Annotated in this window: 54 protein-coding genes (1 of these 54 running past the window's edge); 29 read left to right on the top strand and 25 right to left on the bottom strand. The window is 45.7% G+C overall.

Annotated features, from left to right (window positions below):
* The 3 genes from AB4209_RS12430 to AB4209_RS12420 form a co-directional block, all read right to left on the bottom strand.
* On the bottom strand, nucleotides 1–675 hold the 5' portion of the coding sequence (locus AB4209_RS12430) for a LysR family transcriptional regulator (protein WP_017071654.1). 264 nt of this gene lie to the left of the window's left edge; 675 of the gene's 939 nt are visible here — the first part of the coding sequence; the start codon lies at nucleotides 673–675; its stop codon lies beyond the left edge, outside the window.
* Nucleotides 676–843: 168 nt separating this feature from the next.
* Nucleotides 844–1,251, bottom strand: coding sequence for a hypothetical protein (locus tag AB4209_RS12425; RefSeq protein ID WP_017061620.1), 408 nt, complete (start codon nucleotides 1,249–1,251; stop codon nucleotides 844–846).
* 139 nt (nucleotides 1,252–1,390) lie between these two features.
* Nucleotides 1,391–2,722, bottom strand: a complete 1,332-nt coding sequence (locus tag AB4209_RS12420; RefSeq protein ID WP_372056049.1) for a ferric reductase-like transmembrane domain-containing protein — start codon at nucleotides 2,720–2,722, stop codon at nucleotides 1,391–1,393.
* 233 nt (nucleotides 2,723–2,955) lie between these two features.
* Between AB4209_RS12420 and AB4209_RS12415 the strand changes: the two genes are divergently transcribed.
* The 5 genes from AB4209_RS12415 (at nucleotide 2,956) to AB4209_RS12395 (ending at nucleotide 5,612) form a co-directional block, all read left to right on the top strand.
* On the top strand, nucleotides 2,956–3,645 hold the full coding sequence (locus tag AB4209_RS12415) for a flavin reductase family protein (protein ID WP_017061618.1): 690 nt from the start codon (nucleotides 2,956–2,958) through the stop codon (nucleotides 3,643–3,645).
* A gap of 120 nt (nucleotides 3,646–3,765) precedes the next feature.
* Entirely contained in the window at nucleotides 3,766–4,557 is a 792-nt protein-coding gene (locus tag AB4209_RS12410; protein ID WP_372056047.1) for a CLCA_X family protein, read from the top strand.
* A 186-nt stretch (nucleotides 4,558–4,743) separates the two neighbouring features.
* Nucleotides 4,744–5,001, top strand: a complete 258-nt coding sequence (locus AB4209_RS12405) for a type II toxin-antitoxin system Phd/YefM family antitoxin (protein ID WP_017061616.1) — start codon at nucleotides 4,744–4,746, stop codon at nucleotides 4,999–5,001.
* Entirely contained in the window at nucleotides 4,991–5,257 is a 267-nt protein-coding gene (locus AB4209_RS12400; protein ID WP_017061615.1) for a Txe/YoeB family addiction module toxin, read from the top strand. The genes AB4209_RS12405 and AB4209_RS12400 overlap by 11 nt, the downstream gene beginning before the upstream one ends.
* Before the next feature lie 31 nt (nucleotides 5,258–5,288).
* Complete coding sequence (locus AB4209_RS12395; protein WP_372056045.1) at nucleotides 5,289–5,612, top strand: DUF4144 domain-containing protein; 324 nt, start codon at nucleotides 5,289–5,291, stop codon at nucleotides 5,610–5,612.
* A 115-nt stretch (nucleotides 5,613–5,727) separates the two neighbouring features.
* On the opposite strand, the gene AB4209_RS12390 is transcribed toward AB4209_RS12395, so the two are convergent.
* Nucleotides 5,728–7,056, bottom strand: coding sequence for an anaerobic C4-dicarboxylate transporter (locus AB4209_RS12390; protein ID WP_010432780.1), 1,329 nt, complete (start codon nucleotides 7,054–7,056; stop codon nucleotides 5,728–5,730).
* A 411-nt stretch (nucleotides 7,057–7,467) separates the two neighbouring features.
* Here AB4209_RS12390 and AB4209_RS12385 point away from each other — a divergent pair, with 411 nt between their 5' ends.
* From AB4209_RS12385 to AB4209_RS12340, 10 genes are all read left to right on the top strand, one after another.
* Nucleotides 7,468–8,127 (top strand): HAD family phosphatase, encoded by a 660-nt coding sequence (locus AB4209_RS12385; RefSeq protein ID WP_010432777.1) that lies wholly within the window; start codon nucleotides 7,468–7,470, stop codon nucleotides 8,125–8,127.
* A 196-nt stretch (nucleotides 8,128–8,323) separates the two neighbouring features.
* Complete coding sequence (locus tag AB4209_RS12380; RefSeq protein WP_017069080.1) at nucleotides 8,324–8,950, top strand: HD domain-containing protein; 627 nt, start codon at nucleotides 8,324–8,326, stop codon at nucleotides 8,948–8,950.
* A 42-nt stretch (nucleotides 8,951–8,992) separates the two neighbouring features.
* Nucleotides 8,993–9,508, top strand: a complete 516-nt coding sequence (locus AB4209_RS12375) for an N-acetyltransferase (RefSeq protein ID WP_102320853.1) — start codon at nucleotides 8,993–8,995, stop codon at nucleotides 9,506–9,508.
* Between the two features lie 83 nt (nucleotides 9,509–9,591).
* Nucleotides 9,592–10,278: a DNA-3-methyladenine glycosylase I gene (locus tag AB4209_RS12370; protein ID WP_017069078.1), complete on the top strand. Its 687-nt coding sequence runs from the start codon at nucleotides 9,592–9,594 to the stop codon at nucleotides 10,276–10,278.
* 193 nt (nucleotides 10,279–10,471) lie between these two features.
* A complete protein-coding gene (locus tag AB4209_RS12365; RefSeq protein ID WP_372056043.1) occupies nucleotides 10,472–11,206 on the top strand; it encodes a GntR family transcriptional regulator in 735 nt (244 codons plus the stop codon).
* Between the two features lie 482 nt (nucleotides 11,207–11,688).
* Entirely contained in the window at nucleotides 11,689–13,134 is a 1,446-nt protein-coding gene (gene xdhA / locus AB4209_RS12360) for a xanthine dehydrogenase small subunit (protein ID WP_050632513.1), read from the top strand.
* Nucleotides 13,127–15,517 carry a xanthine dehydrogenase molybdopterin binding subunit gene (gene xdhB / locus AB4209_RS12355; protein WP_372056041.1) on the top strand — a complete coding sequence of 797 codons (2,391 nt, stop codon included), beginning with the start codon at nucleotides 13,127–13,129 and terminating at the stop codon, nucleotides 15,515–15,517. The genes xdhA and xdhB overlap by 8 nt, the downstream gene beginning before the upstream one ends.
* Before the next feature lie 48 nt (nucleotides 15,518–15,565).
* Nucleotides 15,566–16,447, top strand: coding sequence for a xanthine dehydrogenase accessory protein XdhC (gene xdhC, locus AB4209_RS12350; protein WP_136982330.1), 882 nt, complete (start codon nucleotides 15,566–15,568; stop codon nucleotides 16,445–16,447).
* A 59-nt stretch (nucleotides 16,448–16,506) separates the two neighbouring features.
* Nucleotides 16,507–17,841 (top strand): guanine deaminase, encoded by a 1,335-nt coding sequence (gene guaD, locus AB4209_RS12345; protein ID WP_372056039.1) that lies wholly within the window; start codon nucleotides 16,507–16,509, stop codon nucleotides 17,839–17,841.
* A 287-nt stretch (nucleotides 17,842–18,128) separates the two neighbouring features.
* The gene (locus AB4209_RS12340) at nucleotides 18,129–19,010 is read left to right on the top strand and encodes an AEC family transporter (RefSeq protein WP_004732869.1); all 882 of its coding nucleotides are present in this window, start codon (nucleotides 18,129–18,131) and stop codon (nucleotides 19,008–19,010) included.
* On the opposite strand, the gene AB4209_RS12335 is transcribed toward AB4209_RS12340, so the two are convergent.
* The 9 genes from AB4209_RS12335 to puuE all read right to left on the bottom strand — a co-directional run bounded on the left by AB4209_RS12335 (nucleotide 19,007) and on the right by puuE (nucleotide 26,031).
* Complete coding sequence (locus AB4209_RS12335) at nucleotides 19,007–19,531, bottom strand: hypothetical protein (RefSeq protein ID WP_136982328.1); 525 nt, start codon at nucleotides 19,529–19,531, stop codon at nucleotides 19,007–19,009. The genes AB4209_RS12340 and AB4209_RS12335 overlap by 4 nt on opposite strands.
* 267 nt (nucleotides 19,532–19,798) lie before the next feature.
* Nucleotides 19,799–20,272: a GrpB family protein gene (locus tag AB4209_RS12330; RefSeq protein WP_137002188.1), complete on the bottom strand. Its 474-nt coding sequence runs from the start codon at nucleotides 20,270–20,272 to the stop codon at nucleotides 19,799–19,801.
* A 16-nt stretch (nucleotides 20,273–20,288) separates the two neighbouring features.
* Nucleotides 20,289–20,528, bottom strand: coding sequence for a hypothetical protein (locus AB4209_RS12325; RefSeq protein WP_017086627.1), 240 nt, complete (start codon nucleotides 20,526–20,528; stop codon nucleotides 20,289–20,291).
* A 230-nt stretch (nucleotides 20,529–20,758) separates the two neighbouring features.
* Nucleotides 20,759–21,196, bottom strand: a complete 438-nt coding sequence (locus tag AB4209_RS12320; protein ID WP_004732861.1) for a hypothetical protein — start codon at nucleotides 21,194–21,196, stop codon at nucleotides 20,759–20,761.
* A 348-nt stretch (nucleotides 21,197–21,544) separates the two neighbouring features.
* Nucleotides 21,545–22,861, bottom strand: coding sequence for a urate hydroxylase PuuD (locus AB4209_RS12315; RefSeq protein ID WP_019350868.1), 1,317 nt, complete (start codon nucleotides 22,859–22,861; stop codon nucleotides 21,545–21,547).
* A gap of 14 nt (nucleotides 22,862–22,875) precedes the next feature.
* Nucleotides 22,876–23,436 (bottom strand): ureidoglycolate lyase, encoded by a 561-nt coding sequence (locus AB4209_RS12310; protein ID WP_372056036.1) that lies wholly within the window; start codon nucleotides 23,434–23,436, stop codon nucleotides 22,876–22,878.
* Nucleotides 23,437–23,450: 14 nt separating this feature from the next.
* Nucleotides 23,451–24,437, bottom strand: coding sequence for an allantoicase (alc, locus tag AB4209_RS12305; protein ID WP_017111438.1), 987 nt, complete (start codon nucleotides 24,435–24,437; stop codon nucleotides 23,451–23,453).
* A gap of 123 nt (nucleotides 24,438–24,560) precedes the next feature.
* Nucleotides 24,561–25,076 carry a 2-oxo-4-hydroxy-4-carboxy-5-ureidoimidazoline decarboxylase gene (gene uraD / locus AB4209_RS12300; protein WP_017067791.1) on the bottom strand — a complete coding sequence of 172 codons (516 nt, stop codon included), beginning with the start codon at nucleotides 25,074–25,076 and terminating at the stop codon, nucleotides 24,561–24,563.
* A 22-nt stretch (nucleotides 25,077–25,098) separates the two neighbouring features.
* Complete coding sequence (gene puuE / locus AB4209_RS12295; protein WP_372056033.1) at nucleotides 25,099–26,031, bottom strand: allantoinase PuuE; 933 nt, start codon at nucleotides 26,029–26,031, stop codon at nucleotides 25,099–25,101.
* 411 nt (nucleotides 26,032–26,442) lie between these two features.
* Between puuE and uraH the strand changes: the two genes are divergently transcribed.
* From uraH to AB4209_RS12275, 4 genes are all read left to right on the top strand, one after another.
* Nucleotides 26,443–26,796, top strand: coding sequence for a hydroxyisourate hydrolase (uraH, locus tag AB4209_RS12290; RefSeq protein WP_004732855.1), 354 nt, complete (start codon nucleotides 26,443–26,445; stop codon nucleotides 26,794–26,796).
* Nucleotides 26,797–27,100: 304 nt separating this feature from the next.
* The gene (locus AB4209_RS12285) at nucleotides 27,101–28,444 is read left to right on the top strand and encodes an NCS2 family permease (protein WP_327784547.1); all 1,344 of its coding nucleotides are present in this window, start codon (nucleotides 27,101–27,103) and stop codon (nucleotides 28,442–28,444) included.
* 225 nt (nucleotides 28,445–28,669) lie between these two features.
* Nucleotides 28,670–30,121: a nucleobase:cation symporter-2 family protein gene (locus AB4209_RS12280; protein WP_372056031.1), complete on the top strand. Its 1,452-nt coding sequence runs from the start codon at nucleotides 28,670–28,672 to the stop codon at nucleotides 30,119–30,121.
* 161 nt (nucleotides 30,122–30,282) lie between these two features.
* A complete protein-coding gene (locus AB4209_RS12275) occupies nucleotides 30,283–31,644 on the top strand; it encodes an 8-oxoguanine deaminase (RefSeq protein WP_017067339.1) in 1,362 nt (453 codons plus the stop codon).
* An 86-nt stretch (nucleotides 31,645–31,730) separates the two neighbouring features.
* On the opposite strand, the gene AB4209_RS12270 is transcribed toward AB4209_RS12275, so the two are convergent.
* From AB4209_RS12270 to gcl, 6 genes are all read right to left on the bottom strand, one after another.
* The gene (locus tag AB4209_RS12270; protein ID WP_372056029.1) at nucleotides 31,731–33,167 is read right to left on the bottom strand and encodes an amidohydrolase; all 1,437 of its coding nucleotides are present in this window, start codon (nucleotides 33,165–33,167) and stop codon (nucleotides 31,731–31,733) included.
* 239 nt (nucleotides 33,168–33,406) lie between these two features.
* The gene (locus AB4209_RS12265; protein ID WP_102332259.1) at nucleotides 33,407–34,015 is read right to left on the bottom strand and encodes a TetR/AcrR family transcriptional regulator; all 609 of its coding nucleotides are present in this window, start codon (nucleotides 34,013–34,015) and stop codon (nucleotides 33,407–33,409) included.
* 163 nt (nucleotides 34,016–34,178) lie between these two features.
* Nucleotides 34,179–35,489: a glycerate kinase gene (locus AB4209_RS12260; RefSeq protein WP_372056027.1), complete on the bottom strand. Its 1,311-nt coding sequence runs from the start codon at nucleotides 35,487–35,489 to the stop codon at nucleotides 34,179–34,181.
* Between the two features lie 241 nt (nucleotides 35,490–35,730).
* Nucleotides 35,731–36,627, bottom strand: coding sequence for a 2-hydroxy-3-oxopropionate reductase (locus AB4209_RS12255; RefSeq protein ID WP_048611851.1), 897 nt, complete (start codon nucleotides 36,625–36,627; stop codon nucleotides 35,731–35,733).
* Between the two features lie 37 nt (nucleotides 36,628–36,664).
* Complete coding sequence (hyi, locus tag AB4209_RS12250; RefSeq protein WP_017075254.1) at nucleotides 36,665–37,441, bottom strand: hydroxypyruvate isomerase; 777 nt, start codon at nucleotides 37,439–37,441, stop codon at nucleotides 36,665–36,667.
* 116 nt (nucleotides 37,442–37,557) lie between these two features.
* Complete coding sequence (gene gcl, locus AB4209_RS12245) at nucleotides 37,558–39,330, bottom strand: glyoxylate carboligase (RefSeq protein WP_372056025.1); 1,773 nt, start codon at nucleotides 39,328–39,330, stop codon at nucleotides 37,558–37,560.
* Nucleotides 39,331–39,643: 313 nt separating this feature from the next.
* Here gcl and aceB point away from each other — a divergent pair, with 313 nt between their 5' ends.
* Both aceB and AB4209_RS12235 read left to right on the top strand, forming a co-directional pair.
* Nucleotides 39,644–41,269, top strand: a complete 1,626-nt coding sequence (aceB, locus tag AB4209_RS12240) for a malate synthase A (protein ID WP_372056023.1) — start codon at nucleotides 39,644–39,646, stop codon at nucleotides 41,267–41,269.
* 101 nt (nucleotides 41,270–41,370) lie between these two features.
* On the top strand, nucleotides 41,371–41,811 hold the full coding sequence (locus AB4209_RS12235; protein WP_008220964.1) for a heme-binding protein: 441 nt from the start codon (nucleotides 41,371–41,373) through the stop codon (nucleotides 41,809–41,811).
* A 149-nt stretch (nucleotides 41,812–41,960) separates the two neighbouring features.
* Here AB4209_RS12235 and AB4209_RS12230 read toward each other — a convergent pair whose 3' ends face one another.
* Nucleotides 41,961–42,398, bottom strand: coding sequence for a DoxX family protein (locus AB4209_RS12230; protein WP_372056021.1), 438 nt, complete (start codon nucleotides 42,396–42,398; stop codon nucleotides 41,961–41,963).
* Between the two features lie 256 nt (nucleotides 42,399–42,654).
* Nucleotides 42,655–43,137 (bottom strand): MarR family winged helix-turn-helix transcriptional regulator, encoded by a 483-nt coding sequence (locus AB4209_RS12225; RefSeq protein WP_017054932.1) that lies wholly within the window; start codon nucleotides 43,135–43,137, stop codon nucleotides 42,655–42,657.
* A gap of 125 nt (nucleotides 43,138–43,262) precedes the next feature.
* Here AB4209_RS12225 and AB4209_RS12220 point away from each other — a divergent pair, with 125 nt between their 5' ends.
* The 5 genes from AB4209_RS12220 to AB4209_RS12200 all read left to right on the top strand — a co-directional run bounded on the left by AB4209_RS12220 (nucleotide 43,263) and on the right by AB4209_RS12200 (nucleotide 48,449).
* Nucleotides 43,263–44,156, top strand: a complete 894-nt coding sequence (locus AB4209_RS12220; RefSeq protein WP_372056019.1) for a DMT family transporter — start codon at nucleotides 43,263–43,265, stop codon at nucleotides 44,154–44,156.
* Nucleotides 44,157–44,299: 143 nt separating this feature from the next.
* Nucleotides 44,300–45,223, top strand: a complete 924-nt coding sequence (locus tag AB4209_RS12215; RefSeq protein WP_017071978.1) for a LysR family transcriptional regulator — start codon at nucleotides 44,300–44,302, stop codon at nucleotides 45,221–45,223.
* Nucleotides 45,224–45,393: 170 nt separating this feature from the next.
* Entirely contained in the window at nucleotides 45,394–46,440 is a 1,047-nt protein-coding gene (locus tag AB4209_RS12210) for a hypothetical protein (RefSeq protein WP_372056017.1), read from the top strand.
* Between the two features lie 73 nt (nucleotides 46,441–46,513).
* Complete coding sequence (locus tag AB4209_RS12205; RefSeq protein WP_372056015.1) at nucleotides 46,514–47,167, top strand: hypothetical protein; 654 nt, start codon at nucleotides 46,514–46,516, stop codon at nucleotides 47,165–47,167.
* A gap of 367 nt (nucleotides 47,168–47,534) precedes the next feature.
* Nucleotides 47,535–48,449: a DMT family transporter gene (locus AB4209_RS12200; protein ID WP_372056013.1), complete on the top strand. Its 915-nt coding sequence runs from the start codon at nucleotides 47,535–47,537 to the stop codon at nucleotides 48,447–48,449.
* A 108-nt stretch (nucleotides 48,450–48,557) separates the two neighbouring features.
* Here the strand turns inward: AB4209_RS12200 and AB4209_RS12195 are convergent, their stop codons facing one another.
* Genes AB4209_RS12195 through AB4209_RS12185 form a run of 3 tightly spaced genes read right to left on the bottom strand, consistent with a single transcriptional unit; the run spans nucleotide 48,558 to nucleotide 51,173 of the window.
* Complete coding sequence (locus AB4209_RS12195) at nucleotides 48,558–49,739, bottom strand: MFS transporter (RefSeq protein ID WP_050620146.1); 1,182 nt, start codon at nucleotides 49,737–49,739, stop codon at nucleotides 48,558–48,560.
* The gene (locus tag AB4209_RS12190; RefSeq protein WP_372056011.1) at nucleotides 49,729–50,877 is read right to left on the bottom strand and encodes a phosphotransferase; all 1,149 of its coding nucleotides are present in this window, start codon (nucleotides 50,875–50,877) and stop codon (nucleotides 49,729–49,731) included. Before AB4209_RS12190 ends, AB4209_RS12195 begins: the two co-directional genes overlap by 11 nt.
* Before the next feature lie 11 nt (nucleotides 50,878–50,888).
* Nucleotides 50,889–51,173, bottom strand: coding sequence for a GNAT family N-acetyltransferase (locus AB4209_RS12185; protein ID WP_004732803.1), 285 nt, complete (start codon nucleotides 51,171–51,173; stop codon nucleotides 50,889–50,891).
* Nucleotides 51,174–51,447: 274 nt separating this feature from the next.
* Here AB4209_RS12185 and AB4209_RS12180 point away from each other — a divergent pair, with 274 nt between their 5' ends.
* On the top strand, nucleotides 51,448–52,194 hold the full coding sequence (locus AB4209_RS12180; RefSeq protein ID WP_017065025.1) for a flagellar brake protein: 747 nt from the start codon (nucleotides 51,448–51,450) through the stop codon (nucleotides 52,192–52,194).
* A gap of 185 nt (nucleotides 52,195–52,379) precedes the next feature.
* Here the strand turns inward: AB4209_RS12180 and AB4209_RS12175 are convergent, their stop codons facing one another.
* Nucleotides 52,380–54,740 carry a Lon protease family protein gene (locus tag AB4209_RS12175; RefSeq protein ID WP_372056009.1) on the bottom strand — a complete coding sequence of 787 codons (2,361 nt, stop codon included), beginning with the start codon at nucleotides 54,738–54,740 and terminating at the stop codon, nucleotides 52,380–52,382.
* Nucleotides 54,741–54,980: 240 nt separating this feature from the next.
* Here AB4209_RS12175 and AB4209_RS12170 point away from each other — a divergent pair, with 240 nt between their 5' ends.
* Nucleotides 54,981–55,475 carry a hypothetical protein gene (locus AB4209_RS12170; protein WP_017068585.1) on the top strand — a complete coding sequence of 165 codons (495 nt, stop codon included), beginning with the start codon at nucleotides 54,981–54,983 and terminating at the stop codon, nucleotides 55,473–55,475.
* Nucleotides 55,476–55,487: 12 nt separating this feature from the next.
* Nucleotides 55,488–57,116 (top strand): ABC transporter ATP-binding protein, encoded by a 1,629-nt coding sequence (locus AB4209_RS12165; RefSeq protein ID WP_372056007.1) that lies wholly within the window; start codon nucleotides 55,488–55,490, stop codon nucleotides 57,114–57,116.
* The last annotated feature ends 555 nt before the right edge of the window (nucleotides 57,117–57,671 follow it).

Below are 57,671 nucleotides of genomic sequence, written 5' to 3'. Positions count from 1 at the left end.
CAGGCGCTGCTTTTTATTGGCTAAACCGAGTTCTTGGTATTTGTGTTCGAAAGAGAGCCTTTTCTCACCTTGTAGAGAGACTTGGCCAAAATCATATTCCGCCAGCTTTTGTGGGGTCAGAGTTTCATTCGCCAATGGGTGCTCTCGGCTCATCAACAAACGGAACGTGCGCTTCGCCACTGTCATACGATAGATATTTTGCTCAGCAGAAGGCGGCTGATGCGAAGATAAGGCAAAGTGCACATCACCTGCGACCAAGGATTCGAAATGACGCTTGGGCGCAGAATCTAAACTCACGATCATGTTCGGCGCTTCTTTGCGGATCTTAGCGATCACCTTGGGCATTAAGGTATTAATTTGAGGCAGTAAGCCATAAAATTTCACAGTACTATCAACCTTGCTTGGGTCAAACGACTGCTTATGAACCAACTTTTCCAGGTTAGTAATAACGGTGTTGATATCGTTTTTAATCGACTCTGCTTTTGGGGTCAGCTCATAGCCATACTTCTTACGTACCAGCAGCTCATCATCAAAGAAGGTACGCATTTTTTGTAGCGTACGACTTACCGAAGACTGGCTCATGTTCAGAGACATTGCGGTATTAGAGACGTGTTTTTCTTCGAGTAAATGCTTAAGAACGAAAAGAAGATTCAGGTCAATCTGGGAGAGGTTCATGAGTGCGTCACCAAAATAATGAGGGCATCGTTGAGACAATACGCCGCGCTCAAACCACGGCAATGCATATCAATGATTGGGGTTCAAGATACCGAGTTAACGGCTCTGCGAGCATGATTTAAAGTTCAATAGAAAAACGACTAAATCAAAAAATAGAAATAGAGATCGCTACTTTCTCTTCCCCTGCTCCACCAACTTTTCATTCCATGCCGTATTGCCGTCACGCTTAGTCACGTCATACTCTGAACAGAACTGAGATATGGTCATATTGTTATCGCCAGTGGCAAGCTTGAGAGCCAACTGAACTTGTTGAAGCTTGCTTTGCAGTCGCAAGATTTGACCAGCATTTGGGCTTTTCTCTTTGGCGTATTTTAAAGCCGCATGCTTACGTTCTGCCGCGCCCGCTCGGCGATCTGCTTCTGATAACAGATACTTGAGTTGAGCAACACTCTTGCCTTTCTTGAAGGCAGGATCAAGCAACTCAACGCATTCATCAAACGATGGATCGATAACGTATGGGTCAACTTTATGAGCTTGTTGGCGCATCCATTCGAGTGCGAGTTTTTCATCTGACATAATTACATCTTTACCAAAGAAACAGCCCTATATGGTATCGCTCAATAGCAAACCGCTGCAATAACAAATTGAGTGACTTTACGCCTTTTTACACTGTGCCGATTGACTAATTTAACAATCACAGCTCCAATAGTTGGCTTTAACGCATCACAAACAGCTCTTCGTGGTAGTGCTTTTCAATATCAAATTGATAGGTGTCTAATTCTTTTTTCAGTGATGTAGAGAACAACTCCGGCCCGCAGAAATACATCTCGTACTCGTTGAGGTCGCCACATTGATTGACAATTCTTCCGGCGTTTAGCCGCGGTGAGTGCAAGGTATCTATCACGGTCAACTTCACACCAACCGCGTGTGCTAGGTGCCACAACTCATCGATTAATTGCTTATCAACACCGCGAGTACAATAAAACAGTTGAATACGAGGATGATCTCGTTCTGTTTTGAGCGCTTCAAGTGTTGCAAAAAACGACGCTATCCCGACACCACCAGCAATCCAAATTTGTGGCTTGCTTAGGTCAAAATAAAGTCGACCATAGGGTCCTTCAACCGTAACCGCATCGCCCGCTTTCACTCGTTCATATAGGCCATTAGTAAAATCACCCAGCTCTTTGATCAAAAAGTGCAGCTCTGGATCATCACTGCCAGAAACAATGGTAAACGGATGCGGGTCTTCATTACCGAAACGCAAGTACGCAAACTGCCCAGCTTTGTGACCTTGCCAAGATGCCTCCGGTTTTAACACCAGCTCCATCACTTCAGCTTGTGGAAAATAGCGAGTCGAGATAATCTTCGCTGAGTGACGATTACGACGCCCAACCAAGCCCAACAAACTGTAAATCGCTGCGATAGACCCAGCCAAAGCAAATGCCACAGTTAGATAATAAATAGGTTCTCCCCAATACGCTCGTTTAAGCAGGATTACTGAGTGGAAAGCGATAAACAGGTACGCAACCGACATCAGACGGTGCGACAATTTAAACGGTTTGTACTTCACTGCCGCCCATAGTGACGCCACCAGTAAAATGAGCAACAAGTAGAAGCCCCACTCGCCAATACTCTGAGCAATACCGCGTAATTCATTGACCCATAACTCCCATCCAGTCAAAACAGCTTGCGGCCCTGAACCATCGTGTCGAACAGGCTTATCTAACACACCAGACACCACCAATGACTTAGGTATTTGGTACCACAACCAGTGTGTCACACCCAGTGCAACACCACCGATACCGAGCCATTTATGGACTCGATATGCTTTATCCATACCTTTCAGCCAATTCTCAACCATAGGCAAACGCATCGCCAAGATCATTGTGATGGACATTAACACCAGAGACAAAATACCTGAGTACTGAATCATGGCTGAGCGCCATTCAAAGACATCGCTTGAAGCGAATAATTGCGGTTCCATCGCAAACCAAAAGGCTGACATTGTGGCAATCATTGCCCAAATGATATTGCGGACTGTTTTCATTTTTTAACACTCATAAAGACGACATCATTACTTTAGCTCCTGTGATGTAAAGGGACGTCAACGCGCGTAAATCTATGCAAAGGATCTCGTTCATTGTGCTGTAGCAGAGATAAAAGAGACAAACTGCCCACGGCCAATAAGCGCTCTTTGATCGATAAAAGCGGATTCTTCGTACATATAAGTCCGTTAGTGAGCATGCTCGAAGATAACAATAAATGAGAAGAAGAGAAGATATGAAGGACATGACCCTTTCTAAACAAGATATCCAAACAATGGACCCGCGCCACCGCATTCGTTTGGTTAACTCCCTATCTGGATTTAAAAGCGCCAACCTAATTGGTACTTGTGATAAACAGGGGCTTGAAAACCTTGCGATAGTGAGCTCTGTCATTCACCTAGGGTCTGATCCCGCGCTGCTTGGTTTTATTGTTCGCCCAGATAAAAGCCGACGTCATACGCTAGAAAACATCCTAGAAACTAAGTACTTCACCGTTAACAGCATTGGTGCTGACTTTGTTAAAAAGGCCCATCAAACCTCGGCTCGCTACCCTAAACCAGTCTCAGAATTCAACGCGGTCGGCTTAACGGCCTATTATGACGACACATTCCCCGCTCCCTTCGTCTTGGAGAGCAGTTTAAAGATAGGGTTAGCGTTCAAAGAACAGATAACAATCGAAAGCAATCAAACGCAAATGTTGATCGGTGAAGTTATAACGATTCACGCACCCAAACGCGCCGTGATGCCGGATGGCTACCTTGATTTAGAAGCGTTGGATTTGGTCACGGTATCAGGGCTTGATAGCTACCACGTAACTCAAAGACTGCACCGATTAAGCTATGCAAAACCACAACAGCCACTCTTTCCACTCACTCGTGAAGGTAACCCAACTTCATGGGAAGCTTTCGAACTCAATCTAAACTAATTTTGTTCGGCAATTTGCTATCAAAAGTGCTAACGTCCTTTAATTCCAAGAGATGCATCTCACACAGGCGCATCTCACTGAGCACACTATTGATTCTTACGTCTGTTTCCAAGGACCCTTTTGAAGTTAACTCACTTTAAATACAAAACGCGCGAAGGCCCAGACTACCGACATGGCGATCAGGTGTCATTCATGGACATCAAACAAACCTTCAGTATGGGCAGCATTCGTGTGGGTGCTTGGGTGACGAAAGAAGAAAAAGAGTTGGCCGCAAATCTGATATTCGATTCGCTAGCCGACTTGGCTTACATCTTGGCTTTGCCACCAGAAGCGATTGGCCTTCGCGGCACATTAGGCTTAGCGTTCGGCAGTGGCGGCAGAAAAGGCGTACAAGCACACTATGCCCCGAACCAACGAGAATTAGCCCTCGCGAAGAATGCCGGAGCTGGCGCGCTCGCTCACGAGTTTTGGCATGCATTTGACCACTATATCGCTGAGAAAGCGTTTGAAATCGGCGATACCTCTGGCCCTCGCAAGCAGATCCTGTTCGCCAGCGACTGTTGGTTGCACGATAGAACGGTGCGACCTCATCCATTAAACGAAAGTTTGATGTCTCTGTTTGATGCCACACTGCTTAGCGACAATAACTTGGACAAACACGATTATGTGGCTCGCAGTGTGATTGCCGACAAAGCGATGTCTGCCCGTTACTTCTCACTACCCACAGAGATGATGGCGCGCGCTTTTGAATCCGTGATTGAATCGTGTTCCTATATCAAGAACGCTTATCTAGTGGATGGCACAACCAAGCCTGATATGTACCCCGTGTATCCTGATATGGCGCACCGAGAACAGATATACCAAGCCCTGCAAGGTTACTTCGCACCATTAGGCCGATCTTTGAGTAAATAGCATTTTGAGTCAGTAACTCTCTGCATATTTACAATGAATGACATGTACCATAAGTTGATCATGTGTAACCTCTGATATAACATGTACAACAAGCGGAACATGTAGAATAGTTAATTCATGAATGATTAACTATTCTGTGTATATAGAAAGATTAAACATATCCAAAAACAACAGGGTAAATAAGTGATGAATATTGTTTCTTTTACTGAGGCCAGAAATAGCCTTAAGTCTGTGCTCGATAGAGTGGTAGACGATTCTGATGTTACGGTAATAACCAGACGAGATTCCGAAGATGCAGTGGTCATGTCTCTTGATCATTTTAATTCAATGCAAGAAACCTTGTACCTAATGAGCTCGCCTAAAAACGCTGAAAGATTGGCTGAATCTATTGCTCAACTCGAAGCCGGAAATACAACCGTTCGAGAATTGAATAATGACGAATGATCGAAAGATTGTATTTACAGATAATGCTTGGGAAGATTACCTATACTGGCAAACCCAAGACAAGAAAACGCTCAAGAAACTAAATAAGTTGATTGAAGCCGCCAAAAGAACGCCCTTTGAAGGGATTGGAAAGCCGGAGCCACTAGTCGGCAACCTGTCTAGCTTTTGGTCAAGACGAATCGATGACAAGAATCGATTAGTGTATAAAGCAGATGACGATAACTTTTATATAATTGCTTGTCGTCACCACTATTAAAAGCAGTAAGCAGCACATAGAAAGGGCAGTAATGATCAGTTGGCCATCTTTGGTAAAACTCGACGGTGACGATGAGCTTATTTACGTCGCGTCAGAACAAGATTTTCAGGCAGAATGCTCAGACATGATCTTGGGTGAAGATGATTACCTCATCGATTCTGAAGGTAACAGCTACGCACTTCAATCGATATCAAATCAACTGTCTCTAGCGAAACGGCCTGAGCAATATTCAGTAGAAAGCGTGACCAAACTGATTCGAAATCACGAGTTCCAGAAAGCCGAAGTGTGCCTAATGAAGATCCACTTCCTAACTATCGAAGAAGCGATTCAGTCTTTGGCTTTTGAGGCTCGCTAATACTGCTTAAGAGCTCGTATCAAAGCGAATCCCCAAGACAGATTAAACAAAAACAGCGCCAATTCAGGCGCTGTTTTTGTTTGTTGTCTTAGCTATCTCAAAGAAAGCTAATACATTAAGCGATAAAAATCTGTGCCAGTGCGTAGCCTAAGCAACATGCGCCTACTACACCGATTAAACCCACCGACATGAATGAATGGTTGAAGTACCACTTACCAATCTTGGTGGTGCCAGAGACATCGAAGTTCACCGTTGCGATATCTGATGGGTAGTTCGGGATGAAGAAGTAGCCGTAAACCGCTGGCATCAAGCCGATAAGCAGGGCTGGGTCTAGTCCTAATCCAAGGCCAACCGGTAGCATCATACGTGCAGTTGCTGCTTGAGAGTTCACCACAACCGATACGATGAATAGCGCTAGAGCAAACGTCCACGGGTAGTTGGTCACCATTTCCACGATGCCAGATTTGAACTGAGGCATTGCGTATTGGAAGTAAGTATCCGACATCCAAGCGATACCGAAGATCGCAATCGCCGCCACCATACCCGATTTGAATACCACACCGTTTGGCACATCTCGCGGGTCAGTTTTAGTCGCCAGCAAAATGATACCGCCGAAGCAGAGCATCATCATTTGGATGATCACCGACATCTTGATTGGCTTGTCGCCGTCAACGATGGTTCTGATCTCAGGCACCATCGCCACGATAACAATCACCACAATCGACAATAGGAAAATCAAAACCGCATTACGAGCCGAGGTTGGCAGCACTTCATCCAAAGACGTCGCAGTAGTGCTTTCGATACGCTTTTTCCACTCAGGATCTTTTAGACGAGCTTGGTATTCAGGATCGTCATTCAGTTCTTTGCCGCGTTTCAAGCTGTACAAAGAAAGCAAAAACGTACCAAATAAGGTTGCAGGTACCGTCACCATCAAAATGGAAAGCAGAGTAATAGAATGTTGAATATCAGAAAGCTGCGCGAGGTAGTACACCACAGCGGCTGAAATTGGAGATGCGGTAATAGCTAGTTGAGACGCAACAGACGCAGCCGCCATCGGGCGCTCAGGACGAATACCATTCTTCAACGCAACATCGCCGATGATTGGCATAATTGAGTAAACCGCGTGGCCTGTACCCAATAAGAATGTCATCGAGTAAGTCACGAACGGTGCAATCAAGGTAACGCGTTTCGGGTTCTTTCTTAGCACCCTTTCCGCCACTTGCAGCATGTATTTCAAGCCACCTGCCGCTTCGAGGATCGAAGCACAAGTAACAACGGCGAGGATGATCAGCATTACGGTGACAGGTGGAGACGTGGGTGGCATCTTGAAGACAAACACCTCGATAACCAAACCAATACCAGAAACAACCCCTAAGCCAATACCGCCATACCGAGACCCGATATAAAGGACGACTAATAAAAATAGAAACTCAAAATACAACATAAGCAACCCTGCTAAAAATATGGACTAATGTTATTTTCTCCCTAAGCTCAGCCATTTACTTATTGCTTGGTCACACTATGATTGCAGGCTCCCGGTAATTGTTTTTTATAAGATTATGGTCACGCTAACACGCCCGTAAGTTTATGAAATGTAATAAGAAGCCAGACTCACAAGCTAGATTTGTTATGTGGAATAATCATAATTGTTTCTGTTAGATCTGGATGGCCTATAAAATATCAGGCTCATAACTGAACGATATCATTCAACCCGTAATCAATCATACTTAAAGTCATTCAGAAGCATATTGCCGAGCCGATTGGATACATTCTTACTGAACGTTGACTCGCCTATCACTAGACACTATGTCAAAATACCCGCCCTCACGACGACAACACAGAAAGAACCACGTATATGAATTTTCAAGCTGCTATTTTTGATATGGATGGACTGCTGCTCGACACCGAGCGACTTTGTATGCAGGTATTTGAAGAAGCATGTCACGCGCAAGGTGTTCCGTTTTTGCAGGATGTTTACCTAGGCATCATTGGCTGTAACGCAAAAACCATCGAACAGATTTTTCGAAACGGTTACGGTGAAGGGCTAGATTACCCAGCGCTGAATAATGAATGGCGCACCCGCTACAGTGCAATTGTTAAAAACCAAGCAATCCCAGTAAAAGATGGCGTGATTGAACTGCTTGAATGGCTAAAATCGAATGACATTCCAATCGCGGTGGCGACCTCCACTCAGCTTGATATCGCGAAGAAGAAGCTTGAGCTGGCTGGCCTAGATTCTTACTTCACTTCATTAAGCACAGGCTGCGAAGTGACTCACGGCAAGCCTCACCCAGAGATTTACTTGCTGGCGGCTGAACGCCTAGGTGTTGCGCCTGAAACCTGCCTAGCGTTCGAAGATTCGAACAACGGTATTCGTGCATCAATGGCAGCGAACATGATCAGCTTCCAAATTCCAGATTTGGTTGAGCCTTGCGAAGAAGTTAAAGCGCTTGGTCACACGATCAGCCCGTCACTGCATCATGTGTTAGCGCAGCTTCAACAAGCTGCAGCTTAAGCTCTGACTGCCGTTGATAATGCTTTTATCAACGTAGACAAGCCCCTCTATTAAGCCGACTCACAGAGTCGGTTTTTTTGTTGGTATTCCTTTTATAAAAGATAAAAACTCGCGCTTGAAACTGTTAAAGTCGATGTGAAATAAATGCTAGGTGATCAACAAGATTGCTAACGTCTACATAGGGAGAAAGAGACGCGTGAAGGAAAAGTTTGAAGACCAACTGCTTGATTTTGCACAACGAGAAATGACACAAGATGCAGCACACGACATTAGCCACATTAAGCGCGTAGTCAAAACCGCTAAGGCTTTGTGTGCTCAAGAACAGGCTAAGCTTGAAGTCGTTTTACCCGCCGCTTACCTTCATGATTGTTTCACCTTTCCTAAGAACCATCCAGACAGAGCCAAAAGCTCGCAAATGGCAGCAGACAAGGCGATCTCTTTCCTCAAATCTATCGACTATCCCGCGTCCTATCTTGATGAGATCCATCATGCCATTGTCACGCACAGCTACAGCGCCAACATCACACCTGAAACCTTAGAAGCTCAGATAGTCCAAGATGCCGATCGCCTTGATTCGCTCGGAGCAATTGGCATCGCTCGCTGCTTGTATGTGGGTCAGAGCTTTAATGCCGAGCTGTATAACCACGAAGACCCGTTCGCTGAACATCGTGACTTAGATGACAAGCATTACAGCGTCGACCACTTCTACGTGAAGCTGTTTAAGCTAGCAGAAACCATGAATACAGAATCAGCCAAGTTAGAAGCCAACAAGCGCACCGATTACATGCGTGGCTTTCTTGAGCAGTTGGGCACGGAAGTTTAGCGGTTTAGAAAAAGAGACACGCGATAAGGAAGAGACAAGGATATGGAAATAAACCGCTTTAAAGCCTCCGATGCCAATGAGATCGTCACTTGGTTCACATCACTCGAAGACTATGTACTGTGGGGCGGACGAACCTTTGGTTGGCCGTTAGAAGCCGCCTCCATCATCGAACGCTCTCAAGAGCCTCAAGTTGAGCTATATACCTTCTCTGAGTCTAGTGCTCTCTCTGAACTGAATTCGAACGGCAATAACTCAGAACTGATCGGGTTTATGGAGTTTCAACGTATGTCAGACAGTGAACTTCGATTCTGCCGAGTGGCCATTCACCCAAACCAACGAGGCAAAGGGTTTGGGCAATCCATGATAGAAAGTGCATTAGACGCTGCGAAACAAATCCCTGATGTCACCACCATCAGCTTGGCGGTCTTTCAACAGAATATCGGAGCAAAACGTTGCTACGACAAAGCTGGCTTTCAAGTGGTCGACAAAGAACCCAAGTTCAAAGAATTCAATGGCAAAACCTGGCCTCTATATCAAATGGAATTAAAGCTTAGCTAGTTCGTTTTAATTACTAGATTTGACCCCATATCATTAAGCATTGGCTACATACTCAAGATACACAGATGTAATTTGGAACCTTCATGACCCAAGAAAAATTCGATACTATTTACCAACGTGCAGCTCACCGCAAAGGCGGAGCGGCCGAACTCGAAAAAATTATTCGTGCGCCCCTTTCACAAGCCGAGCTATCACAAATCACCGACGATCGTTGGCTAGCCGCCTTTACTGAAAAAGTATTCCAGTGTGGTATTTCATGGAATGTAGTGAGGAAGAAATGGCCGCAATTTGAAGAAGTGTTCTTTGAATTCAATATCGAAAAAATGCTGATGCTGCCGAATGAAATGTGGGAACAAAAAGCGCAAGACCCGCGTATTATTCGTCACCTTACTAAGGTGATGACCATCCCTGCCAATGCCACCATGATTCACAACGCCAAGCGTGAGGCCGATTCGTTCTCGCAAATGGTTGCCGACTGGCCATCAGAACGCATCACCGAACTTTGGGATTATCTGAAGAAACACGGCAAGCGACTGGGCGGTAACACTGGCGCTTACACCTTACGCCAAATGGGCAAAGATACCTTCATCTTGTCATCGGACGTTGAAGCGCATTTGCGCAGTACCGATGTGGTGGATAGCGGTCGTAACACCAAGCGAGCACAAGTCGCGGCGAGTAAGGCTTTCAACGAATGGCAGCAGCAATCAGGTCGTAGCCTCAGCGAAATCAGCCAGATCGTGGCATACAGCTGTGGCGACAACCGCGTCTAGTTCAAGAAGAATGGCTTAAAGCTTTAGATTGCACACAGTTCCCCGCAAACTAAATGTTATAAGTCATTAACAAATAAGCGTGCATCGCACTTTCATCCAGTGGCATTGTATAGATAAATGTATACAATATAGAGTAATACTCATGAATTATTCTCGACCAAGCCAACTCGACTAAACAAGGGTCCTTATCTCTATGACAGTTCTCAAAAACTCTGTCTCCAAAGGTGTAAAAACGAAAGTAACAGGCCAGACTCAAGACGATGTTGTTTACTGCCATATCTTCGACGCGATACTAGAACAAAGGCTGCCACCAGCCACCAAATTAAGCGAAGAAGCACTAGCAGAAATCTTTGGCGTTAGCCGTACTATTATCCGCCGTGCCTTGCTGCGTCTCTCCTTAGAACAAGTTGTGGTGATCCGTCCTAACCGAGGTGCAGTGATTGCTGCGCCAACGGTAGACGAAGCCAAACAAATCTTCAAAGCACGTGAAGTGATGGAAATTGCGATCACTGAGCTAGCGGTTAAGAACGCAACCAAAGCCCAAATCGACGAGTGTAGAAAACTGGTCGCGAAAGAGAACTGCGCCTTTGACCAAGGTGACTATGGTTCTGGCTTACGTTTATCTGGTGAGTTCCACATCAAACTGGCTGAAATGGCTGAGAACGCGCCACTGCTGGCTTTCCAACGCAGCTTGGTATCGCAAACTTCACTGCTGATCGCTCAGTACGAAACGGGCAACCACTCGAACTGTTCTCTAGACGAACACTCAGGCTTACTGGATGCGATAGAGTCAGGCAATGAACAACAAGCCGTAGAGTTGATGCAAGAACACCTAAGCCATATTCGTTCGAAGCTCAACCTAGACAGCAGCACAGCTTCTAGTGATCTGCATGTCGTGTTCTCAGATCTGCTTAAGAGTAAGTCATAGAAGATTCAACAAGCGCTTAATAACCATCCGTTAACAGCTTTTTGTTAACAGCTTTTTGTTAACAGCTTTTTATTAACAATACAGGAGAGAAGTAAGCCTCTGCGTTTACTTCTCTTTTTTATGCCCTCTCCCCTAAAAATAAAGACGACGATCAACTCACATCCATCTAAAAATACAGTCTATTCTGCCCTCAACAACGATCTTAGCCTCTATAGAATCACTTCCAACAGTGCCATAAGCCCCTCCTTTATCTTGTATACATAGCTATCAATTCATTCACACCAAAAAACTGTTCGACTTTAATTCAAACCCTTATAAAACAAGCAATTAAAGTTAAAATAAAATTGTATACAATCACCACAAAAGACTATTTGTTGCATTTTTGTAAATAAATAGTTGACCGCAGGGTCAGGATGGATAATTATTGACCTAGAAGTCAAAAAGAATACACATGGAAATATGTCGATTTACAAGGAGGTCTCTTGATTACTTTTTTGCTCAATCAGGAAATAAGACGCGAAGATAATCTGTCGCCAAATATGACAGTGCTCAACTACCTTCGTACCAAGGTTAATAAAACCGGTACCAAAGAAGGTTGTGGGTCGGGTGACTGTGGTGCATGTACGGTAGTTCTGGGTGAGGTGGTTGATGGACAGCTACAATACCGCTCGGTGAACTCTTGCCTTACGTTCGTTTCAGCGCTGCATGGCAAGCAACTGATCACAGTAGAAGATCTGCAAAATCGAGATCGCTCATTGCACCCAGTACAAAAAGCGGTGGTTGATTTTCACGGTTCACAGTGTGGTTACTGCACGCCGGGCTTCATCATGTCGATGTTTGCGCTAGGCAAAAACAAACCCGATGCGAGCAAAGAAGACGTCATGGAATCACTGGCGGGTAACCTATGTCGTTGTACAGGCTACCGACCAATTGTTGATGCTGCGATGTCACTTTCAACAGACCAACCTTTGATCGACCAATTTGCTGAACTTGAACGCAACACCATCAAGAAGCTAGAAAGCATTCAAGACACTGAGGCCAACTTACGCCTTGGTCACCTCACCGCTTTTTCCCCAAAAAGCACCGATGAGTTGGCCAAGCTTTTTCAAGCCCACCCGAACGCTAAGCTGGTTGCTGGCGGTACGGATTTAGCGCTGGAAGTGACGCAATTCCATCGTGAGATTGAAACACTGATCAGCGTGAACCTTGTTGAAGACATGAAGGTATGTGAAGAGACCGACACCGATCTAATCATTGGTGCCAACCTGCCTATCAGTGATTCTTACTCACTATTGAAAAAACACTACCCAGATTTTGGTGAACTGCTGCATCGCTTTGCTTCACTGCAAGTGCGTAACCAAGGCACCATCGGCGGTAATGTTGCCAATGCCTCGCCTATCGGTGACACCCCTCCTCTGCTGATTGCCCTGAACGCGAAGATCAAACTTCGTTGCGGCGACGAGTCACGTACGATGCCGATTGAAGACTACTTCATCAGCTACAAAGTGACGGCGCAAAAAGAGAGTGAATTCATTGAGCAGATCATCATTCCTAAGCCAACTAACGACAGCTTCCGAGCTTACAAGCTGTCTAAGCGTTTAGATGATGACATCTCTGCAGTGTGTGGTGCGTTTGATATTCAAATCGAAGACGGCAAGGTTTCTTACGCTCGTATCGCCTTTGGCGGTATGGCTGCAACACCTAAGCGCGCGGCGCGTTGTGAAAATACGTTATTAGGCAAACCGTGGACAGACGCTAATATTAAGTTAGCGATGCAGGAACTGTATAACGACTTTGAGCCGCTCTCTGATTTCCGTGCAAGCCAAGAATACCGTTCATTGTCGGCGGCCAACATGCTGCGTCGCTACTTCATTGAACAACAGAACAAAAACAACCAAATCGAAACAAGGGTAACGTCTTATGTCTAAATCACACGAGCATGCGATGACCCACGAAGAGATGGTTACCATTGCAAAACAAGACCTTAAAACTGGCGTCGGTAAAAGCGTTAAACACGACAGTGCAGCCAAGCAAGTCACGGGCGAAGCGGTATACATTGATGACCGCCTAGAGTTCCCAAATCAACTGCATGTCTACGCTCGCCTGAGCACGCAAGCACACGCCAACATCACCAAAATAGACCTGTCACCATGTTACGAATTCGAAGGTGTGGCAATTGCCATTCAAGCCAAAGACGTACCGGGTGAGCTGGATATCGGTGCGATTCTTCCGGGTGACCCACTGCTTGCCGATGGCAAAGTTGAATACTACGGCCAACCCGTGATTGCTGTGGCAGCCAACGATTTAGAAACGGCACGCAAAGCCGCACATGCAGCCATTATTGAATACGAAGAGCTACCTGCGATTCTTGATGTGAAAGAAGCGCTAGACAAAGAGCACTTCGTAACAGAAAGCCACACTCAACAACGTGGCGACTCTAAAGCTGCACTGGCAAAAGCAAAACACGTGATCTCTGGCGACCTAGAGATCGGCGGACAAGAACACTTCTACCTAGAAACTCAAATCAGTAGCGTGATGCCAACCGAAGATGGCGGCATGATCGTTTACACCTCGACACAAAACCCGACCGAAGTTCAAAAACTGGTTGCGAAAGTGATTGGCGTACCGATGCACAAAGTCGTGATTGATATGCGTCGTATGGGTGGTGGTTTCGGTGGTAAAGAGACCCAAGCGGCCTCTCCAGCATGTATGGCTGCGGTTATTGCTCACCTTACAGGTCGACCTACAAAAATGCGTTTGCTGCGCAATGAAGACATGCAGCAAACTGGTAAACGCCACCCGTTCTACAATCAATATACGGTCGGTTTTGACGACAATGGTGTGATTCAAGGTGCCGATATTACCGTTGCAGGTAACTGTGGCTACTCGCCAGACTTATCAAGTTCTATTGTCGACCGCGCGATGTTCCACTCAGACAACGCCTATTATCTAGGTGATGCAACTGTGGTCGGTCATCGATGCAAAACCAATACAGCATCGAACACCGCTTACCGTGGCTTTGGTGGTCCGCAAGGCATGATGACCATTGAACACATTATGGACGAGATTGCGCGTTACCTGAAAAAAGATCCTTTGGAAGTACGTAAGGCGAACTACTACGGCGAAGAAGGCCGTAACGTGACCCATTACTACCAAACCGTTGAAGACAACTTTTTACCTGAGATAACCGAACAGCTTGAACGCAGCAGTGACTATCACGCACGTCGTAAAGAAATCGCTGAGTTCAACAAGCAAAGCCCTATCTTGAAGAAAGGCCTTGCGATCACACCAGTGAAATTCGGCATCTCGTTTACTGCGACTTTCTTGAACCAAGCAGGTGCGCTCATCCATATCTACACCGATGGCAGTATTCATTTGAATCACGGTGGTACGGAAATGGGGCAAGGCTTGAACATCAAAGTGGCGCAAATCGTTGCACAGGAGTTCCAAGTCGATGTCGAACGTATCCAGATCACCGCTACAAACACAGACAAAGTTCCGAACACATCACCAACCGCAGCCTCATCGGGCACCGACCTCAACGGTAAGGCCGCGCAAAACGCCGCAATGACCATTAAGCAGCGCCTGATCGACTTCGCTTCTTCGCACTTCAAAGTGTGGCCTGAAGAGGTGGTATTTAAGAATGGCATGGTGCAGATCCGCGATGAAATCATGACCTTCAACTCGTTTGTTGAGCTGGCTTGGTTTAACCAGATTTCGCTATCTAGCACTGGCTTCTACCGCACTCCAAAGATCTATTACGATCACGAAAAAGCGCGCGGTCGCCCGTTCTACTACTACGCGTATGGCGCATCTTGTTCAGAGGTTATCGTCGATACTCTAACCGGCGAAAACAAGATTCTGCGTGTTGATATTTTGCATGACGTGGGCGCTTCATTGAACCCTGCGATTGATATCGGCCAAGTTGAAGGTGGCTTTGTGCAAGGTGTCGGCTGGCTAACAACGGAAGAGTTGGTGTGGAACCAACAAGGCCGCTTAATGACCAATGGCCCTGCGAGTTACAAAATCCCAGCAATTGCCGATATGCCAATTGATTTCAGAACACACCTTTTGGAAAACCGCAGCAACCCAGAAGACACCGTCTTCAACTCGAAAGCCGTGGGTGAGCCACCTTTCATGTTGGGTATGTCGGTATGGAGCGCACTGAAAGATGCGATTAGCTACGTGGCCGTTGATGGCGCGATTCCTAAGCTCAACACACCTGCGACACCAGAGCGTATTCTGATGGCGATTCAGGAAGTCACTGAAACGGCTCCGACTTCGGTCGATGTTCAATCAGAAACGGCTTAATAAGGCTCATGATAGCTTGGGAAGTATAGAAGGGATTTAGGAGGACGTATGTTTAAGGATAATTGGATTCACGAACTGGCAAAACTGGAAGAGAACTACGAACCGTGTGTGATGGTGACGGTTCTTGAAGACAGAGGTTCCGTTCCACGCGATGCGGGCACCAAAATGCTTGTCACTCGTGACCGAATCATCGCTACGATTGGTGGTGGTCACCTTGAACATGTGGCCACTAAAATGGCTCGAGAGATGCTGATTGCCAGTGAAAAATCGCTCAAAGTGGAACGCTTCAACCTAGGTGCTCGTTTAGGCCAATGTTGTGGCGGAATGGCAACGTTAAGCTTTGAACCGATTGGCACTCAGCAGAACCACCTTGTGCTGTTTGGCGCAGGCCACGTTGCCAAAGCGCTGCTGCACATTGTCGCAACCCTACCCTTCCGTGTGACCTGGATTGATGAACGTGAAGAAGTGTTCCCTGAAACGCTGCCACACGGTGTTAAAAAGCTTGTCTCAGACGACCCAGTCGGTGAAGTGAAACACATGCAACCAAACAGTTATTACCTTGTGATGACCCACAACCACCAGCTCGATTTTGACCTAACCAAAGCCATTATTGACCGTGAAGACAGCCGTTACTTTGGCATGATCGGCTCGCTTACCAAGCGTAAGAAGTTCGACTTCCGCTTAGAGCAGCGCGGCTACAGCCAAGAACAAATCGAAACCATGCTTTGCCCGATTGGCATTAGCGCCGTGAATGGCAAACATCCTGCCGAAATTGCGGTATCGGTTGCGGGTGAACTGATCGCACACTATCAAGGCCAAGCGCTTGAACAAAAGCGCCCAACCAAACAATATCGAAATCAGGGTTTGACCGATCAACACAGTCAACCAAGCGACGTAGGCGAACCACCATTGGAAGAGAAGATCGCCTAACACAAGTCGCAAAGCTTCAGTGGCCATAACGTCGCTGAAGTCATTAAAAGGAAGTAAACATGACAACGCAACGCAAAGCTTATCGCGCCAGTATTTTACACAGCGTCGCCGACCCAAAAGACGTCGGCATCGATGAGTCTTACGACTATTTTGAAGACGGTGTTTTAGTGGTTGAGAACGGCCATGTCGTCGACTTGGGCCATGTCGACGAGGTATTGGCTCGCCAACCTAAAACACTCGAAGTCAAAGAATACAAAGACAAGCTGATCACCTCTGGCTTTATTGATACGCACATCCACTACCCTCAAACAGGGATGATCGCGTCTTACGGTGAGCAACTTCTTGATTGGTTAGAGAACTACACCTTCCCAGAAGAAAAGCGCTTCAAAAACCCAGTCTACGCACACAAAGTGGCGAAGCTATTCCTAGACGAACTAGCAAGCAACGGCACAACCACGGCACTCGTGTTCGGCACGGTACACAAAGAGTCGGTTAACGTTTTCTTTGAAGAAGCTGAGAAGCGCAACCTACGTATGATTGCGGGTAAGGTTTTGATGGATCGCAATGCGCCTGATTACCTCACCGACACGCCAGAATCTGGCTACGCCGACTCCAAAGAACTGATTGAGAAATGGCACAACCGCAGGCGTTTGCTTTATGCCGTGACACCTCGTTTCGCGCCAACCAGTACACCAGAACAATTGGCTACCGTTGGTAAATTGCTAGAAGAGTACCCAGATGTGTATATGCACACGCACCTTTCTGAAAACGAGAAAGAGATTGAATGGGTAAAAGAACTGTTCCCAGAGCGCGACAGCTATTTGGATGTGTATGACCACTATGGCCTACTGCACAAACGTTCGGTTTTCGCCCATGGCATTCACTTGTCTGATTGCGAATGTAAGCGCCTAGCCGACACGGAATCTGCCATTGCTTTCTGCCCGACCTCTAACCTGTTCTTAGGCTCAGGTTTATTCCGATTACCAGAAATGGAAGAGCACGGCATTCGTGTTGGTATGGGGACTGATGTCGGCGCAGGCACTAGCTTCTCAATCCTACAAACCATGAGTGAAGCCTATAAGATCATGCAGCTTCAACATAAGAAATTGCACCCAGCTAAGTCGCTATTCTTAGCCACATTAGGTGGTGCACGTTCACTGCATTTAGAAGACAAGATTGGCAACTTGGAAGTAGGAAAAGAAGCCGATTTCGTGGTGTTGGACTTACACGCCACACAATTGATGCGCTTTAGAATGGAACAAGCGACCAAGCTTGAAGAGAAGCTATTTGTATTGATGAGCCTGGGTGACGATAGAACCGTCAGCGAGACTTACATCTACGGCGAGAAAGCCTACGATGTGAATTTCAAAGATTATCAAAAGCTCGTTAGCTAGACTGAAAACCGAGTAACAATCGCTAGACAGCGACAGCCGTCGTTAATTAAAAATCCGTCCAGATTTATCTAGCCTTGAAAGACCAGTTGCTGATGCCACTGGTCTTTTTTGTGCTTCATTCAAAGAAATATAAATTAACCGTTCACAAACAACGATCTTCGGTGACGCCAAGTCATTATATTGATAGGTTAATGTTTATACATATCGACTTCATACTTCACTTTAGCGTCTCTCTAAAACATTCGTTTCTCAGCTAAATGGAAGCACTCAATCTAGAAAGGAATTCTATGTTCGAACAGGTCGTCAGCATTCTGTTTCCCGTTTTTGCTTTAGCCAGTGCTGGCTTTGCGGTGGGTCGTTGGCTCAAGCCCGATTTCAAACCGATCAATCGCATCAACATGGATGTGTGTATTCCTGCGCTAGTGTTTGCCTCGCTGACCACCATGCCTCTCGACACCGAACAACTGCCACTCATCACCGCCTCTTTGGTCGCGGTGTTGGTGCCCGCTTTATTGATGATACCAATCTGTAAGATCTTTAAGCTCAACTTCAAAGCTTGGGCGCCGCCACATATGTTCCGCAACAGTGGCAACCTGGCCATTCCCCTGTTCACCTATACCTTTGGTGAGAGTGCATTAGCCCCTGCGGTATTGCTGTTTGTGGTATCGGCATGCGTGCACATTAGTGTCGGTTTAGCGCTACTAAGCGAAGGTAATCCGATCAAACAGATCCTCAAGATGCCGATATTCTTAGCCGCAGCATTAGCGATGACGCTCAACCTGTCTGGCATTGCAGTATGGAATCCAATCTACGAAGCCACTTCACTGCTTGGACAAGCTGCTGTCCCAATTATGCTGTTGTCGTTGGGTTCGCAAATGGTGAACTTGAAGCTAAGCGGACTCAAAGTTGGCTTGCTGTGTACGGCTCAATCGCTGTTTACTGGTGCCATCGCCTTCGCCATCATCTACTTCTTTATCCCGCTGCCAACGCTGCACCTACAAATGATGGTGCTGTTCACCATGCTGCCACCTGCCGTGATGAACTACCTGTTCGCTGAACGGTTCAATGTCGAGCCGCCTAAAGTCGCATCTATGGTGTTGTTCGGCAACTTCCTAAGTGTGGTTACCTTGCCTATTTTACTGTCGTTCGCGCTGTCTATGTCGAGTTAATTGTTTACGCACTTATCCAGTTTAAGCTCTGCCGTCACTTTAGTAAGGCGCAGAGCAATAGCGAAACAGACTAAGTAAGGACTCACATACCAGAAGAGGCTTTCTAATGGCTGCTTCACCTGCGCTTCTCTGGTTTTTATGTATTGGTTTTTCTGCTTCTCATACTGACTCAGCATACCATCCACCCACACGGCATCGCTTTCAACCAGCGACACGCTCGGCGCAGGAACCGTAAAATCCGATGCGTTGGGTAACAAGGTGAAATCGACATCTTTGAACGTGATCGCCGTGTTCAAATACCATAAACACGCCTCATGGTGTTGCCCGTGAGAGTCCAAAGATGGCTGACCTGTACAGATGTCGCTTCTTAATTTATCCAAAGAAAACTGCTGAACCGATTCTAAAATCGCCACCGCTCTAGTTTGTTCGGTTTCAACCCAATCACCCGCTACTTTCGCACGAATCTCAGACACTGCACCCAGCATCCCGATACCCGCCAAGAACGGCCATAAATAATCCATAAGCTTCCATTTGCGTCGGCTCAAGTTGAACCCACACCAAATCGGAAGATGAAAAAGGAGCGTTAGCCCAAGCGATAGCAAAACGAAATTCAAAGAGCTAGAGAGCATGAGTTCGCTATCAAAGAAGTTCTTCATAATGAGAGACTTGCCTGTATAACAAAGAGAAATTTGATACTAAATTCGATATTTGAAAAGAGTGTAAGAGGAAAGTAAAAACAGCACAAAAAGTTAGGATTTGGATGAATAATATCCAATCGAAACTTGTTGTTATTTCAAAGCCAACACATGCTCGATAAAAGCCGACTTCTTTTCGCGGTATTCATCTTGTGGCCAACCTTCACAAGACATTTTGAGGGTGTTGTATTGCTCCACTAATGCCGGATTCGCACGTAGCTTGTCACGAAACCTTAGAAAACATTCGAACTCAGAACCATTGGCAACTACTTGCAAGGCCACGTCATGTCCTGATGTAGACTCCAACATGCACAGCTCCGGCGTTCTTAAGGTATCGAGTTTCTCATTGAAGCCGAGTGTTGTGAGTTGTTCAATGGCGTACTCAAGTTCACTCGATTCAATACCGACGAATATATCCAAGTCGCCTTTAGATACTGCAGATGGAATAGAAGATGCACCTACGTGCTCAACTCTCGCGTTAGGGATTAGCTTTTTGATGTCACGTTCGTATCGGATAAACAGCTCGTTGCAAGCTGCTTGGTATTGTTCCGCGGGATAAAATTTCATATATCCTTACTCCGAATCACAAACTATTGAACACACCAATTGCTAACAGAAGCAACACGATGCTAATAGCTCCGATATAAGAGATTCTGGTTCGCTCTTTTTCAGTTGGAATCAATGGGGGGAAGCGCCCCAATGTGAATACTTTACAAACTATCCAGCCAGCTCCGTAACCAATGAACTCAATCAATATCGACTGAAACAGATACCTAAAGAATGAGCTCAATGCCCTAAAATACGCGACTATCAAGTCTTCCATTTTTTGTCCTAACTAAAGTCAATTTGGACTAAAAGTGCCATGGGTAGAGATTCATATCAAGAACCTTATACAGGACTGCGCACGCAATGAATCAGTTTAAACGTAAGTACTTACTATCGACATGCAATGACTCACAGAGCTTCCTTGCTAAACGATATAGCTAAAAGACTGTAAGCCACCTATGCGAGATACCAAGCTTAAGTAAGTTCTCTTCAGCTGTTTTTATCTCGCTAGCTACCCATAATCGTATTTAATAACGCTTCAAAATCTACGCTTGATACGCCCTCAATAACTTCATTAAGCCAAGTTGTGACAGTCGCAATATTGGCTATTGAAGATAATTTCCTGGAAATAGAAGACTTCTCTATTTCTTGTGTACGTAGTTCTTTATCTGGAATGCTAGCGAATTGATTTAGTTCATTCGCAAACCCTAGCCTTTCTTGAGGTTTTGATTCAGACAACGCTTGAAGAAATTTTTCATCGGTTGAGCCAGCAACAATCCCCATGCCATTGTTAAGGAAAGTAGTTGTATCCATTTCAACTTCTACACCTTCTCCTAAAAGCATACCGATACCATTTTCTTCAAAATGGCAATCGCTCATCTTAATCGTTGTTTTCGGGTGTTGAGTTGAAGTTGGTTTCTTTCTAAATGGAATAACGTTACTCATTAATGGTTTCCTATATGCCTAGGTCAAGTTTAGGTGGATGCACACTTGATATTTCAATACAGCTTTAACTTTAATAAGAATAATCAAGTAAAATTGTTAGCATAGGTAACATAAAGATTTGATTACACCAAAATACTTAATAAAACCCAATTCTTCGAACTCTAAACCACATATGCACCTAGAGTCACCAACTGAATGATAAATCTGCATTACCTTTGTCCAAAAACAAAAAGCCCCGGTTATATGAACCGGGGAAACAGGGTGGGATGAGTTTGGCGCGTGCCCGTAAACCAAACTCTCCCCAAGCCTCACCTAAGACTCATGCTCTTAGGTAAAGGATTTACATCATTATTGAAGCGTAGCGCCTTGCTCTACCCAAGTGCCGATGAGTGCGCGCTCTGCGTCGGTCATTTGAGTCATGTTGCCGAGCGGCATCACCTTGGTTGTTACGGTTTGAGCAACAATCCTTGGTACGTTGGCTTTGATCTCTTCTGGGGTATCAAACATCACACCGGCTGGCGCAGCAGCAAAAGCGGCGTGGCTCGGGGTTGATGAGTGACACACAGAACAGCGCTCTTGAATGACTTTGTTGATAGTTTCAAAGCTGACGCCTGCGCTAGCAGTTTGCATTGCGTGGTCTGCTGGTGCGGCCTGAGAACTAGTCGTTGAAGCGGTGTCGTTTGCAGCAAGTTCTTCTGTCGCTGATTCCGTCGCGCTGACTTGCACTTCTTGAACCACTGGCGCTTGTACAACCGGAGTCATCTGCTTTTTCGCGTAAGGTGAGGTAACAAACGCAAGCGTGATCATACCCAATGCAGCTACAGGTACTGTCCAGGCAAACTTCTGACTACCATGACGGGTGTTGAAGTAGTGACGCACCAAGATACTGAAGATCGCTAGCCCAGCAAGGATCAGCCAGTTGTATTCCGAGCCATAAGTGCTTGGGAAGTGGTTACTGATCATGATGAACAGCACTGGCAGTGTCATGTAGTTGTTGTGACGAGAACGCAGTAGACCTTTCGCTGGTAATGCCGGATCCGGTTCGCGCTTCTCTTCAATCGCTTTCACCAAGTTACGCTGCGCAGGCATGATAACGCGGAATACGTTACCCACCATGATGGTACCAATGATCGCACCAACATGGATGTAAGCGCCACGGCCACTGAACACTTGAGTTAGGCCGTACGTCGCAGCGACGAGCAGCACAAACAGCACAACGCCAAGCAACACGGGTGTTTTGCCTAATGGTGAGTCACACAGTAAGTCGTAGATAAACCAGCCGGCAACGAATGAACCAATACCAATCGCGATTGCGGTTGTTGAATCAAGGCCAGAGCCCGGTGCAATCAGGTAAATCTCCGCGTTGAGGTAGTAAACCACACCCAGTAGACACACACCTGTGATCCACGTGAAGTAGGCTTCCCATTTGAACCAGTGCAGGTGCTCTGGCATCTCTGGGGGCGCAAGTTTGTACTTCTCTAGGTGATAAATACCACCGCCGTGAATTGCCCATAAGTCGCCTGAAAGGCCCGTTTTAGGGTTAACTCGGTTAAGGTTATTCTCTAACCAAACAAAGTAAAATGATGCGCCTATCCACGCAACACCAACAATCATGTGAGCCCAGCGTATTGCTAGGTTCAACCATTCTGTAATATGCGGATCCATAATAAACTCCTGTATCACAACGCTTTAGCTAAGCGTTGCTCTTCCTTATTGTCGTCCGTTGGCAGATCGTCCAAATGCAATGCCACTCGGTCGCTGTCGAAATAAACTTCGTCACAGTTGTGTCCTTCGCCGCCTCTATCGACGATCAAGAACTGGTCTTGCTCGGTGAGGGCGAGAACTGGGTGATGCCACACCCCTTTGTGATAGTTCACTCCTTGACGACCGTTGCTCAAGAAAGCTCGGCTATTGGCTAATGTAGGATCATCGCCTTTTGGCGCAACAACAATTAAATAGGGTTGACCAAGTAATGGAATGAATGCCTGAGAGCCAAGTGGATGACGCTCTAACATTTTGATGGTCAGTGGGTAGCTCAACGGTGTGGCTTGGAAGATGCTGATGATGGCTTCTCCGTCTTGGTCTTGCACATCCATTGTCGCTAGCTTGTGGTAGCGACGTGTTGATCCACTGTTGATCATGAAGAAATCACTATTATCGGACTCGATAACATCGCCAAACTCAGCAAAAGCCTGCTTGGTTAACGGTTCGATTGATAAACGACGTATTCCATTACTCATACTCATTTCCTTACCTATTTCGCTTTCGTACCAAACAGACGCAAACGGCTGATACCACCATCTGGGAATATGTTTGCACGTACGTGGGTAATCGCACCAAGGTCGTTTACCTCAGAAATGAATTCGTGAATCTCGTGTGCTTCCAGCTTTTGTGTAGGCAAGAGTTCACGCCAGAATAGGCTTTGTGTTTCTACTTGGTCGTCGGTACCGCCTTTCACGTAAGCCGCTTGAATTGAGCAGCTGTCTGGGTAGTTACCTTTGAAGTGAGCCGTGTCCACTACGATGCGTTCGATGTTACCTGGGTGGCCTAGTGCCACGATAACCCAGTCGTTACCCGGTGTACGACGACGCGCTGTTTCCCAACCGTCACCCATGTTTTCACCGCGGCCAGGGCCTAAGATGTTGGCTTTGTTGCCGTAGTGCTCATCGCTACATGCCAGTGCTCGGCCACCGTGTTCAACCGATGCTAGGTCGACTTGTTGCTGAGAATCTATTGCTTCCCAATCCACACTTGGTCGGCCATAAACACGTAGGCGCGCTACACCGCCGTCTGGATAGATGTTCAAACGTAGGTGCGTAAATACTTGGTCGCTTTCAATCGCTTCAAGATGATGATGATCACCTTGTAGTGCCATTGAAGGCAGAATTTCTTGCCACTCTGTTGAGTCAGTTGGCTCACCTTGTGGTGAATAACACGCGTCAATTGATGCCGAAGGTGGGAAGTTACCTGTGAAGAATGAGGTATCAATATCAACGCCAGCAATAGTGCCAGCTAGGCCAAGGCGAACGACACAGTAGTCGTAACCTTCACCGCGTTTGCGTCTGCTTTCCCAACCGTCCATCCACTTGCCGTTATCGTCGTATAAGTCGTCTTTCCACTCTGGCGCCGCGTGGCTGAGTAGACGACTTTTATCCGCGAAAAAATCGTCGGTTGCGAAGATAGCTTGTGCGCCGAGTTTTTCGTCTGCAAGGTTTATGTATTGTTCAAATGTTTGGGTCATGTCCGTGTAATCCTATCCAATTAATCAAGTAATAATAAAATGAGAACTTAGTGGCTTATTCGCTTATAAAGCGTGCTCTTAGCGCACTAAGACTGGGCTGAGATAGTTGTTAACTCCGTTAACTTACATATCCCAGAGACGAAACATCGCGATCTTGTTGATCTCTTGAATCGCCGTAGCAAACTCAGTTTCACTATCATTTCCTAATCGCATCTCGAACGACTCAAGAATTTGGTAACGATTGGCTCCCTTCACCGCCATGATAAAAGGGAAATTGAAGCGACTTTTGTAGCTGTTGTTGTAAGAAGTGAATTTTTCAAATTCTTCGGCGTTGCACTGGTCGATGCCCGCCCCCGCTTGTTCCTTGGTCGACGACTCGGTGAGCTCGCCGTTTACTGCTGCTCGACCGGCTAAATCCGGGTGAGCATTGATCAAAGCCAACTGTTTGCCTTGGTCTGCACTTAACAAGGTCGATGCCATTTTCAGATGAAGATTCTCGATATGGTCGTCTTCGGCATTCAAACCTTGGTCATACACCACTTCTGCAACCCACGGGCTGTGTTCGTAGACATCAGCAAAGTGAGCGACAAAGGTATCGCGGTCCATGGTTGTTGGTTGGCATGATCGAAATTCAGTCACGTTAAGCCTCCTTGCTTCACTGCTACTGTTGATGATTAGCGTTATTTGGTTGATATGGATGATGTTGGTGCCAGTGGTTGGCGATATCGATTCGACGACATAACCACACGCTGTCGTGCTGTTTTACGTAATCTAAGAAACGTCTTAATGCAGCAATACGACCGGGGCGACCAATCAGACGACAATGCAGCCCAACCGACATCATTTTCGGTGCGGTTTCGCCTTCCATATAAAGGGTGTCAAACGTGTCTTTCAGGTATTGGAAGAACTGCTCACCAGAGTTAAAGCCTTGCGCCGTTGAAAAACGCATGTCGTTCACATCAAGTGTGTAAGGGATCACCAATTGCGGATGACCAGTCTCGGTGTGCCAATAAGGCAGGTCATCATCATAGGCATCAGAGTCGTAAAGAAAACCGCCCTCTTCTGCAACCAAGCGACGCGTATTTGGACCCGTTCGACCTGTGTACCAACCTTGTGGGCGTTGACCCGTCACTTGTTGGATGATCTCGATCGCTTTGGTCATGTGGTCGCGCTCTTCAGACTCATCAATGTATTGATAGTCGATCCAGCGATAACCGTGGCTACAGATTTCGTGACCCGCTTCGACCATGACTTTGGCAACCTCTGGGTGACGCTCAATCGCCATTGCAACCGCAAAGACGGTCAGTGGGATTTCATATTCATCGAACAAGCGAAGAACACGCCACACACCCGCACGGCTACCATATTCATAGATGGATTCCATGCTCATGTGACGTTCGCCTTTAATCGGCTGTGCTGACGGGATCTCTGAAAGAAAAGCTTCAGACTCGTCGTCTCCATGTAACAAACAACGCTCACCGCCCTCTTCATAGTTCAATACAAAAGAAACCGCGACGCGCGCATTGCCTGGCCATTGAGGGTTTGGAGGGTTAGCTCCGTAACCGATCAAATTTCTTGAATAATCCTTATTCATCCAAGTACTCCTAACATAAGTGGTTGGCTTAGCCGCTCTTTAAGTGAGTCGCCAAATGATTCAACCAAATGGATTCTCGATAAACAGAGCAACCTTACCCCTGTACATTTATTGTATACAATTATTTATCTCAATGTAAAGATTTTGTTATTCAAGTTAAATTTACGCACTATTGCCATTTAAAAACAACAGCTTAATAAAGTCAAAGCTCACCAAAAAACGATAATCAAGATCTATAAAGTCAGAAAAAACGACACAATAGTTAACATTTTTACAACAATTCGCTTTACTAATTGTGTACAGTTCGTACATAGTTAGTGATAACAAAGTGACCAGTTGCATTCTTTGCAAGGTCGAAACAGACAGATAAACCACGGAACAGAGGAGCGCCAAAAGCGCTATTAAAGGACTATGGGAAGATTAACAACACACGTATTAGACACGACTCACGGCTTACCGGGTGCAGAGATCAAGGTAGAGCTTTATAAGGTCAATGAAGACTCAACAGAAAAGCTGGCGACGGTAATCACTAACTCCGATGGCCGAACCGATGCGCCGATTCTGGCAGGGAATGATTTCCGACCGGGGAAATATCAATTGGTGTTTTACGTAGCCGATTACTACAAAAGCAAAGGTGTGGAATTGGATGGCGTGCCTTTCCTAGACGATGTGGTTATTCGTTTCGGCTTAGATGATCCAGAAGCGCATTATCACGTTCCTCTTCTCGTCTCGCCTTACAGTTTCTCAACTTATCGGGGCAGTTAGTCCCGTGTCCTAGAACTTCGAACTAGGCTCAGCCATCGAATAATAAACAGATTCACGTGTACACCCCAAAAGGTGTGCACTCACTAAACACGCTCATATGAAAATACTAACAACGTTAATAGTTTGAGATTAATAGCTAGAAAACAGATGGTTAGAAACCAATGGCTGGAAAATGCATAGCTAGGGAGTTAACCGTTAGGAAACTAATAAATAGAGAGCTAGTGGCTAGGAAAAACCTTAAAAATTAATATTGAAATCTTGCTGTATTCAATAAATGGATCACAACATAAAAGGACTTGCTGACATGAGTGAGAGTAAAACAGAAATACTCAACCAAGATGCGAATAACGGATTTTTAGAGAAACTCTTTAAAATTAAGGCCCACGGAAGCAGTGTGAAAAATGAGTTGGTCGGCGGTGTCACCACCTTCGCAACCATGGCTTACATCATCTTCGTTAACCCACAAATTATGGCCGCATCGGGTATGGATGCAGGAGCGGTATTCGTCGCAACCTGTATTGGTGCAGCTATCGGTTGTTTGTTAATGGGGTTATTTGCGAACTGGCCTGTCGGCCTTGCGCCGGGCATGGGCTTGAATGCCTTCTTCTCGTTCACGGTAGTAAGCGAAATGGGCTACAGCTGGGAAGTGGCACTGGGTGCGGTGTTTATCTCCGGCATCTTGTTTGTCGGGATGAGCTTCTACAAAGTCCGCCAATGGATAATTGAAAGTATCCCAGTGAGTCTACGTTATGCCATGACAGCGGGTGTTGGTTTGTTCTTAGGTCTAATTGGCCTTAAAACAGCAGGTATCGTCGTCGAAAACCCAGCAACACTGGTATCATTAGGTGACTTCACTAAACCTGAAGCGCTACTGGCCGCTATCGCGTTCCTTATCATCGCGGTTCTCAGTGAACGCAAAGTGTTTGGTGCGGTGCTAATCGGTATTTTGAGTGTAACTCTGGTCGGCATGATGCTTGGCTTAGTGCATTACAACGGCTTCTTCGCAGCTCCACCAAGCTTAGCGCCTACGTTCCTAAAAATGGACATTATGGGCGCTCTCGATGTTTCAATGATCAGCGTTATCTTAGCTTTCCTTTTTGTAAACATGTTCGATACCGCGGGTACTTTGATGGGCGTGGCCGAGCGTGCAAACCTAACTAACCCTGAAACAGGAAAAATTGAAGGCCTGAGCAAAGCGCTCAAAGCCGACAGTATCTCAAGTGTGGCAGGTGCGTGTGTGGGTTGTCCGCCAGTAACCAGTTATGTAGAGAGTGCAGCCGGTGTTGCAGCAGGCGCACGTACAGGTCTTTCAGCAATCGTGGTTGGTGTGTTGTTCTTAGCGGCAATTTTCCTATCACCGCTTGCAGGCATGATCCCCGCTTACGCAACGTCTGGTGCTCTTATTTACGTCGCATTCGTGATGATGAGCAGCATGCAGCACGTCGATTGGAAAGACTTCACTAACGGTGCTCCAGCCGCGATTACCGCACTAATGATGCCACTGACCTTCTCTATCGCGAACGGTATCGCATTGGGTTTCATTACCTACACAGTGCTTAAGTTGGCGACAGGTAAAACCAAAGATGTGTCTATCTCGATGTACTTCTTAGCGGCTATCTTCATCGCCAAGCTAGTATTCATCGGTTAATCCTATAGCTCCTGAGCAGTCGCTTCTTGATTGCTCACAACGTTGCTTGGCTGGCTTGCAAGCCAAGCAACAACATGATTTTTAAGAAAGCTAATTGCATTGATGACTCGAGAGCAGAACTCCTAATGACTCAGTGCACCTTTTTTATGACCCTACGCAGTTTGTAGAAGTCATTATTTGACCGCCAATCGCCTGTAAACGGAAACGCAGGCAGAGGAATATCAAATGAAACTTCTGTACACCCTTAATGAAAGACCGCCCCATGGGCTAACCCTTCTACTCGCTTTACAGCATATGCTCGCCTCGATTGGTGGCATCGTTGCTGTGCCTCTTATTGTCGGCGCCTCTATCGGCCTGCCCAACACCGAGATCGTCTCACTGATCAATGCAGCGCTATTGGCGTCTGGTATTGTGACCGTCGCGCAGTGCCTTGGCTTTGGCCCTGTTGGTATTCGATTACCCGTGGTGATGGGTTCAAGCTTTGCCTTTTTAGGTGTCGCTATTTCGATCGGTAACGAAGGTGGTGTCGCCGCCATCATGGGCTCGGCGCTTATCGGCTCGTTTGTGGTCATTGGTGCCAGCTTCTATATGGACAAGGTTCGCAAGCTATTCCCGACCGTGGTAAGTGGTGTTGTGGTTACCTTAATCGGCTTAACCATTTTACCGGTTGCCATGAACTGGGTTGGCGACTCTCCTGCCAACACGGAACAATTCGCCACTCTACCTAAACTGTTTCTCGCACTGGTCTCTTTGGGGATAGTGATTGGCGTGTCGGTTTACTGTAAAGGCGCGGTTGCTGCTTCCGCTATCGTGATTGGTTTAGCGGGCGGTTACATTGTGGCGCTATCGCTTGGCATGGTCGACCTTGAGCAAATCAGTTCTGCCGCTTGGGTTGGTGGCCCTGAACCTTTCAAATATGGCTTCACCTTTTCTGCGAGTGCCATCATCAGCATGAGCTTGGTGTACATCGTGGTTATCGCTGAAGCAACGGGTGATTTCATGGCACTCGGTAACAACTGTCAAACCCAAGTATCCGGTAAAGATTTAAAACGTGGCCTTCTAGGCGATGGCCTTGGCAGTACCTTATCTTCAATTTTAACGGCAATGCCACTGGCATCATTCAGTCAAAATGTCGGTATTGTAGGTATCACAGGTGTAGCGAGTCGTTATGTAGTGGCTGCAACCGGTGGTTTGTTGATTTTAGGCGGTTTATTCCCGAAATTAGCCGCCATTGCCGTCACGATCCCGAAACCTGTTTTGGGTGGTGTGGGCTTTGTGATGTTCGGTATGATCGCTTACGCGGGTATCCGCATGTTGATCAAGGCCGCAGACACCAAGCGAAATGCCTTGGTAATCTGTGTTGGTTTGGCGTCTGGTTTAGCCGTCACTTTCGAACCAAGATTGCTGCAACACTTGCCACATGATTTGGCGAATTTTCTTCACTCTGGCATCACTACAGGCACTATCATGACGGTACTGCTGAACCTTGTTCTGCCAAAGTCTTCACGCGCAGAAGAGCAAGAAGCACTAGCCGAAAGCCAAGCGCAAGTTGAGCTAGAAATGAAAGAACAAGCAGAAGAAGAACTACACTCAGACGAGCAATTAGAAATTCAACAAGCAACAACAGAAACTGAAGTTCAAACGGCATCAGATAACCCTGAGCCAAAAACGAACTAGATAAATCGCTAACGAGCGTAAAACCGATTTCCGTAGAATCACGGGCGTAACGATAACAGTGAATGTCTCATCGCCCTTGATTTGAATTTATCTTTCAACAACAAATACCAAATAAAGACCCTCTTCCCTGAAAAGGCTGAGATGGCTAAGGACTACTATGAATGGAAACCATCTGGATTAAGAATCCTCTCGCAATCTACACTGGCTCGCAGGCTGATGCAGAAGGCGGAATCGTCATAAAAGGTAATAAAATCATTGAACTGGTTGGCAAACACAAAGAGCCGACCTTACCCGTAGATTACAGCGTCGACGCCTCTCGTCATGTTGTGACTCCTGGGCTTATCAATGCGCACCACCACTTCTATCAAACCCTAACGCGAGCCTACCCCGGCGCACTCAATAAAGAACTCTTCCATTGGCTACAAAGCCTCTACCCAGTTTGGGCCAACCTCGATTCGGAGATGATGAGCCTCGCAACAGAGCTTGCTCTGGTTGAGCTGATGATGTCGGGCTGTACCACTGCTTCCGATCACCATTACTTGCTACCAGACGGGCTTGAGCACGCTATTGATTTGCAAGTCGAGGCCGCAGAGAAACTGGGCGTTAGAGCGATATTTACCCGAGGTTCCATGAGCCTAGGGGAAGATGAAGGTGGATTACCTCCACGACACACCATTCAAACCGAACAGACCATTATAGATGACAGCCAACGCTTGATTCGCGATTACCACCAGCGTGATGAAGGCGCGATGATTCAAATCGCACTCGCGCCTTGTTCGCCGTTCTCAGTCACTACCGACCTGATGAAAGAGACCGCCAAGATCAGTGAGCGTGAAAACGTCATGATGCACACGCACCTATGCGAAACGCTCGATGAAGAAGACTTCTGTATAGAGAAGTTTGGCTTGCGCCCAGTTGATTACCTAGAAGATGTGGGTTGGCTGAACGAGCGCACTTGGCTCGCTCATGGTATTCACTTCAATCCAGAAGAGATCAAACGTTTGGGTAAAGCAGGCATTGGTATCAGTCACTGCCCAACTTCCAATATGATGTTGGCTTCCGGTATTTGTAAAAACAACGATCTAGAAGCAGCAGGCGTAAAAGTCGGGCTAGGTGTGGATGGTTCGGCCTCAAACGACGGCTCTAATATGATTGCCGAAGTGCGCATGGCGATGTATCTACAACGCCTGCAATATGGTTCCGCCAACGTTTCACACTTTGATGCATTGCGCTGGGCGACATCCGGTTCTGCCGCGGCAATGGGCAGAACCGACATTGGTACACTAGAAGTCGGAAAACAAGCCGACATCGCGATGTTCAAGCTCGATGATATTCGTTTCTCTGGCAGTCACGACCCACTGGCTGCATTACTACTTTGTGGTGCTCAACAAGCGGATAAAGTGATGGTTGCCGGAAAATGGCGAGTTAACGATGGTGCTGTGATTGGCGTAGACATGGAGCAACTGATGCACCGCCACCACGCCGCGGCGATGAAGCTCGGTAAGCTGGCGATGAATAATTAAATACTCTCTAACTAGAAAAGCGAAAAAAGGCCGACGTGATGTCGGCCTTGTTCATTCAGTTCGATTTTTAGAAACCGATTTACATCTTAATCCATCAAGCTCTTCGACTTAATCGCCTTCTTAGAAAGCTCTTTGGCAAAGGCTTTGATATCTGTTTCAAACTCATCGACGCTTTGGCGGATGTCATCCAGTTGAACCGTCTGCATCACGCGGTTTTCCATTACGATTTGGCCGTTAACAATCGTGGTGTCGATGTTGCTTGGGTTCGCTTGATAAACCAAAGTCGCGTATGGGTCGTAACTTGGCATCATGTTCGCCGATTGTGTCTCGACAATCACGATGTCCGCCTTCTTACCCACTTCAAGAGAACCAATTTGGTCTTCCATGTGTAGGGCTTTTGCACCACCTAATGTCGCCATCTCAATCACTTGTTCAGGGATCATGATGGTGCGGTCTGAATGCTTTAAGCGCTGCATGTTTGCTGCGTAGCTTAATGTGCGCATGATATCGACTTGGTTAGAGCTCATTGGACCGTCGGTTCCTAAGCCAATGCGCATGTCAGCACGGTACATATCCCATGCAGGTGCGATTCCCGTCGCGCCTTTAGCGTTCGCCATTGGGTTGTATGAGATACCCGCGTCAGCTTGCTTGAGAAGCTTTTGGTCATTTTCGGAAAGGTGGATACCGTGAGCAATCACTACGCGCTCGTCTAGCACACCGATTTCATCCATGTATTCAACTGGCGATGTCGCTTTGGTTTCATCTTTGATACGCTTTTCTTCATTCGGGAATTCAGCAACGTGAATCAGCACCGGCACATCGTATTGAGCAGACAGCTTGTTGATTTCTTGCAGCTTATCTTTGCTCACGGTGTACACCGCATGTGGCGCATAAGCAGGCGTGATTAGCTCATCGTTTTTGTATTGTTCGATAAAGCCTTTGGCGTATTCAATGCCGCCGTAAGGTTCTTTGGCATCGACCACTGGGAACTTAATCACGGTTTCGCCGAGCACAGCGCGTAAGCCGACTTCTTTGGTCGCCTTGGCCATTTCATCCATGTGGTAATACATATCGGCATAAGTGGTTACACCGCTTTGTGCTAGTTCGATAGAGCCAAGCTTGGTTGCGTTGTAAATCAGTTCACGGCTTAGCTTTTCGGCTTCTAGAGGGAAGAAGTAAGCGAACAGACGATTCGAAATACCCTCTTCCCCTAAGCCACGAAACGCGATCATCGGTAAATGGTTGTGCGCGTTCACCATACCCGGCATGACGATTCCATCTTGAGCATCAATCACTTTTTCTGCGCGATATTGAGTTATTAAATCCTCGGTACCGACTGCGATGATCTGGTCGTTTTTCACTACAACAACACCATCTTCAATCACATCCATTTCTGAATTGATGGTGAGAACCTGTCCGTTGGTGATGATCAGATCAGCGTTGTATGTTTGCGTCGCGACCGTTGAACCGCAACCTGCAAGCAGAACTGCGCTGATGGTGCATGCCAAGCTTTTAAGCGTCATTGCTAAACCTTAATGTTGTGCGTGTAATATTGTTAGCGGCTTCATCTATAAGTTTCCAGCTTTTCGCTTTTCAGAAGAGTAAGTGCCGCCAATTTTCGCGATACTATAACCTGTCATTTAAATAAAATGGCATACCTAATCGAACCGAATTCAAGATAAATGAGTTATTGCACAACAGGTCACAAAAGAGGTTCTGTGCTTATAGTCACTCACACACCTAGATAAACGTTCAAACAACATTAGCTTTTCACACCACAGCCTTTAATCACTAACTGTGTGATGAACTGAGCGGCATCGGCATAGTCTTTATCATCGAGTTGGTCCTTCTGCATCACGCTGCAAATCTGCCAGCCAAAATCGGCGTAGGTTTGAGTTGCCGCCCAGATGGTAAACATCAGGTGATGAGCGGGAACATCGTCCATTAGGCCCTGCGCCGACCATGTCGAGAACTTATCAAGAATCATCTGGGATTGCTTATACAGCTCGTCACCAATCTCTTTCGGCAATACTTTAGCGCCAGACATCACTTCATTGGCAAATACCTTAGAAGCATGTGGATGGTCGCGAGAAATGATCAGCTTGGTTTGAATATATTGAGACAAGGCTTCAACAGGATCGCTCAACTCTTCAATCGGACGAGACGCTTCTAGTAAAGGCTGAGTGACGGTTTCAAGCACAGCGTTGTAGAGCTTATCTTTTGAGCTGAAATAGTAGAAGACGTTGGGTTTGGGAATGTCGGCCGCTTTTGCGATATCAGCCATTTTTGTTGCGGCATAACCATGAGTGGCGAATTGTTCACACGCGACTTCGATGATTAAATCTTGATTCTTTTGTCTGATCCTAGACATATTGCATCCTTTACAGCTCGTTACTAAAATCATAGTAATCAACGTGCTTCATTAGTCCAGAAGATAATCTCAGAACTCAAGGTCACCGCATTGATAACAATAAAATGGCCGCTCTATTTGTTAAGAAGCGACCATTCCATACCGTGTTTTTGAACTGTTCAAGTTAAAGAATCAATATCGCGCGGAAGTCATTCACATTGGTCAGCGTTGGCCCCGTGGTTAGAAGCACATCGACTTGCTTGAAAAAATCGTAGCTGTTGTTCGCATCGAGATAGTCTTGCGCTTTAAGCGACAGGCTCGAACCTAGTTGCCATGTTTGAGGCGCGATCCATGCTCCCGCATTGTCTTCAACACCATCAATCCCGTCGGTATCAGCAGCCAATGCAAATATGTTGTCTTGGCCTTTAAGCTCGTTATACAAGCTCAACAAGAACTCACAGTTACGCCCACCGCGACCATTCCCTTTAACGGTTACCGTGGTTTCCCCGCCGGAAAGTATCACGCAAGGCGTCTCAAATGGGTGCTTGTTATTAGCCACTTGTTTGGCTAGCGCAGCATGCACCTTCGCGACATCTCGCGCTTCTCCCTCTATGCAATCACTCAACACATAAGCGGGAATACCCAAGCCTTCAGCTTCTGCAGCAGCGGATTCCAATGCCGACATTGGTGTCGCGATAATATGGTGCTCCGCGTTCTTCCAACATACGTCATCTGGTTTAACCGTCTCTGACTCTGGATTATTTAGCCATTCAAATGCCGAGCGTGGTGTTTCTATTTGATAACGTTCTAAAATGGCCATCGCATCAAAACGCGTGGTGGTGTCGGGTACGGTTGGGCCCGATGCAATCACACTAATGTCATCGCCCGGCACATCAGAAATCGCCAGTGACACAACCCTTGCAGGATACGCCGCTTTAGCAAGTCGACCGCCTTTTATCGAAGATAGATGTTTGCGAACACAGTTCATCTCATCAATGGCGGCGCCTGATTTAAGCAACGCTTTATTGATTTGTTGCTTCTCTGCCAAGCTGATGTCGCCACCGGGCAAGCTTAGCAAAGCAGAACCACCGCCAGACAATAGGCAAATAACCGTATCGTCAGCACTCAAACCACTCACTAATTCCAGCATACGTTGGCTCACTTCTAAGCCCATCGCATCTGGGACTGGGTGCGCCGCTTCAATCACCTCAATGTGTTCGCAAGGGGCGGTGTGCTCATAACGAGTCACCACCAAGCCTTCAAGGTCACGCAGTGCAAGGTCTTGTTGTTTCTTTGCCTGCCAAACCGCTTCCAGCTCGGCGGCCATCGACGCGGCTGCTTTTCCTGCCCCGATAACGACAGTACGCCCGGCTTGATTAGCAGAGCGATAAAAAATGTCTTGAGGAAGAAAAGGTTCGATGTGATTTTTAGGTAGCGCCTGATTAACAGCACTTGAGAAAAGGGTTTGTAGAAACTGCTTAGCATCAATGTCCATCAGCCACTCCTTAGTTGACGGAGAAAAAAAGAACCCCGATACAAGGCCAAAGGGTGCCTGCTAAGATCAAGTTGGAAAGGAACAACTTCAACCTCTGCCTCGTATCAGGAACGCGTATAAAGGAGACGAAACTACGCGATTTATAAACAAACTGTTGGGCTACGAATCGATAGCAGCCCTAATTAATTAACGGATAATCGGTTGATTGATTAACCACTAAACGGACAAACCGTTAACTAGATTAACGAATCGAGTGGTCAGAACGTTTCTCAATCGCTTGGATAAGCGCAGAGTGGTCCCAACCTTCGCCACCCATTTCGGCACACTCGCCAAACAACTCTTGAGCGTTAGCCGTATTAGGTAGTGCAACCCCTAGCTCTTGTGCGCCCGTTAGCGCTAAGTTGAGGTCTTTTTGGTGAAGTGAGATTCTAAAGCCCGGGTCGAATGTGCCTTCAACCATACGCTCACCGTGCACTTCCAATATCTTAGAGTTAGCAAAGCCACCTAATAGCGCTTGACGAACTCGTGCTGGATCAGCCCCCGCTTTTGAAGCAAATACCAAGGCTTCAGACACGGCTTCGATATTCAGAGCAACAATGATCTGGTTAGCCACTTTACACGTTTGGCCTGCTCCGTTATCACCCACCAGCGTAATATTCTTACCCATGATTTCGAACAAAGGTCGTGCTTTATCAAAGGCGTCTTGCTCACCGCCCACCATGATAGTCAGCGCCGCATTAATCGCGCCCACTTCACCACCTGATACCGGTGCATCGAGGTATGAAGCACCACCTTCGTTGATTCGAGCTGCAATCGCTTTGGTTGCGATTGGTGAGATTGAACTCATATCGATAACCAGTTTTCCAGCAGCGCCACCGGCGGTAAGGCCTTGCTCGACGCCATTGTCACCAAACAGGACGTCTTCCACTTGAGGTGTATTCGGCACCATTAGGATAATGACATCCGCCGCCTCTGCCGCTTCTGCGGGTGAATGGCAGACCGTTGCGCCTGCTGCCACAAGATCGGCAGGTGCTGCATTAAAGTGATCCGACAGAATCAAATCGTGACCTGCTTTTTGAAGGTTACTCGCCATAGGTTTACCCATGATGCCAGTTCCGATAAATGCAATTTTAGACATGTTGTTCTCCTTAACGTTTGAGGGTTACCAGACGCAATTAACGGTACTGGTGCAGCCAACCAAGGCCTTCTGTCGTCGTTGTTTTTGGTTTGTATTCGCAGCCAACCCAGCCTTGATAGCCAAGCTCATCAAGATAGTTGAGCACGAACGGGTAATTGATTTCTCCAGTCCCCGGTTCGTGTCGGCCTGGATTATCCGCCAGTTGCACGTGTGCGATTTGGCCAATATTTTGTTGCATGGTCGGCGTGAGATCGCCTTCCATAATTTGCATGTGATAAATATCGTATTGGATAGAAAGGTTATCGCTCCCTACCTCTTTAATGATCGCTTTGGCTTGCTCAGTCGTGTTCAAGAAGAAGCCCGGAATATCGCGTGTATTGATCGCTTCTATCACTAAGCTGATGCCTTCTGCTGCTAGCGCGTTCGCCGCGTAATGCAGGTTAATCACAAACGCCGATTGCGCGTCTTGTTGGGTCACACCTTGCGGAACAATCCCCGCCAAGCAATTCACTTGAGTACAACCGAGCGCTTTTGCGTAAGCGATGGCTTTAGGTACACCCGCTTGAAATTCTTCAACTCGTGCTGGGTCGACCGCGATACCACGATCGCCAGCATCCCAATCACCCGCAGGCAGGTTGAATAGCACTTGCTCTAAGTTGTTAGCATCGAGCTTTGCTTTGATTGCCTGAGCATCAAAGGCGTAAGGGAAAAGGTATTCCACACCTTGAAAGCCCGCTTCTGCGGCAGCTTCAAAGCGGTCCATAAAATCAACTTCCGTGAATAACATTGACAAGTTTGCTGCAAATTTTGCCATGACTCTGTCCTTATTCTTTATCTGTAAAAATCTGGTTATTTGTAGTAAAGCCTCGCTCTATTGGAGACTTTCCGTAGAGCTAAACCTCAACTCTACGGATACACATGACTTAATGATTACTTGTACGCCAGCGCCGTTGGAGCATCGCCACGGCTTTCGGCAAGCGGTTCAAATTCGTTAATAGCATTGATCTCAACGCCCATCGCAATGTTGGTTACTCGCTCAAGAATCAACTCAACAACAACCGGGACCTTATGCTTGTTCATCAGCTCTTTGGCTTGCTCAAACGCAGCGGCAATTTGGTCTGGTTCACGAACTCGAATTGCCTTACAGCCTAGGCCTTCAACAACCGCAACATGATCAACACCGTAGCCTTCAAGCTCTGGCGCATTCTGGTTATCAAACGCCAGTTGTACACAATAATCGATATCAAATTGACGCTGTGCTTGGCGAATTAAACCTAGATACGAGTTGTTCACCAACACATGAATATATGGCAGGTTGAATTGCGCGCCAACGGCCAGTTCTTCGATCATGAATTGGAAATCGTAGTCACCAGAGATAGCAACGATATCGCGATTTGGATCAGCAGCTCGTACGCCTAATGCGGCTGGCGTTGTCCAACCCAATGGGCCAGCTTGACCACAGTTGATCCAGTTACGCGGCTTATAAACATGCAGGAACTGAGCGGCAGCAATTTGCGACAAACCAATTGTGCTCACATAACAAGTGTCACGACCAAATGCCTTGTTCATCTCTTCATAAACACGCATCGGTTTCATTGGCGCTTCATCGAAATTGGTTTTACGCAGCATGGTCGATTTGCGTTCCTGACACTCACTTGCCCAAGCATTTCGGTTTGGCAGTTTGCCAGCACCACGCCACTCTTGCGCCACTTCAACCATTAGCTCTAGTGCTGCTTTCGCATCAGAGACTATGCCCAAATCCGGACAGAACACACGGCCGATTTGAGTTGGTTCAATGTCCACATGTACAAACTTACGACCTTCGGTGTAAACATCCACGGACCCGGTATGACGGTTGGCCCAACGGTTACCGACACCAAACACGAAGTCAGATTTGAGCATGGTTTCGTTGCCGTAACGGTGAGACGTTTGTAGCCCTACCATGCCTGCCATTAATTCATGATCATCTGGGATCGAGCCCCAACCCATCAAGGTTGGAATCACAGGAACTCCAGTGATCTCGGCAAACTGTTGCAACAATTCAGACGCACCAGCGTTAATCACGCCACCACCCGATACAATCAGCGGTTTTTCAGATTGAGACATCATGGTTAATGCTTTCTCAACCTGCGCGCGGGTTGCTTGTGGCTTATAAGGTTCTAGCGGTTCATAGGTATCGATATCAAATTCAATTTCAGCCAGCTGAACATCAATCGGTAGATCAATCAGGATTGGCCCCGGACGACCCGAACGCATTAAATGAAAGGCTTTTTGAAATGCGCGTGGCACTTGTGCAGGTTCCAGCACCGTGGTTGCCCATTTAGTGACTGGTTTAGCGATAGATTCAATGTCGACCGCTTGGAAATCTTCTTTATGAAGACGAGCACGGGGCGCTTGGCCGGTGATGCATAGAATTGGAATCGAATCTGCAGTCGCAGAATAAAGGCCCGTGATCATGTCCGTTCCCGCAGGACCAGAAGTACCAATACACACACCTATATTGCCTTGATTGGTACGCGTATACCCTTCAGCCATATGGGATGCACCCTCTACGTGACGAGCTAAGACGTGGTCGATTCCTCCGAGCTTTTTCATAGCCGCATACATAGGGTTAATTGCTGCGCCGGGAACACCAAATGCGATGTCTACACCTTCACGTTTAAGCACCTCTACCGCTGCTTCAATCGCTTTCATAATTGCCATTCGAACCTCCAGTTCAGATTGTATACAATTAAAATAACTTTTGTGTACTATGAACCATCCTAGCTATTTATCAACCCCAAAATGAAACAATTTTGTTACATCAACCCATCACATTAAGTACGCACTCATCCTGAAAAGCTTACAATTCATTGCTTTACATAAAATATCTTTACGTAAAAATAAATTACAAAAAGACCAAATGATAAATAAATGTTAAATACCGTTTGCTTGTTTACAATTTCTACAATATAAATATCCTTAAAAAGAGCATTTTGTATACAAAGTGACATCGTATTGTTCAAAGGAGACAACAATGATGAATGACGTAAAAGAGAGAGAAGAAGTACAGTGTATGCAGGTACTCGGGAATATGGACAACTCCGAGTACAAAGAGATCTTGTCTAAAGATGCATTAAAATTCTTAGAAGCTCTCGTCAATAAGTTTGGAGATCGCCGTCATGCCCTGCTAAGTGACCGCGACACAAAACAAGCTCAATATGACGAGGGTGAGCTACCCAATTTCAGAAAAGACACCATTTCCATTCGTCAGAATAAAGAGTGGAAAGTGGCAACACCTCCAACAGAGCTACTGGATCGTCGCGTAGAGATCACCGGGCCTATCGAAAGAAAGATGGTGATCAACGCGCTAAACTCGGGTGCGAAAGTCTTCATGTGCTGCTTTGAAGATGCGTCTTCCCCGACTTGGGCCAATATGGTCGAAGGGCAAATCAACCTAAGAGACGCCAACCTTGGCACCATTAGCTACTTCGATGAGAAGAAGCAGAAGCGTTACCAATTAAACGACGATCCTGCACTGCTGATTGCCCGCCCACGTGGTATTCATTTGCCTGAGCAGTCCATTCAATTCAACAATCAGCCTATCGGCGGTTGCTTGATGGACTTCGCCTTGTACTTTTTCCACAACTATCAATCACGTGCACAACAAGGTTTGGGGGTTTACTACTACATTCCAAAACTTGAAAGCATGGAAGAAGCACAGTGGTGGGACGATATTTCCAGCTTCACCGAAAACTATTTCCACGTACCCAAAGGCACCATTCGTGCGACGGTTTTGATTGAGACGCTTCCAGCCGTATTCCAAATGGAAGAGATCTTGTACGCAATGCGTGATCATATCGTGGCAATGAACTGTGGCCGTTGGGATTACATCTTCAGCTACATCAAAACGCTGAAAAACCATAAAGACCGCATCTTGCCAGACCGCCACGGGATCGGCATGGATCAAGAGTTTCTAAATGCCTATAGCCAACTGTTGGTGCGTACTTGTCATGCTCGCGGCGCACTGGCGATGGGTGGTATGTCGGCCTTTATTCCAGCGAAAGATCCGCAAGAAATGGCGCGTGTAACCGCCAAGGTTATCGAAGATAAGCAAAGAGAATCTCAGAATGGACACGACGGCACATGGGTCGCGCACCCTGCACTGGTTGATTTGGCAATGTCGATCTTTGATAAGCACTTAGATGGCAAAGTAAACCAAATGGATTTTCAAAGCCCGGAGCATGTGATCAATGCAGACTCGTTGCTAAAACCTTGTGAAGGCAGCCGCGACGAAGCCGGCGTGCGCAAGAATATCCGTATTGCGCTGTATTACATCGAAGCTTGGATTCAAGGCTACGGCTGTGTACCTATCTACGGCCTCATGGAAGATGCCGCGACTGCTGAGATCTCAAGAGCCAATATCTGGCAGTGGATCCACCACGGGGTAACACTCGATGATGGCCAAACCTTTACCAAATCACTATTCCACTCTTGGCTTTACCAAGAGCTAGACACGATAAAACATGAAGTCGGAGACTCGCGCTATACAGCAGGTCGATTTGAAGAGACAGCTGATCTTTTCTATCAACTTTCTACAGCCAAAGAGTTCGCTGCCTTCCTAACTATACCCAGCTATGGGCTATTACAAGAGTCCAGTTAGGACTCTTGTACCGAGCTGAATCAGTCGATGATATTCACAACAAGCGTAATGATTGGCTGACTTAGCTTGGTACACGGCCCCTTGAAAAACTAGGAGATAACATGGGAAGTTTGACTCTACAACAAGCGTTAACCATCATTGATGGCACCTTAAAAGCAGGAAACAAGATCCACACAGAACCTTTGACGGTCGCCGTCTTAGACAGCGGTGGCAAGCTGATTTCTCTGCAACGTCAAGACGGCTCTAGCATGATGCGACCAGACATCGCGATTGCTAAAGCGTGGGGAGCACTCGCACTGGGTTGTTCCTCTAGAAAACTCGCCCAAGATGCTGATAATCGACCAGCATTTATCTCCGCCGTAAACGTACTCGCACACGGAAACATGGTGCCAGTGCCAGGGGGCCTACTGATTCGAGATAAGGATAAAACGGTACTTGGTGCGATTGGGGTCAGCGGTGACATCTCAGACATCGACGAAAGTTGCGCCATCAACGGCATTGGTTGTGCAGAACTGTTCAGTGACGAGATGCTGCAAGCTTAACTCGCTAACTCTCTGTACTTGAAATTCTTAGACAGGAACAAAAAAACCGAAGCGATTAGGCTTCGGTTTTTTGATTCATAAGTTGCGCCAACAACACTAACGAATAACGAATAACGAATAACGAATAACGTGTGATTAGACAAAGAGCACTAACGAACAAGAACCATTAAGCGCGTCCATTTGGTATCTTGCTTTAGCTTGTTAGACAGCCAGTAATCAACACTAAACGATCCCGCGCCAAGTACCGCTAACGCTAGATACCCACCAGCAACAGAGACATTTTTGTAGAAGTGAATCATTTGACCCGACGAACTTGGGTCGAAGTGAAACATAACACCAGAGACTAAAGAAAAAAATGCAATCGAGAACGCTGTAAAGCGAGTCATAAATCCAGCTAAAATTGCAAGCCCGCCACCGAGTTCAAGCAAGATAACCAAAGGCAACAAGTTAGCACTAACTCCTTGAGATACCATATATCCCGCGGTTCCTTCATAGCTAAATAGCTTTCCCCAACCCGCTTGAATAAACAAGTAAGCCAATAAAATACGAGCGAAAAAAGTTAGTGTGTCGTTCAATCTAGTGTTCATAGTTCTAAGCCTTGATAAGTTTCATTGCCGATAGGTTATTCGACTTAGCATTAAGATGATAACGAGAAAAATAGAACAACTTGTTTGAAATTTTAGTAGACATACTCGCTTTGAAAAAGCTAGAGAAGTGCTGGAGAGTATCAGCTCAGCCTAAGCCATCTAAATGAGTCAGAAAAATAAACCCGTCTAACAAGCACAAAAAAAACCGAAGCTCATCACTTCGGTTTTCAAATCAGTTTGAGTTAACTCACGTCGATTACTCGTAAGCACTCAACCATGTTTTCAGCAGTTGGTTGGTGTTCTTCTTCTGGCTCGCAGACAGAGACTTAACCAGTTTTTTCTGCATTTCGACATGTTCAGTCATCATTTGGTCAATCAGAATAAGACCATCTTTGGTTAACTGAACACTCACGCTGCGTCTGTCTTCTTTGCTGTGCTCACGACTGATCAGCCCTTTGGCTTCTAGCTTATCAAGGCGATTGGTCATCGCGCCAGATGTCAGCATCATCGACCCAATCAATTCTGATGGCGTGAGTCGGTAAGGCTTTCCAGAACGTCGCAACGTAGCCAGTACATCAAACTCACCGAGTTTCATGTCGTATTTTTTATGAAGCTCGGCAACTTGAGTCTCCATATACTTGGCAATACGCATAATCCGGCCCATCATTGCCATAGGCTCAGTTTCTAGCTCAGGCTTTTCCTTTGCCCATTGCTCTACTACGCGGTCGATAGCATCCATTTGCAATCTCGCTCCGTTATTAGTCTTGATTACTTCAAACTAGTTTAACATAAAGATACTTTACAACCACATGATCTAAGTATACAGTTCACACAATTAGTTATCTTAACGTAAAGATATTTCATATGAACATACTACTCGCGATGATCCCCGCGTTCTTTTGGGGAACAACTTATGCAGTGACGCAGTTTACTCTTCAGGAATGGCCTCCTCTGCTACTTGGTGCTTTACGCGCCTTGCCTGCTGGCTTATTGCTGCTTGCAGTAAAACCTAGCCTGCCAAAAAAAGGCGAGTGGCAGATCATTTTCACCTTAGGTCTGATTAACATCGCGACCTTCTTTGGTTTGATCTTCGTAATGGCACTAACGCTGCCTTCGGCAATCTCTGGCGTGGGCATGATCTCCGTGCCGGTGTTCGCGATGATCTTCCACTGGGTAGTGAAAAAACAGCGCCCGCATCTGATTCAAGCCCTTTCGGGTATTGGCTTGATCACCTTAGCGTGGATACTGTTTAACCCAAGCCAAATTGCTCTGAACCCAATCGGTTTAGGCGCAATGTTTGCCGCAATAATGTGTATTGTCATCGGCAGCAGCATTACCAAGTCACTGGGTAACCGCATGCACTGGTGGAAGGTATTAACGTGGCAACTGATTTTGGGTGGTACGATTTTGTCTATCGCTTCTGGCGTTCATGCCTTCATCGACCCACAGCCTTATATTAATGCTGTCACTCATTTCGATACTCGCAACGCTATGGGTCTATTGTGGGTGATTGGACTGAACACAGCGCTGGGTTACGGCATGTATGTGTGGTTGCTACAACGTATGTCGGTGGTTGATTTCACCTTCGGCGGTATTGCAAACCCAGTTGCGGGCATCTTGACCGGTATGGTGTTAATGGGTGAATCATTTACTCCAGTCCAATATTCACTAATGACTGGCATGATCGTGATGTCATTGATGCCGCAGCTTATCCTTGCAGTAAGACAAACCAAACAAGTTAAGCCTGTTACGCAATAGAATTTACATATAGTAACGACCTACACAAAAACCCGCCAAGTGCGGGTTTTATTTTACCGACTTCACATCTATATAATATATCTATTTGTTCTCTAACGACGCACACCTTATTATGAATTCAATCATCAATTCAGGCGTTCGATATGGCAAAAGATCTCTTCTCCAACTTAGACTTAAATCTTCTTCGCACTTTTATCATCTTGCATCAAGAACGAAACATGCGAAAAGCAGCTGAACGTCTCTTTGTATCTCAACCAGCGGTCAGTAAAGCCCTACAAAGGCTGCGTGACCATTTTGACGATGAACTATTTGTAAAAACACACCATGGCTTGCGCGCGACTGATCACGCGACAATGTTAGCGGAAAGCATTTCACCAATCTTGGATGATCTTTCTTCAGCACTCAATAATAGTAATGAATTCAACCCTAGTGAACTACGCGGGCCCCTCAAGTTAGCGTTATCTCCTTTCCTCCTTAGCTCACTATCAAGTAAGTTATTCAAAGCAATTCGCTCTCAAGCTCCGCATGTTCAAGTTCAGCTATTAAGCTGGTCTAAAACAACGATGGCTGACATCATTAATGATGAGGTGCTGATTGGTTTCAATTATGAAATTAACCACGCCCCCAAGGAGCTCTTACAACAACCGATAGCCCAAGACAGTTTTAAAGGTTACTTGAGAGAAGGCCATCCTTATCAGAAAGATTTTATTGAAATCAAAGATGGCGTTAAGTTTGAGCTAGCTACAATTATTGCGATAGATTGGAACTCTCATCAAACACTTGCAGAAAAAATAATGAAAATCAAAGGACTAGAAGCAAGAATAGGCTTCCGTTCAGAGCTGCCATCAGCGGTTATTGATGTAGTACAAAACTCCGACATGATGTTCCCTGCCTCGAAATTTTTAGGCATAGAGAAGAAAACCTCCTTACGGGCCATCGACATCTTATTTGACAACAAGGATATCAACCCTATCGTGTGTGCATACTTTCACCACAAACATCGTAACAGTCCTACAACTCTATGGCTTAAGAAGATATTGGATAACCTTCTCAATAATAACCAGTAGTTATCACCCTCTTTACTCTGTTTCATTAATAACTAATCGTTAAGGCCTCTATTCTTTTAAGGAATTAGAGGCTTTTTTATTCAGTCCATATACTTCTCTCATCGGCTAGGAACGCCACATAACACTGCAAGAAGCAAACCTTGTTCCTATACAATATTTGAGAGTAAACAATGAAACTAAAACTATTAAGTACCCTTATCGCAGCCTCTTTCCTAGCTGGTTGTTCTTCTTCTGGTTCAAGTGACAACGGTGGCGGTATTGATCCACAAGACGGTATTGCAGATGTTACATATTTCCAAGGCGAAAACGTAGAAGTTGCTCGTATCAATGGCGATGAAGGTGAACATAATTCGTTAATTGTACGTGGCGCTGACGGAAAAAGTTACGTTCTAATTAACGGACAAGCGTACACAGTAGAAAATAACATTGTAAGTGATGCAGAAGGACAAAAAGTTGGTGATGTTCAAAGTAAAAATGGTGAGCTAATCTTTGTAGGTACACACGGTGGTACATTTGTAATCAGTGTAGAAGACGGGCGCTTAATAGCTTCTGATGTACATGGTCCTATCGATCCTGACTATGGACTTCCTGTTACACCTTCAAACCCGATTTATGTAGAGCCATCTAATCCTATAGAAGACGCTACACCATCAAACCCTATCGAAGGAATCCCCAATAACGAGCTACCTGGCTTTAAAGATAAATTAGGTGACATCTTCACCACAGAAGTAATTATCGATACAAAGATCCTAACTGCTTACGACATTAAGAATGACGAAAATGGGAACTGGCATCAAGTTGTTGTGCGTCGCGATGTAGACGGTAATCTGCTTTATGTTGAAATTGGTGGGACAATATTCAATCACAAGTTCGACGGTAGTAACATTGAAGGTATCGTAAACAAGATCCAAGATAAACTAAAAGATACCTACGAAATCCGAGTCGAAACCGATAGTAAGTATCTGACTGTTTTAAATATTACTAACAACAATAATAATAACTGGCACCAAGTAGCAATCGTTCGTAACCAAGACGATTCTATCCGGTACATTGAAGTTGGCGGTTCAGTTATCAATAATAAATTTGATGGCTCCAACATAGACCGTGACAACCAAGATGTTACAAAAGCAGAGCTGAAACAAAAAATTCAATCTCTTTCTCAAGAGCAACGTCAGCAAATTAAACAAGCAGTAAAAGACCGCGCTAACCGCAGCTAATAAAAAATAATAAATATAAAAGCAAAGGAGCCGCTTATTAGCGGCTCCTTTTTATTTGAGAGTTGAGAACACGATGAAACGACTATTGATCACTTTATTGATGCCCTTCGCCATATATGCAAACGACCATCAATTACAAACATTAAGCTACCACGAGCCGAGTTTAAGTTTTCAAACAGCTAAAGCTGGAGACAACTGGATAGGTACAGTATCCGGCGTAATTCAAGCAACTGAAGAAGTGAACATCAGTGCAGAAATAGATTCTGAAGGATATTTAGAACTAGGTACAGGCTATGGCGTAATGCTAGGTGATTACTACACAGAAGCTTTCATCAGCTATGGTCGTGCCGATTTTTTTGATATTTATGATATTGGCTTATTCAGCGGAACAGCTCTAACCAACAACATAATGGTATTTGGTAACACATCCCATGAATGGCGAAAATTCCCTTTATTCGATTTAAGTGATGCGAGCCGAGAATGGAAAAGTACCATTGGGACCAGTTACTCTCCCACACAGTTTATGAACTTTGCTTATTCATTCAGTCATGACCGCCAATTAACGGGGTCAAAAGGTTATTACAACAGCCAAGACGTCACTTTTACGCTGAAACCCAAATGGGTGGAACCGTATGTGAAATATACATTCGGTCAAAAGCGCGTTAGTCCAAGTGACCGTACCCGTTCTGATGGCATCGTCGAGTTAGGCTTCAACCTACGTTTTTAGTTTACCGTTTCGTGTGGTAGCTCTCACCCCTTTATAGTTTGATTCAATAAAGGGGCTTTTTGCCTCGTACTAAGTCTTTAGTACCAATCAAGAATAAAACAATCACCTTAAATAATGTTCTCACTTCGGCCTCAATTTCAACCTTCTATCTCCCACCAATCCCTCAAAAAGAACAATAACTTTAACTCACCCTGCCTTTGTGAAAATAAATTATTAAAAAAGATTACATTAGAGATTTAATTTCTATATTTCATTTCAATTAGAGATAAAAAGACAAAAACTTTCTCCGACGACCTACTTATACTGTGCCACGTCGTTAAGGCGCCACAAGCTTATGATTTAAAATAATTATTAATGAGTAGTCACCATGAATTCGAAGTCTCTAACTATTTTGCTTTTTGTCTCTGTTTGCTCAATTTGGGGAACCACTTGGTTCGCTATGGAAGTAGCATTGCATTCTATCCCACCTATTTTTGCTACTGCGTTACGCTTTTTACTTGCAGCACCTCTGCTTGCGGTATTAGCGAAAGTCTTCAACCAACCACTGCTGTTCCCTAAAGGTAAGCGCCAATGGCTGCTTATTGTTGCGCTGATGTATTTCGCGATTCCGTTTACGTTGATGATCTATGGCGAGCAATACATCTCTTCAGGTTTAGCGTCGATCATCTTCGCCAACATGCCTGTGGTTGTGATGCTGATGTCTGGCTTATTCTTAGGTCTACGACTGGCGAAGCACCAGATATTCGGTTTGATTACTGCTGTTGTGAGCCTATGTTTAATCCTTGGCAACGAAATGCAGATGGGTGGCGATGACTACCTAATTGGCACGGTTTGCTTAGGCCTTGCTGTTGCGATTCACGCAGTTATGTATGTGCTGGTTCAAAAGCACTGCAAAGGTATTGAAGTACTAACCTACAACGCCGTACCGAGCCTGATTGCTGCTTTATTCTTATTCGCTGTTTCAGCTGTAGGTGAAAACGTGAATGTTGAATCCTTCACTGGGGATTCAATCTCAGCCGTGGTTTACCTAGGCTTTGTCGCGAGTGTTGGCGGCGTTGTGGCTTACTTCAAATTAGGACAGGTTTCGACCCCTTTCCAAGCGTCTATCTGCTTCCTAATCTTCCCAGTGGTTGCGCTGCTGATCTCTTGCTACATCAATGGTGAGGTTCTATCTGAACAGTCACTTGTAATGATGATTCCTCTACTTTGCGGCATCTTACTGACCAAAGCACCAAAGGGAATCTTCAAGCTGCGTACCGAATTAAAAACCGTAAGAAACTGATCCGCGTGAAACCTATTTTGCGGATTAGATATACATATCCCACATAAACAAAAAGCTCCAATATCACTATTGGAGCTTTTTGCTTATTTCATAATATCGAGACCAACATTAGCGCCAGCTAAACATTCGCACTTCATTGCCTTCTTCAGGTGTCTTAGGAATGTTTAAAGACAACGCCAAAGAAACCGCCGCCATCGCAGCACCGATGTAGAAAACCGTTGCAGGGGACGACAACCAAATCACACCAAACACGACCGGAATAACAACCGCGGCAATATGGTTGATGGTGAAAGAGACACCAGCAGTTGATGCCATGTCTGCCGGGTCTGCGATTTTCTGGAAGTAAGTTTTGATCGCCAGCGCCAATGCAAAGAACAGGTGATCGATCACGTAAAGTGCCGCCGCCCATTCCGCGCTTTGCACCAAACCATAACCGACAAACACACCAATCAAGCCAACATACTCGAAGATCAACGCTTTACGCTCGCCAACCACACCGATAAATCGACCAATGCGCTTCGCAAACAAGAAGTTAAATAGGTAATTAACCAAGAACAACAATGTGACGTCAGCAGCCGAGTAACCAAACTTCTCTACCATCAAGAAGCCTGCAAACACAGTGAAGATTTGTCTTCTCGCACCGCTCATAAACGTTAGCGCGTAGTAGAGCCAGTAACGCTTTCGCAGCACCAACTTCTTATTCTGTGGCGTTTTGGTCTGAAACTCAGGGAAGCCAAAGGTCATCACCAAAACCAGAATAAAACCAATACCGCCAGTAATACCGTACACCCAAGCAAAGTCGAGCTTCAGCTGTTCTAGCATCACCCAGATAGATCCGTAAGTGATTAAGGATGCCAGTGCGCCGACTGAGATCATCTTACCTAGCATCTCTGGCGCTTCTTCTTTACTCAACCATTGCAGTGACAAAGACTGCTTCAGCGTTTCAAAATAGTGAAAGCCCGTCGACATTAAAATGGTAGTCAGCAACAATCCAGTGAGTGAGGGGAACAGACCCGTAATCGCGGTGCCTACAGTAAGCATCGCCAGCGATATCAACATGAAGCGTTGCTCACGAATGAATGCCAACACAAACACTACGGTAAACGCTAAGAAACCCGGGATCTCACGCACACTTTGCAGCAAGCCAATATCCGCACCATCAAAGTTCGCCTTCTCAATCACGAAGTTATTAAGTAAAGCCATCCAGCTCGAAAACGCGATCGGTACAACAATCGAAATCAGTAATAAAAAGTTTTGCGGCGTTTTCCAGCTCGCGGTTCTATCGAACATTGACGGACTCCTGTTCGTCTAATTGAGTGAGCACTCGTAAGGTCAACTGCTCAGTATAAGGGTTAATCTTCCAATGCTCTGGGCTCCAGCCTTTTACGAAACGTTGGAAATCGGCCCACGCCACGTAAAACATTGGTCGCCATGCTGCTTCTACCTCATCAAATGAAAGGTGTGGCTGATAGTACGCCAATGCCTCTTTCAAGTAGTGGAAGTAAGCATCTAGTACTTCTGATTCAAGCTCTGCGCAATCTTGTGGCCTAATCGCGCTGCTCATGAACAAGGCGACGTCTTTCATCGCACAGCCGTAACCCACATATTGGAAATCGACCGCAGCTGCTCGCTCGCTTTCAGAATCAAAACAAAAATTGGCGAGCTTGGCATCGCCATGTACCAAGGTTTGATATGGACATTCTTTTAGTAAACGGTCGATGTGCTTGGCTTGGTTCTTCAATGGTAAATCAGCCAAGGCATTGAGCTCATCAGGACGTGTATCTAGATGCCAATAAGTACCGACTTGCCACAATGATGACAACTGCTCTTGATTGATATTGATGTGCTTTACGTGAAAGTTAGCGAGCCATTTAAGGCAAGCATTACGTTGTTTTTGCTCTTCTCGTGTGTAACTAGATACCTGATAGTCAGAAGCTGCAAGTACATCAAACTGAGAGGTTAACGGAAAACCTATATCCGCTAAGTCTTGCATCACTATCAGCCACTCATTCTCTTCTAGTTCACATTGCAGCCCAACAGGTACAGGGCAGCGCTCATCCCATTGTTGGGTGAATGACTGATACCAAGCTGTTTCCACTTGGTAAGAGTGTACCTTTCGTTGGTGAGAGAATTTGGTATTCCAACCCTTTGGGTGTTCAGCTTTATCTGGCAACGCGACATGTTTAACAATCACACTCTTGAGTTCCGCACTGCTTTCTTGAGAAAAGACTAAGCGAACTAACTCGCCATATCCACCCCATAGGCGTTGAATCACTTGGACATCAAACCCTTCATGACAACCCAGCGAGGTCGCTATTTTTTGATAAAGCTCATTTTGATAAAACTCTTGTTGATAAAGCTCTGGCTGATTTTGACTTGAACCCGCTTCAGGTTGAGCTCGATTATTCGACGATATTGATTGAGACATATTACTCGTTGTTATGCTTTATCGGATAGAAGGTGTGACCACTGTGGCTGCCTATTCATGTAGTGAACCACATAGCTACAAACCGGCACAATTTTGAAGCCCGCTTGTTCAATTTCAGGCAATACCGACTCCATCATCACCTTCCCAAAGCCCTTGCCTTGCAGTTCATCAGGAATGCGTGTCGACGTGATATGTAGTACATCTCCGTCCTTTTGATACTTAACGACCGCGAACTGGTTGGGTTCTAACTCTACCGTGATCTGGTTCACTTCTTGATCCCATTTTACTGCCTGCATTCTCAACTCCTGCAAATAATTGATACGACAAACAATAAAAGTTTGAAGTATGAGTTCCTTGTAATAGACTAGCGCAAGTGCATATAAATAAAACTAAGTACTTACAATCAAAGAAAATATTATTATAGCGTGTGGTTATAAATAAAATTCAAACCAATTAAAAGCACTCTATAAATTGCGTTAGTACACCTACTAAATCTAGCACGTAATAACCCCTTGTTAGCAAGTTACCAGTATAACTAACAGACGCATGTTGGCGCATGGAGAACATATAATGAACGCACCCCTGAAGAAGCCTTTGGAGCATAATCAGGCACTTCAAGACCCTCGTAATCGCACCGTTTCCACTATCAATAGCACTGATGCACTGGCCATGATTGAGCACGGCAGTGAGCTGACATTAAATGTCTCGACTCCCGTTGGCACGAAGTTTCTCGCCACCACCAAGTTTATCGGAACGCACAGTGATAACTGTATTGTGGTTGAGGTTCCCGAGGTATCCAATGAAGATCTGAACTTTTTCTTTCAAGAGGGTTTTTGGATGACCGCTCGTGCGTATTCTCTACGAGGTGAAGGCGCGCTTATCCACTTTAGAAGCCAAATTCACCATAAGATTGGTGAACCCTTCCCTATTCTAGTGCTGTCTACACCAAGCACGATGCAAGTGACACAGCTACGTAAAGAAACACGCTATGAAGTGAATCTGGCTTCAAGAATCATCTTCAACGACCAGCGAGCAAACTGTGAGATACGAGATTTATCGAAAAGTGGTTGTCGTTTCGTTACCTCACCAACCTCTCGTGCGATTCAGATTGCCGATCGCGTGTCTATTGAGATAACCCCTGAGAACTACAACGGACCACTGATTCCGCCATTGCGAGGCATCGTCTGTAATTTACAGAAATCGACGCACTACGCTCGATACGGTGTCGAATTTGATGATATTGGCAGAGCTAACGCCAAACACTTATTGGCAAAACTGAAGTTCGATGGCACCAAGCTATGCTTGCGAAACGGTTAACACCATTTAACACGCAACTTTCACCGAATACCGTAAGCTGACCAAATACAAATAGCTCACTGGCAAACTAAACCTCAACCAACAAAAAAGCCATCGACTCTAGAATCGATGGCTTTTGCGTTTTGGCTGTTTGTTTATTTGTTTAGCTATCTATTTAGCAAATAGTTTGTATCTAGATATTCAAACTATTTGCGCAGTGCGTTCAGTTTAGCTTGGGCGATACCAAAGATAGTATCAATTGGATAACTACCCTCATCACTTGCCTCACCTGCGGCTTTACCTGTAAACAGCTCAATCGCCTCTGTTACATGGTCAATCGCCCAGATATTAAACTCGCCCTTTTCAACCGCTTTCACAATATCGCTACGCAGCATCAGGTTGTGAACATTTGAACGTGGGATGATCACCCCTTGTTCGTTTGAACGCCCTTTGATTTCACACACATCAAAGAAACCTTCAATTTTCTCGTTCACACCACCAATTGGCTGAGACTCACCAAACTGGTTCATCGAGCCTGTAATTGCGATATCTTGACGGTTTGGTTGCTTAGAGAACGCTGATACAACCGCACAGAACTCGGCCATACTCGCACTGTCACCATCGACGCCACCATACGATTGCTCGAAGGTGATGTTAGTGGTGAGCGGGACTTTGGCTGTCTTACCAAATACGGAAGAAAGGTAAGCCGACAAGATCATCACGCCTTTTGAGTGAATACTGCCACCTAGGTCTACGTTTCTTTCAATATCAATCACTTCACCATCACCGTAAGCGGTGGTTGCCGTGATTCGGTTCGGCGCACCAAACATATGATCCGTCGTGCTGAGTACAGACAGCGCATTCACTTGCCCAACCGCTTGACCATCAACATGGATTAGCGTTGTGCCGTTAGTGAAGGTTTCCATCACGCTGTCTTGCAGTCGTCCGACACGCATCTGTTGGTTAGATAACGCTTGGTCAACGTGCGTTGCACGAATCAGGTTCGATTTTGAGCCTCTCGCCACGTAGTTTGATTCACGAAGCAGATTAGCAATGTGAGCAGAGTGCAGAGACAATTTACCTTGGTCACCGGCCTGACGAGAGCTGTGCTCAATGATGCGAGCGATCGCTTTACGGTCACAATGCAGCATGTTGTTGTCGTGCACGATGCTCGAAATAAAGCGCGCGTAATGCATTTCAGAATCGGGAGTACGCTTCATCTCATCTTCAAAATCGGCCGTTACACGGAACAGTTCACCAAACTCTGCATCGTAGTGTTGCAGCAGTTGGTAAGTTCGGTAATCGCCAAACAGGATGATCTTAACATCCAATGGAATCGGTTCTGGATCAAGCGATACCGCCCCCGTTAAGGTCACCTCTTTTTCTAATGAAGTGAAGCTCAATTGACGTGAACGCAGTGCTCGTTTCAAGCCTTCCCAAACGTACGGCTGCTCAAGTACCTTCACCGCATCCATCAGTAATACGCCACCGTTGGCTCTGTGTAAGCTACCTGCGCGAATCAATGAGAAGTCAGTAAAGACAGTACCCTTGAACGTCGCCGTTTCTACATAGCCAAACAGAGAGTGATAATTTGGATTCTCTTCCACCACGATCGGCAGAGTCTCCTCCTTTTGGCTCACAATCACATTAACCTTGTAGCGACGCGGCATTTTCTTATCCAAAGAGGCCGTTGCAACTTCTGCTTGCTCAGTGCTCTCTTCTAAGAAGATGTCAGCGTTGTCGACAATGTCTTTACGCAGTGCCGTTAGGTACTTTTTAATGTCTGGATATTGGCTGTAATCCTTCTTCAATTGCTTGATGAAGTGCGTGATCACGTCTCGCGCAGTATCATCATTCAGTTTTTGAGTTTTCTCAGTGTACGTTTCTTCAAGTTCCGTCAACTCACGAGAAATGGTTCGCAGACCGACTTCCAATCCATCAATGGTTTTATCGAACTGGTCTTGCTCTTCTGGCGAAAGCAGATCGAAGCTCTCTTCGGTATGAAGATCATCCCCATTCATGGCCACAAACTGGTAATCACCCTGAGTGGTGATCGTCAGGTTAATGCCCTTGTCTTTCGCTTCTTGGCTAATGCTTTCTAACGCGGCTTGTTGCTTAGCTGCTAATTGGTTTTTAAGCCTATCAGCACGGCTAAAGTACATCTCGTTATCAAACGCTAGAGGCATACCTTTCAGCAATTTACGCATTAGCTTTTCAATATCTTGCTTTAAGCTGCTGCCAACGCCACGAGGTAATTTCAGTACCTTAGGTGTACGAATATCTTCAAAGTTCGCGATATAACACCAATCAAAAAGCTCCTGCACTTCTTGAGGGTGACGGTTCAGATAGCGCAAGATCATGGTGCGTTTACCCAGACCATTTCGCCCTATCGCATAAATGTTGTAACCCTTTTCCTTGATTGACATCGCGAACTCAACGGCTTTTTGTGCCCGTTCCTGCCCGACGATTTCGTCAATTGGAGCCAGTTCTTTGGTCGACTTACATGGTAGCTTGTCTAAATCCGCTACCTGATACAGCTGTTCTGTATTGAGTCTTTGCATCGCCATCGCCGCCTCCTTAGTCCTTCATTACTTGGGTGTAGATAAAATCAGTGTAGATGTAATTTCCTACAAATTTAGTGACTTACGCTACACAGCTGTTCAACTGAACAAATAACACACAATTTAAGCCATTTTTAGGAATAGCTCGTCATTTAATTCACCAACTTAACATGTGAATGATTTTAATTTGCAATTGATAATAAATATCATTAACATTTTCGGATATTATAAATTGAGGATGTGGATATGGAAATTGAACGATGCTGGATGCACTACCTAAAAGCTGAACAGTTAATGGAACAAGGTCACTGGCCTGAAGCACAGCGCCTATATGGTGATGTTCTAACCTCACTTCCTCATCACATCCAAGATGCAGCATACCAAAGCGATATCAAGCCTTGCCAATTTGCCTGCTTGCTTGCCGGGTTAAGAGACGCGAGCGTCGCTCAATCAGAGATACTCAACCGATTAGGTCAGCACCAACAAGCCTTCGATACCTTGAATCAATCTTACGCTCTGATGCAATTTATCTCTCTGGAGAACACTGAGCTGATTCAACGTACCTTTGGATTATTGGAAAAGCAGAGCGAAGGTTTGCTCAATCACCTGATCGCTTTTTGCAGCGCTCAGCGCAGTTCGCATTGGATGCTCGAACTAGAACAAATTCAACGTGCTCATCACCATTTTGGGCAACTTAAAACAACGTCAGAAGTTCAATCTTCACCTAATGTCTTAAATTGATAAGGATATATCATGTCGGACCGGGCTCTTCTTAAAGTCAATAACCTCTCCGTTAGCTTCAAAACCAACGATGGAATCGTTGATGCGGTGAAAAAGGTTAACTTTACCCTTAAATCCAGCGAAACCTTGGCCATTGTTGGTGAATCAGGTTCTGGTAAATCTGTCTCTTCCAACGCACTGATGCGTCTACTTCCAGACAACGCCATTATTGATCCGCAGTCTCAAATTGAGTTTGAAGGCGAGTCTGTTCTCGAAAAATCAGAGCGTGAAATGCAGTCGATTCGTGGCGACAGAATCGGCATGATCTTTCAAGAGCCGATGACATCTTTGAACCCATACCTGCGCGTCGGCATTCAAGTGGCAGAAGCTATTATGTGGCATCGTAAAGTGTCAAAGTCTCAAGCCAAACAGCGAGTGATTGAGCTGTTTAATCTTGTGCACTTGCCAATGCCAGAAAAGTCGTACACCAAGTACCCTCACGAATTTTCGGGTGGTCAGCTGCAACGCATCATGATTGCGATGGCTTTGATCAACGAGCCCGATATTTTGATTGCCGACGAACCCACCACCGCATTGGATGTGACCGTACAAGCGGAAGTGCTTTCTCTTATCAAAGAAATCCAAAACAAAATGGGCATGGCAATTTTGTTCATCACCCATGACTTAGGTGTGGTGAAACACTTTGCAGACCGCGTGCTAGTGATGTGTAAAGGTGAGCTCGTAGAAGAAGGGATGACTCAATCTTTGTTCGATAGTCCTAAACATGATTACACAAGAATGCTCATTAACTCGATTCCGAAAGGCGCTAAGGTTCCTGTTGAGGCGACAGCCCCAGAACTATTGTGTGCTGACGACATCCGAGTTCAGTTCTTGGTGAAATCACACTTTATCAAGAGTAAAAGCCAGTACTTCGAAGCCGTAAAAGGCATTTCGTTGAATCTTAAGCAAGGCGAAACGCTAGGCATTGTTGGTGAATCTGGTTCAGGTAAATCAACCCTTGGACGTGCATTAATCGGCTTGCTGCCGAGTACCGGACGTATTGTTTACAAAGGCCAATACGTTAGCTTATTAAATGATAAAGCGCGTCACAAGCTCAAGAAAGATGTCCAAATGGTGTTCCAAGATCCTTATGGTTCTTTATCACCACGCATGACAGTTGGGGAAATCATCACCGAAGGCTTAACGGTGCATCAACCTCATCTATCCAAGCAAGAACGTTTAGAAAGAGCGCGCAAAGCATTGATTGAAGTTCGCTTAGAGCCGAATTCAATAAACCGTTATCCACATGAGTTCTCTGGCGGGCAAAGACAACGTATCGCGATTGCTCGCGCACTGATTCTAGAGCCCTCTTTCATTTTGCTGGATGAACCGACTTCAGCACTCGATCGCTCAGTACAACTGACCGTGATTGACCTGCTGAAAGACATTCAAGCCAAGCACAATATCGGCTTCCTGTTCATCAGCCACGATCTCTCGGTAGTGAAAGCACTGTCGGATCGTGTATTGGTGATGCAGAAGGGTGAAGTGATGGAAGAAGGGTCTGCAGAAGATATTTTCAACAACCCGAAAAATGACTACACCAAGAAGTTAATCGCAGCGTCATTCGACTTAGAAAATAAATCGAAAAAAAATGCGGCGTAACGGGAACTAATCAACATTAACAGCGTCTTATAATTACATTCTGAATAATCTCCTAATGGATTGAAATCTAGAATGGATATAGCAAAACTGGTTTGGCCGCCAAAAGAGAAATGTCGCATGGATGCGACATTTTTCGTTTCTGTTCAGACGACAATGATTAACTTTAAATTTCTCAAAAAGCGAAATTCAATACTATTACTTTAAATTCATTTCTGACTAGCGGGTACAACTGTATCTGTAGACCTATTCATTACTAATAAATACAATCCGTAAGCTGACTAAATACACAATTCCCGCCTGGAATTTTTTCTGTATATAACGTTTATCTGCACGTTCAATACAGAAAATCAATGCGTCATTCACATTTATATGACTCACTCCAATAGAGCGAGTGATAGCAAATCCTGTACTCGATACAATATTTTCTATCAACTACCAAATCTCTTGAGCCTAATATATAACCATATATTCATTCGACATGAGGAATATAATGACAAATTATTCTCTCCCAAACAAGTAACACCCCCGTCATCACCCAGGGCGGGATCGCACTTT

It is taken from the genome of Vibrio sp. 10N.286.48.C11, assembly GCF_041469805.1.
Classification (GTDB): Bacteria; Pseudomonadota; Gammaproteobacteria; order Enterobacterales; family Vibrionaceae; genus Vibrio; species Vibrio crassostreae_C.
Note: the sequence above shows the minus strand (reverse complement) of the source record. Positions and strands in the feature narration are given on the sequence as shown.

Bases quoted from the DNA above. Each gene is read 5' to 3' on its own strand.
- AB4209_RS12425 (WP_017061620.1), bottom strand. From the start codon at position 1,251: ATGTCAGATGAAAAACTCGCACTCGAATGGATGCGCCAACAAGCTCAT.
- AB4209_RS12420 (WP_372056049.1), bottom strand. From the start codon at position 2,722: ATGAAAACAGTCCGCAATATCATTTGGGCAATGATTGCCACAATGTCA.
- AB4209_RS12415 (WP_017061618.1), top strand. From the start codon at position 2,956: ATGAAGGACATGACCCTTTCTAAACAAGATATCCAAACAATGGACCCG.
- AB4209_RS12405 (WP_017061616.1), top strand. From the start codon at position 4,744: ATGAATATTGTTTCTTTTACTGAGGCCAGAAATAGCCTTAAGTCTGTG.
- AB4209_RS12400 (WP_017061615.1), top strand. From the start codon at position 4,991: ATGACGAATGATCGAAAGATTGTATTTACAGATAATGCTTGGGAAGAT.
- AB4209_RS12395 (WP_372056045.1), top strand. From the start codon at position 5,289: ATGATCAGTTGGCCATCTTTGGTAAAACTCGACGGTGACGATGAGCTT.
- AB4209_RS12390 (WP_010432780.1), bottom strand. From the start codon at position 7,056: ATGTTGTATTTTGAGTTTCTATTTTTATTAGTCGTCCTTTATATCGGG.
- AB4209_RS12385 (WP_010432777.1), top strand. From the start codon at position 7,468: ATGAATTTTCAAGCTGCTATTTTTGATATGGATGGACTGCTGCTCGAC.
- AB4209_RS12375 (WP_102320853.1), top strand. From the start codon at position 8,993: ATGGAAATAAACCGCTTTAAAGCCTCCGATGCCAATGAGATCGTCACT.
- AB4209_RS12370 (WP_017069078.1), top strand. From the start codon at position 9,592: ATGACCCAAGAAAAATTCGATACTATTTACCAACGTGCAGCTCACCGC.
- AB4209_RS12365 (WP_372056043.1), top strand. From the start codon at position 10,472: ATGACAGTTCTCAAAAACTCTGTCTCCAAAGGTGTAAAAACGAAAGTA.
- xdhB (WP_372056041.1), top strand. From the start codon at position 13,127: ATGTCTAAATCACACGAGCATGCGATGACCCACGAAGAGATGGTTACC.
- xdhC (WP_136982330.1), top strand. From the start codon at position 15,566: ATGTTTAAGGATAATTGGATTCACGAACTGGCAAAACTGGAAGAGAAC.
- guaD (WP_372056039.1), top strand. From the start codon at position 16,507: ATGACAACGCAACGCAAAGCTTATCGCGCCAGTATTTTACACAGCGTC.
- AB4209_RS12340 (WP_004732869.1), top strand. From the start codon at position 18,129: ATGTTCGAACAGGTCGTCAGCATTCTGTTTCCCGTTTTTGCTTTAGCC.
- AB4209_RS12335 (WP_136982328.1), bottom strand. From the start codon at position 19,531: ATGGATTATTTATGGCCGTTCTTGGCGGGTATCGGGATGCTGGGTGCA.
- AB4209_RS12330 (WP_137002188.1), bottom strand. From the start codon at position 20,272: ATGAAATTTTATCCCGCGGAACAATACCAAGCAGCTTGCAACGAGCTG.
- AB4209_RS12325 (WP_017086627.1), bottom strand. From the start codon at position 20,528: ATGGAAGACTTGATAGTCGCGTATTTTAGGGCATTGAGCTCATTCTTT.
- AB4209_RS12320 (WP_004732861.1), bottom strand. From the start codon at position 21,196: ATGAGTAACGTTATTCCATTTAGAAAGAAACCAACTTCAACTCAACAC.
- AB4209_RS12315 (WP_019350868.1), bottom strand. From the start codon at position 22,861: ATGGATCCGCATATTACAGAATGGTTGAACCTAGCAATACGCTGGGCT.
- AB4209_RS12310 (WP_372056036.1), bottom strand. From the start codon at position 23,436: ATGAGTAATGGAATACGTCGTTTATCAATCGAACCGTTAACCAAGCAG.
- alc (WP_017111438.1), bottom strand. From the start codon at position 24,437: ATGACCCAAACATTTGAACAATACATAAACCTTGCAGACGAAAAACTC.
- puuE (WP_372056033.1), bottom strand. From the start codon at position 26,031: ATGAATAAGGATTATTCAAGAAATTTGATCGGTTACGGAGCTAACCCT.
- uraH (WP_004732855.1), top strand. From the start codon at position 26,443: ATGGGAAGATTAACAACACACGTATTAGACACGACTCACGGCTTACCG.
- AB4209_RS12285 (WP_327784547.1), top strand. From the start codon at position 27,101: ATGAGTGAGAGTAAAACAGAAATACTCAACCAAGATGCGAATAACGGA.
- AB4209_RS12280 (WP_372056031.1), top strand. From the start codon at position 28,670: ATGAAACTTCTGTACACCCTTAATGAAAGACCGCCCCATGGGCTAACC.
- AB4209_RS12275 (WP_017067339.1), top strand. From the start codon at position 30,283: ATGGAAACCATCTGGATTAAGAATCCTCTCGCAATCTACACTGGCTCG.
- AB4209_RS12270 (WP_372056029.1), bottom strand. From the start codon at position 33,167: ATGACGCTTAAAAGCTTGGCATGCACCATCAGCGCAGTTCTGCTTGCA.
- AB4209_RS12265 (WP_102332259.1), bottom strand. From the start codon at position 34,015: ATGTCTAGGATCAGACAAAAGAATCAAGATTTAATCATCGAAGTCGCG.
- AB4209_RS12260 (WP_372056027.1), bottom strand. From the start codon at position 35,489: ATGGACATTGATGCTAAGCAGTTTCTACAAACCCTTTTCTCAAGTGCT.
- AB4209_RS12255 (WP_048611851.1), bottom strand. From the start codon at position 36,627: ATGTCTAAAATTGCATTTATCGGAACTGGCATCATGGGTAAACCTATG.
- hyi (WP_017075254.1), bottom strand. From the start codon at position 37,441: ATGGCAAAATTTGCAGCAAACTTGTCAATGTTATTCACGGAAGTTGAT.
- gcl (WP_372056025.1), bottom strand. From the start codon at position 39,330: ATGGCAATTATGAAAGCGATTGAAGCAGCGGTAGAGGTGCTTAAACGT.
- aceB (WP_372056023.1), top strand. From the start codon at position 39,644: ATGATGAATGACGTAAAAGAGAGAGAAGAAGTACAGTGTATGCAGGTA.
- AB4209_RS12235 (WP_008220964.1), top strand. From the start codon at position 41,371: ATGGGAAGTTTGACTCTACAACAAGCGTTAACCATCATTGATGGCACC.
- AB4209_RS12230 (WP_372056021.1), bottom strand. From the start codon at position 42,398: ATGAACACTAGATTGAACGACACACTAACTTTTTTCGCTCGTATTTTA.
- AB4209_RS12225 (WP_017054932.1), bottom strand. From the start codon at position 43,137: ATGGATGCTATCGACCGCGTAGTAGAGCAATGGGCAAAGGAAAAGCCT.
- AB4209_RS12220 (WP_372056019.1), top strand. From the start codon at position 43,263: ATGAACATACTACTCGCGATGATCCCCGCGTTCTTTTGGGGAACAACT.
- AB4209_RS12215 (WP_017071978.1), top strand. From the start codon at position 44,300: ATGGCAAAAGATCTCTTCTCCAACTTAGACTTAAATCTTCTTCGCACT.
- AB4209_RS12210 (WP_372056017.1), top strand. From the start codon at position 45,394: ATGAAACTAAAACTATTAAGTACCCTTATCGCAGCCTCTTTCCTAGCT.
- AB4209_RS12205 (WP_372056015.1), top strand. From the start codon at position 46,514: ATGAAACGACTATTGATCACTTTATTGATGCCCTTCGCCATATATGCA.
- AB4209_RS12200 (WP_372056013.1), top strand. From the start codon at position 47,535: ATGAATTCGAAGTCTCTAACTATTTTGCTTTTTGTCTCTGTTTGCTCA.
- AB4209_RS12195 (WP_050620146.1), bottom strand. From the start codon at position 49,739: ATGTTCGATAGAACCGCGAGCTGGAAAACGCCGCAAAACTTTTTATTA.
- AB4209_RS12190 (WP_372056011.1), bottom strand. From the start codon at position 50,877: ATGTCTCAATCAATATCGTCGAATAATCGAGCTCAACCTGAAGCGGGT.
- AB4209_RS12185 (WP_004732803.1), bottom strand. From the start codon at position 51,173: ATGCAGGCAGTAAAATGGGATCAAGAAGTGAACCAGATCACGGTAGAG.
- AB4209_RS12180 (WP_017065025.1), top strand. From the start codon at position 51,448: ATGAACGCACCCCTGAAGAAGCCTTTGGAGCATAATCAGGCACTTCAA.
- AB4209_RS12175 (WP_372056009.1), bottom strand. From the start codon at position 54,740: ATGGCGATGCAAAGACTCAATACAGAACAGCTGTATCAGGTAGCGGAT.
- AB4209_RS12170 (WP_017068585.1), top strand. From the start codon at position 54,981: ATGGAAATTGAACGATGCTGGATGCACTACCTAAAAGCTGAACAGTTA.
- AB4209_RS12165 (WP_372056007.1), top strand. From the start codon at position 55,488: ATGTCGGACCGGGCTCTTCTTAAAGTCAATAACCTCTCCGTTAGCTTC.